The organism is Enorma phocaeensis, assembly GCF_016901575.1.
In the GTDB taxonomy this organism is placed as follows: domain Bacteria; phylum Actinomycetota; class Coriobacteriia; order Coriobacteriales; family Coriobacteriaceae; genus Limicola; species Limicola phocaeensis_A.
The window spans coordinates 1-54,848 of sequence record NZ_JACJKQ010000014.1 but is presented as its reverse complement, the minus strand read 5'-3'; the positions used below and the strand labels follow the sequence as shown (position 1 = coordinate 54,848).

Genomic DNA, 54,848 nt, shown 5'->3' with positions numbered 1-54,848 from the left:
GTTGGCGATGGGGCTGGCAAGGGGTTGCGAAGGGGACTTCAGCAAGGAGGCTCTTCGAGGAGGGCTGGCGAGGGGCGCGCTCGACGAAGAAGGTCGCTCGGCAAGGAGGTGTGCTCGGCGAAGTGGGGATGACAAGATTTGCCGGTCGTTGGCGTTTGCGACCCCACCATGCTGCCCATATAATGTGGCGGAACGACGATGACCGCCGACGGTGCCACTGCTCGGCGCACAAAGGAGGCTTCCGCCATGCAGGCTCAAAAGGCAGAGGGAACCAAAGATCTCATCGGGCGCGAGATGCGCGCCTGGCAGCAGATGCAAGACGTCGCGGCCGAGGTGTTCGGCCCATACGGTTTCGATCCGGTGGAAACGCCCGCCATCGAGCAGGTCGATGTCTTCGTGCACGGCATCGGCCAGTCTACCGACGTGGTGCGCAAGGAGATGTTCCGGGTGTTTTCTGGCGCGAACCTCGCGCGCGTGCTCGACGAGGGCACCGACGCCAAGCTCAAGCCCAAGCAGCGCCTGGCGCTTCGCCCCGAGGGCACGGCGGGCGTGGTGCGTGCGGTTGTCGAGAACAATCTGGTGCCCCAGGGTGCAAGCCCGGTGAAGCTCTACTACGCAGAGGCGATGTTCCGCGGCGAGCGCCCGCAGAAGGGGCGTCTGCGTCAGTTCCACCAGGTGGGAATCGAATGGCTGGGCGCGCCCGATCCTGCGGCAGATGCCGAATGCATCATCATGCTCATGGAGTTCTACCGTCGTCTCGGCTTCGATCTGTCGCAGCTGCGCCTGCTCATCAACTCCATGGGAGACCCGGCGTGCCGTCCGGCATACCGCGAGAAGGTGCGTTCGTTCATCTTGGACCATGCGGACGAGATGTGCGACGAGTGCCGCGAGCGCGCCGAGGTGAACCCGCTGCGTGTCTTCGACTGCAAGAACGACCATTGCCGCGAGGTCATGAAGGACGCACCGCTGGCGCCGGACAACCTATGCAACGAGTGCCGCGAGCACTACGAGCAGGTGAAGCGCTACCTCGATGAGGCGGGCATCTCCTATGTGGAGGATCCTACGCTCGTGCGCGGCCTGGACTACTACACCCGCACCGTGTTCGAGGTCGAGGCGCCGGGTGCCGGCGTGGGATCTATCGGCGGCGGCGGTCGCTACGACGGACTTGTCGAGCTTGAGGGCGGCAAGCCGACCCCGGGCGTGGGCTTCGCCGTCGGGTTTGAACGCGTGATGCTGGCACTGGAGGCCCAGGGCGTGCAGATGGGCGGAGAGCCGGAGGGCTGCGTATATGTTGCAAACGCCGGGTCCGAGCTGCGCGGTCGGGTGTTCTCCGTCGCTCGTGAGCTTCGTGCCGCAGGCGTGCGCACGGAGGCCGACTACCAGGGGCGTTCGCTCAAGAGCCAGTTCAAGCAGGCCGATAAGCTGGGCGCGCGCCTGGTGGTGGTGCTTGGCGGAGACGAGCTCGCCCAGGGAAAGGTGCGCCTGCGCGACATGGTGAGCCATGAGGAATCCCTCGTCGACGTCGACGGCGTCGTCGACGCCGTGCGCGAGCGTCTGTGACGAGTGCGCCCGACGGCATCGAAGACATACAGGGCTGAGTTTTTGAGCAGCCTGGTGCGCCGCGCCCCCGCATCGGTGGCGCCCGTGCCGGGCTGCTCGTTTTTTTGGCTGCTCGGCGGCGCGCCGCCACGTCGACGCCTGCACTTGCCAAGACGCGGACACGCGGCCTTGTTGGGGGTTCCGCCGGCGCCCGCTCCCATCGGCCGAAAAAACCCACCGGCCGCCGAGCGGCACTTGTAAACCTTTCGCCATTTCACTAGGGCTTCACATTGGACGGGGCAAGTTCCGTATAATGTGTGTCGCGTGCGAACAAGCACTTGAAAGGGGGCAATGTGGCCGAACATACCACTCTCGACCGCAGCGACGACAAGCGGGACGACGCCGCCTGCTGCATGCGGGCTGCTTCGCGCCGCGATCGCGATCTGGGCGCTGCCGACACCGACGCCGCGATCGAGGCCTATTCAGAGATCGACCTACCCGAGGGCCTGCGTGACAGCCTTGCGCTCTTCCTGCGCCTGGAGCGTCGCGTGCTCAAGGAGTATGACGCCGACACCTGCGCCGTCTTCGATACGTTGCTCAACAACGTGATCAAGGCCAACGCCGGCGACCCGGGAGCCGAGGCCGCTGACGAGCCGACCGACGAGCAGGGCATTCCAACCTCCGACGCCGCGGGCGCCTGCGCCTTCCGCCATGCGGTGAAGCTGCTGGACCTGCTCACCATCGACCAGGCTCAGGTGGTGGTCCGTGCCTTCACCTCCTTCTTCCATCTCGCGAACCTCTCCGAGGAGAACTATCGCGTGCAGACGCTGCATGAGCGCGAGCGCAAGGTGACCCTCGATGCCGAGGTCGATGCCACCAACGAGCTCACCGTCGCGTTCAAGCAGCTTACCGACGAGGTGGGCGGAGGCGCCGCGACGCGCCTTCTGGCCAAGCTCGAGTTCCATCCCGTATTCACCGCGCATCCCACCGAGGCGCGCCGCAAGGCCGTCGAGGGCAAGATTCGCCGCATCTCCCGCCTGCTGGAAGAGCATGCCCACCTGGGCGGCTCGGCCCTGGTGGAGAACGAGCGCCATATGCTGCAGGAGATCGACGCCCTGGTGCGTACGAGCCCCACGGCGATTAAGAAGCCCACGCCGGTCGAAGAGGCCGACACCATCATCGACATCTTTGACAACACGCTGTTCGACACCGTGCCCCAGGTATACCGCCGCTTCGACGACTGGGTGCTCGGCGAGTATGCGGGTTCGGTGCCTCCGGTGTGCCCGGCGTTCTTCCATCCAGGCAGCTGGATCGGGTCCGACCGCGACGGCAACCCCAACGTCACGGCAAAGGTGAGCCGCGAGGTCGCGGCAAAGTTCGCCACGCACATGGTGCACAAGCTTGCCGACAAGTGCCGCCGCGTGGCGCGCAACCTCACGCTTGAGTCCCGCTACACGAAGCCGTCCGACGAGCTGCTCAACCTTTGGAGCCACCAGGTCGAGATGAGCGAGGTGCTCACCGCGCGAGCCGACGCGATCTCTGCCTCCGAGCCGCATCGTGCCGTCATGCTCGTCATGGCCGACCGACTGGACGCCACGGTTCGCCGCAATGTCGACACCATGTACAAGACCCCCGAGGACTTCCTCGCCGACCTGCGCATCGTGCAGCGTTCGCTCGCCTCTGCGGGCGCCCCTCGCGCCGCCTACGGCCCGGTCCAGACGCTCATCTGGCAGGTCGAGACCTTCGGCTTCCACATGGTCGAGATGGAGTTCCGTCAGCATTCGCTCGTGCACACCCGCGCGCTCGCCGATATCCGCGAGCACGGCCTGCATGGCGAGGGCGGCCCGCTTGACCCCATGACGCGCGAGGTGCTTGACACCTTCCGCGCCATCGGCTCCATCCAGCGCCGCTATGGCGAGAAGATGGCGCGTCGCTACATCATCTCTTTCACGAAGAGCGCCCAGCACGTGGCCGACGTCTACGAGCTTGCCCGTCTTGCCTTCGCGCATGCAGAGGACGTCCCCGCGCTCGACGTGATTCCGCTCTTCGAGCAGGTCGAGGACCTCGAGAACGCCACCAACGTGCTCGACCAGATGCTTGAGCTGCCCGATGTCCAGCGTCGCCTCGCCGCGACGGGTCGCAAGATGGAAGTCATGCTGGGCTATTCCGATTCCTCCAAGGACGCCGGCCCTGTGACCGCGACCTTCGTGCTGCATGACGCGCAGTGCCGCATTGCCGAGTGGGCCGAGGCGCACGACATCGATCTCGTGCTCATGCATGGTCGCGGAGGCGCCGTGGGACGTGGCGGCGGCCCGGCTAACCGAGCGGTGCTCGCGCAGCCCAAGGGCTCGGTCAACTGCTTCTTCAAGGTCACCGAGCAGGGCGAGGTCATCTTTGCGCGCTACGGCAACCCGGTGCTTGCCGAGCGCCATATCGAGTCGGTTGCCGCGGCAACCCTGCTCAACTCTGCTCCGTCGGTGGAGCGCACCAACATGGAGACGACCGAGCGCTATGCACCCATGGCCGACCGGCTGAGCTCGGTCGCCCAGGAGCACTTCTTGGACCTGCTTCACGCCGACGACTTCGCTCCGTGGTTCTCGGTGGTGACGCCGCTTACCGAGGTGGGCCTTCTGCCCATCGGCAGCCGTCCGGCGAAGCGCGGCCTGGGCGCCCAGTCGCTCGACGACCTGCGCACCATTCCGTGGGTGTTCTCGTGGTCGCAGGCGCGCATCAACCTGGCCGCATGGTATGGCCTGGGAACCGCGTGCGAGCAGCTCGGCGATCTTGAGCTGCTCCGTCAGGCGTATCGCGAATGGCCGCTCTTCTCGACCTTCGTCGACAACATCGAGATGTCCATCGCCAAGACCGATGGCCGCATCGCCAAGATGTATCTGGCGCTGGGGGACCGCGAGGACCTCGCGCGCAAGGTATACGACGAGATGATGCTTACGCGCAAATGGGCGCTGGCCATCGTAGGGGATGACTGGCCGCTCGAGCACCGCCATGTGCTGGGTCGCGCCGTCCGTGTGCGCAACCCTTACGTGGACGCCCTCTCGCTTGCCCAGGTGCGCGCGCTGCGCATCGTCCGCGCCGAGCAAGAGGAGCTTGCGGACGAGGCGAAGGCGAAGTATCTGTCGCTCATCCTCTCCACCGTTGCCGGCGTCTCGGCAGGACTCCAGAATACGGGGTGATGCCGTTCTTTGGGCTGTCGGCCTGTGGACGGGAATCCCAATAGATGTGTTGCAAGGGCGGCCTCGCGTGTTAAGCGGGGTCGCCCTCGGTTACGTCGCCGATTCTGCCGCTTGCACCGCGCCCGAGATGGGGCGCCGTCGCCGGATGTGCCCCGTTTTGCTTGCGGTGGATTCGCGACGAAGGTTTCAGGCGTTGCGACGTGCCTCAGGGACGGCGTCGCACCAAAGGATCGTTTCTTCTGCTCCCACGTGGCGTCCGGCAGGCGTGCGCTATACTACAGAGAGATAACTTGTCCGGACAAGTTGAAATTACGTTGTGAACGCCATGCGGGCACGGGCGATGCCGCAGGGCAATGAGTCGAAAGGAAGGACCGATGGCGCATCCGAAGGTCAAGCTCGTTCTATCCGACATCGACGGCACGTTGCTTCCCAAGGGCGAGCCGTGCATCTCCGAGCGCTGCGCCGAGGCGTTTCGCGCGGCCAACGCCGCGGGCATCGTGTGCGGCGTGGCAACGGGACGCGGGCGCGCCCAGGTGGCACCGATCTTTCGGGGCGACGAGTCGTTTACCGCAACGGCCATCGCGACCAATGGCTTGCAGGTCTATCTGCGGGGCGAGAAGCTCTGCGAGAAGCGCATCAGCCACGAGAACCTCAAGAGCATGCTCGACGCCATCACGAAGTGCCCGGGTGCGGGCCTGCTGTGCTTCGAGGACACGACACCGATGATCCTTGCGGGGACGCGCGAAGACCTTGCCGAGATCATGCCGAGCTACGCCTCCGTTGCCGTCGAGATCGACGAGATTCCGGCGCAGGGGGTCTCCAAGGCAAACTGCTTCCTCAACACCGACGATGCGGGCACCGTCGAGTTCGTGAGATATCTGAACGAGCATGTGGACGGCATCGACTTCGATACGCCCATGCGCGGCTACACCAACACCATGCCTGCCGGCTGGAACAAGGGCGAGGCCGTGAAGCTGCTGTGCGAGCACATGGGCTGCGGGCTCGACGAGGTGGTGGTCTTCGGCGACGCCAACAACGACCTCACCATGTTCGCTTCCGTTCCCAACTCGGTGGCCGTTGCGGGCGCGACGCCCGAGGCGGCATCTGCCGCGCGCTGGCATATCGGTCGCTGCGAAGATGACGCGGTCGCCTCGGCCATCGAGGCGCTCGCGGCGGGGGAGTGGCCGTTCAGCGCGTAGCGGATGCCTGCAGGCGGCGGCGCTCGCGCCGTGCTGTGGCGCAGCCTCTTGGCGGACGGAGACGCAAGCGATGGAGGGCGTCTTGAAGGCTAATTCGTAAACAATGGCAGATATTGCATGCTCTCGCTGCGGGATACGCGCCCAGATGGTACTATCGACACTCGCGTGCGCCGCGTACCTGCTACGCAGGGCGGCGTCTTTGCGGCGGGCCATGCCTTGCTGGGCGTGCCCGACATGTAAAGGCGCGCTGCCCGGCATGGGGCCAGCGCATGCGTCCGGGGCATCGCGCCTCGGGTCCGTCTGTGCGGTCTACGCAGGCGGGCCGATCTGTACCAACGCCGCCCGCTCCGGCACGGGGCGGCACAGATGAAGGGGGATATCTGTGGCAGACACCCACACCTTGCACTCCATGCACACCCATACCGCAGGCGAGCTCCGCGCCGCCAACATCGGTGACGAGGTCACGCTCACCGGTTGGGTTTGGCGCCGTCGCGACCATGGCGGACTTATCTTCTGCGACCTGCGCGACCGCACCGGCATGACGCAGTGCACCTTTGACCCCGAGCACTCGGGCGGCGACGCGTTCAAGATTGCCGAGACCATGCGTCCCGAGTGGCCCATCCTGGTGCACGGCACGGTCATCGCCCGTGACGAGGAGACCGTAAACTCCAAGCTTGCTACCGGCGAGATCGAGGTCCTCGTGGACCGCGCCGAGGTCCTCAACCGCTCGAAGACTCCGCCGTTCCAGATCGAAGACGGCATCGAGACGGCAGAGGACACGCGTCTGCGCTATCGCTATCTGGACATTCGTCGTCCCGAGATGATGAGCCGTCTCCAGCTGCGCTCGGACTTCACCTTCGCCATCCGCGAGGCACTGCACGACCGCTCCTTCATGGAGGTCGAGACCCCGAGCCTCTTCAAGTCCACGCCCGAGGGCGCGCGCGACTTCATCGTCCCCAGTCGTCTGCAGCCGGGCAGCTTCTACGCCTTGCCGCAGAGCCCGCAGCTCCTGAAGCAGCTGCTTATGGTGGGCGGCGTCGAGCGCTACTACCAGGTGGCAAAGTGCTTCCGCGACGAGGACCTGCGCGCCGATCGCCAGCCCGAGTTCACGCAGGTGGACATCGAGATGAGCTTCGTCGACCAGGACGACGTCATGGGCGAGCTCGAGGACGTGCTGTCGAGCGCGTTTGCCAAGATGGGCGTCGAGATGCCCACGCCGCTGCGCCGCATCTCCTATTGGGACGCCATGGACACGTATGGTTCCGACAAGCCCGATACGCGCTTCGGCATGCATCTCGTGGACCTCACCGACGTGTTCGCGAACTCCAAGTTCAAGGTGTTCTCGAGCGCTGCCAACACCGAGGGCCATGTGGTCAAGGCGCTCAACGCCAAGGGTGCCGGCACCTGGCCGCGCGCCAAGATCGACAAGCTGGGCAAGGTGGCCGAGACCTTCGGCGCCAAGGGCCTGGCGTGGATCGCCTTCCGCGAGGACGGCTCCATGAACTCGCCGATCGTGAAGTTCTTCTCTGACGAGGAGATGGCCGAGCTGCGCCGTCGCTGCGACGTCGAGCCGGGCGACCTCGTGATGTTCGCCGCCGGCCCCCGACTGGCCTCCGATGAGATTCTGGGCGGCATGCGCTCTCACATGGCCGATGCCCTCGAGCTTCCGCGCGAGGGCCACGACTTCCTGTGGGTCGTGGACTTCCCGCTGTTCCACTGGGACGACGACGCCAAGCGCTACGAGGCCGAGCACCAGCCCTTCACCCAGCCTCACCTCGACCAGATCGACCTGCTTGAGAGCGATCCTCTGGCCATGGGCAGCTGCACGTACGACTTCGTCATGGACGGCTTTGAGGCCGGCGGCGGCGGCATGCGTATTCACGACGCCGCGCTGCAGCTCAAGATGCTCGAGTTCATGGGCTTTACCGAGGAGCGCGCCCGCGCACAGTTTGGCTTCCTCATGGACGCCCTCGAGTTCGGCGCGCCCCCCATGGGCGGCTTCGCGCTTGGTCTCGACCGCGTGTGCATGCTGCTCGCCGGCTGCGACTCCATTCGCGACGTCATGGCGTTCCCCAAGACGTCCTCCGGCTCCGACCTCATGAGCGCGGCCCCGAGCGAGGTCTCCATGGCGCAGCTCAAAGAAGTCGGCCTGCGCCTGATGTAGCGCCTACGCTTCCGCCGGAGGTGTCCGGCGACCGAAGGGCGCACCTGTCCTACGGGGCGGGGCGCCAGATGTGCAAGAGGGCGGGTCCCGATACGGTAGCGTGCGGGCTCGCCCCCTTTTCGTATGGGGCCGTAGGATGCCGCCGGCTGTTTCTCGGGCACCCATGCTTGGGTGCTCGTTTCGTTCGCGCTGACGGGCAGACCTTGCGAGGCAGCGCGTAGCCTCCTCGGCATTCTTTGGAACCCATGCGTCCGCAGGGCGGTCTGCTCCGCGCCGTTGCGGTATCCTAGGGGCGGGCGCTGCGGCGCCCGTTGCTGCGTTGACACTGTTTGGAAAGGGTTGCCATGGAATCCATCATTACGCTCGAGCCTGTCTTCAAGGGCAAGATTTGGGGCGGACGCAAGCTTGAAACCGAGTTTGGCTACCAGATTCCCGACGGCCCGGTGGGAGAGTGCTGGGCGATTTCGGCACATCCCAACGGCGACTGCGTCATCACCTCGGGCGAGTATGAGGGCAAGACGCTCTCTTGGCTGTGGGACGCCCACCGCGAGCTGTTCGGCAATGCCGAGGGCGACGTGTTCCCGCTGCTCGTGAAGATCATTGATGCCAAGGACGACCTCTCCATCCAGGTTCATCCCGACGACGCCTATGCGGCCGAGCATGAGAACGGCTCGCTTGGCAAGCGCGAGTGCTGGTATGTCCTGTCTGCCGAGGAAGGCGGCACCATCATCGTGGGACAGCGCGCCCGCTCGCGCGAGGAGTTCGCGCAGATGGTCGAGGAGGGCCGTTGGGGCGAGCTTCTGAACGAGCTTCCCATCAAGGCGGGAGATTTCTTCCAGATCGACCCCGGCACGGTCCATGCCATCAAGGGCGGCACGGTTATTCTGGAGTCCCAGCAGTCCTCGGACGTTACCTACCGCGTCTACGACTACGACCGCAAGCAGGACGACGGCACGCTCCGTCCCCTGCACATGCAGCAGGCGCTCGACGTCATCGATTTCGACCAGGTGCCGCCTGCGTCCGGCTCGGTGGAGCTGGGCGACGAGGCCGTGAGCGAGCTTGTTTCCAACAGCTGCTACACCGTTGATCTGGTTCGCGTCGCGGGAGAGGTGACGGTGCCGTGCGAGTGCCCCTTCACCTGCGTGAGCGTGGTCGAAGGCGAGGGCACGCTGAACGGCATGCCGGTGAAGAAGGGGTCGCACCTCCTGGCGCTCTCAGCCTGCGAGGCGCTTGAGCTCGATGGCACCATGACGCTGGTGATTTCGCACCTGTAGGCGATGCGGGCGCATGCCGTAGGGGCAGCGTGGCAGTTGACGAGGTATCCGCGGGGTCGGCGCAGAGGCGCTCCCCGCGGTTTTTTTATGCCGCAGCTAAAATACGCCATTTCAAACTTTTTGTTTCCATAGGCTAATTTACTCTTCACATCAGCAGTATTCCGTGATAGTTTACGTAGGTGAACAAGCGGCTACGCCCCTGTGGCGGCCGCTTGCAACGTGTTGGACGCGATGAACAGGGTGGTGGAAATGATGTCAGGCCCGCACATGCCAGCCATGCCGCTGTCGTTGGTGCACAGTGGCGATACGGTCACCGTCACGCGCGTGCGCGGCGGAGAAGACCTCAAGCATCATCTGGAGAATCTGGGCTTCGTCGAAGGGTCCGAGGTTCATGTGGTCGCTTCAAGCGGCTCAAACATCATCGTGACCATCAAGGGCGCGCGCTTCGGCCTGGATAGCAAGGTCGCAAGCCACGTCATGACGGTTTAGCAGACGGCGCGCCACGTGCGCGGACCGTCCGCCTGGTTTGAAGTAGGGAAGGGGGATGCAATGAAGACGCTGGGAGATGTGAAGGTGGGTGACTCGGCCACCATCGTGAAGCTGCACGGCGAGGGCGCGCTCAGGCGCCACCTCATGGACCTGGGGCTCATCAAGGGCACGAGGTTCACCGTGGTCAAGGTCGCGCCGCTCGGCGATCCGGTCGAGATCAACGTGCGCGGCTACGAGCTTTCCATCCGCAAGGAGGAGGCTGCGATCGTCGAGGTGAGCTAGCCCCAAGACGAGTATTTCTGCAGGTAGAGTTAGATATTTCTAACATATTGCCCATCGCGCAGGGACGGGATGTAAGCTCCCCCGCCCCGCACACCCAAGGGGCGTCGCCCGCCATGGGCGGCAGCGACGCCGGCATATGGACAAGAACTATCGAGCTCGGCAGCTTTCTCAAGTTTCAAAGCCAAGGAAGAAGGAACTCATGGCAGCTTCACAGCTACACGTCGCTTTGGCGGGCAACCCCAACTGCGGCAAGACGACCCTCTTCAACCTCATCACCGGCCAAAACGGATATGTCGGCAACTGGCCTGGTGTGACGGTTGAAAAGAAGGAGGCCAAGCTCTCGCGCGACAAGAGCGTGACCATCACCGACCTCCCCGGCATCTACTCGCTTTCCCCCTATAGCCCCGAGGAGCGCGTGAGCCGAGACTACCTCATGAGCGGCGAGCCGGACGTCGTGATCGACGTCATCGATGCGACCAACCTCGAGCGCAACCTGTACCTCGCGCTCCAGGTGGTCGAGACCGGTCTGCCCGTGGTCCTCGCGCTCAATATGGCCGACCTCGTGGAGAAGGACGGCGACCGCATCGACACCCGGGCGCTTTCGGCGCGCATGGGCGCTCCCGTGGTGATGATCTCGGCCCTTAAGAACACCGGCATCGACGAGCTGATCGCCGAGGCGAAGCGCGCGGCGGCGGCAAAGGGCAAGGTGGGCGAGCACGCCTTCGACTCGGCGATCGAGGAGGTCCTCGAGAAGATCGAGTCGCTCCTGCCACGCTCGGTCGCCCAGGGCAAGCGTCGCTACTACGCCGTCAAGCTGTTCGAGCGCGACCGCGACGCGGCGAGCTCGCTCAACCTGCCGGCGGAGGCCGCGGCCACCGTCGAGAACCTCGTCAAGCAGTGCGAGCAGGATTGCGACGACGACGCGGAATCCATCATCACCGGCGAGCGCTATGCCGTGATCGCGCACATCATGGACGAGTGCGTGAAGAAGGCGCCTTCCAAGATGAGCGTCTCCGAGAAGATCGACCGCGTGGTCACGAACCGCATCCTCGGCCTGCCGATCTTCCTTTTGGTGATGTATGCCGTGTACTACCTGGCCATCTCCACCTTCGGCACGGCAGGCACCGACTGGGTGAACGACAACCTCTTCGGCGAGGGCTTCGAGCTCTTTGGCCAGGCGTTCCCGTCGGTTCCCATGCTCTTTGAGGGCTGGCTCACCTCGCTCGGCGCGAGCGACCTCGTGATCAGCCTGGTGAACGACGGCATCGTCGCCGGCGTGGGCGCGGTGCTCGGCTTCATTCCGCAGATGTTCGTGCTGTTCGTGCTGCTCTCCTTCCTTGAGGACTGCGGCTACATGGCGCGCGTCGCCTTTGTCATGGACCGCGTGTTCCGTCGCTTCGGCCTGTCGGGCAAGAGCTTCATTCCCATGCTTGTCTCTACGGGCTGCGGCGTTCCGGGCGTGCTCGCCACCAAGACCATCGAGAACGAGAAGGACCGCCGCATGACGGTCATGACCACGACGTTCATCCCGTGCGGCGCCAAGCTCCCCATCATCGCGCTGCTCATGGGTGCGCTCGTGGGCGATGCCGAGGCCACGTGGATCGCTCCGCTGTTCTACTTCCTGGGCGTCATCGCCGTCATCGTGTCGGGCGTCATGCTCAAGAAGACGAAGCTCTTCGCCGGCCGTCCCACGCCGTTTGTCATGGAGCTGCCGAGCTATCACTTCCCGTCCATCAAGAGCTGGTGGCTGCACATCTGGGAGCGCGTCTCCGCGTATATCAAGAAGGCGTTCACGATCATCTTCGCCTCCACCATCGTGGTGTGGTTCCTGTCGAACTTCGGCGTCTACGAGGGCGTCTTTGGCTTCCTGCCCGAGGTGACGGGCGGACTCGAGGAGTTCACCGACTACTCCGTGCTCGCCATGCTGGGCAGCGCCATCGCGTGGATCTTTGCCCCGCTCGGCTTTGATACCTGGCAGGCGACCGCCATGTCCATCACCGGCCTCGTGGCCAAGGAGAACGTGATCGCGACCGCTTCCTCGCTGCTGCACATCGCCGATGGAAGCGAGACCGATCCGGCGCTCTGGCAGGCGTTCGCCGCCATGTTCCCGAGCATGGGCGCCATCGCCGCCTTCGGCGCGTTCAACCTGCTGTGCGCGCCGTGCTTCGCGGCCATGGGAACCATCCGCGCCCAGATGAACTCGGGCAAGTGGACCGCCATCGCGCTGGGCTACGAGTGCGCGTTCGCCTGGGTCGTGGGCCTCATGATCAACCAGTTCTATCTGGCCGCAACGGGCGTGTTCAGCGTCTGGACCGTGGTCGCCGTCGTGTTCGCCGCGCTCATCATCTTCCAGCTGTTCCGCCCCATGCCCAAGTGGGCCTGGGATGAGGACGCCCCGGGATCTGGTGCCGCCGCGACGGCTACGGCCTAAATCGTCTCCCCTGTTCTCGCCGCCCCGTCTGGCTTTGGCCGCGACGGGGCGGTATCCTGGTCACACGATGTTGGGCGTCTCAGCGCTCCATCTTCGCGTCGGGGACGCGCCTCCGGACGTTGGGATATGATTCGGGACATCGGGGCCAAGCGATTCGCGAGACAGGCAGCTCGTTTCGATTGCCTGCTTTCGCTCGTGTGGTCCGTTCGCAAAAAGGAGGTATCGATGGGCCTCATCGACATCGTGATTCTGGCCGGCATCGCCGCGGCGTTTGTCGCCGTCTGCGTGCGCGTGCGCCGCAAGGGTGCGTGCGCAGACTGTTCTCAGGGCGGCACGTGCTCGGGGCATTGCGGCTCGGCTGGCAAGAAGGGCTGTCCCGCCCTCAAGGGCGTCGATGCGGTTGCCGACGACCTAGGACGGGGCGTTCATTAGTAAAGCGCGGCGGTTCGGCTGCTGCGACGGGGGCTCTTGTGCCGGATGCGGTGCAAGGGCCCCCGTTTCGTCTCTATCGGGGCGGCGCCTGCGAGGCGCGCCGCCTCTTTCTTTGTTTCCCTCGCGCGCGGGCCGTGGCGGGCTGCGTCGAGTAGAGGGCCGTTCTCATGGCGGGCCCGGCATCTCGTCGCTGCGGCAAAGCCCGGGCGCAGCGAGGCCGAGCGAACGGCAGGTGGCGGGCCCTACGCCTCGTTGCTACAACAAAACCGAGCTTCGAGAAGCCTCAAAATCGCCGTTGCTCGGTAATCTTACGAAATGGACCTCGATTTTGTAAGATTACCGAGCAACGGCGAGATGCAACGGCGAAGTGTCGCCGACGGAAGCTCGCAATCAGTCGAACCTGAGGTTTTGTACGGCGACCTCGCCGGCATCGCCTGTATAGGGGAGCACGGGTACGCCGACCTTCGAGCTCAGCATCTCAAGAGCGTTCTGGTCAAGAGGGCCTGCGACGATGATTCCCAGGGGATGGATGAGAACGGGCCGACTATCTCCAAGGTGCTCATGAAAACGGCATTCGCCCATCTGCCGCTATTCATCGCATGGTCTGGCATGAAGCAGTTTGGCGGCAGACCCGTTTTGGGTATTGCGCTGGGGCTTACGCTCGTCTAACCGCTGTTTCCCGGTCAGGACGATGTGGCCAAGGGCGCGGAAAAAGCCATCACATTCTATCCGTTCGGCATCCTTTGGAAGATTATGGGCTATAAAGGTTCCATGCTGCCTGCGCTCTTGGTTGCTATCATCGGTGCCAAGACCGAGCGCGGGCTTAGGAGGATCGTTCCCGATGCCGGCGGTACGATCGCGCAGGCGACAGCTGCTCTCGTCACCGGATTCAAGATGCGCGACCCTAAGAAGCGGGGCTTCTACATGTCCGCTTCCCTGCCCGCTTTCATGGGTATTACCGAGCCGGCGATTTTTGGTGTCAACTTGCGCTTTGGTCGGCCGTTCCTGTTCGCCCTCTGTGGCGGTGCGGCGGCGGGCTTCGCTGGCGCCCTTCTCGGCGCGGCAAGCACAGGAATGGGCGTTGCTGCCATTCCGGGTATCGTGACGTATCTTTACAGCGCCGAGGCGATTCGCAACTACTTCATTATCCACGGTGTGGGAATGTTGGTATCGGGGCTGCTTTGCTGGTTCTTCTTTGATCCCAACAAGGCTGAGGCGGAGTTGGAAGCCAAGAAAGCCGAGTAATGAAATAGGACAGCTAGGGCTGAACCCTCAGCTGACAAAACGTGCCGCCGGCGATGGGAATATCGTCGGCGGCGTATTTGCTTTTGGATGCATGATTCGGCCAATCCTGCCTAACCTGCCATCATATTATTACGCTCTGTTGTCATATTGATTTCAGCCTCCGCCCCTTTCAGGCCCCGCACCTGACGAAACCCGTCCGAAACAATCCTGTGAGAAAGTAATGAGCGCATATTGTGACGTGGGCGCACAGGCGCCGACGGGATGGGAAGGTGTTGCTTCATGGACCAGCAGCAGAATATCGATTTCGTCCTGCGCACGGTCGAGGAGCGCGGCATCCGGTTCGTACGCCTGTGGTTCACAGACGTGCTCGGTCGCCTCAAGAGCTTCGCGATCAGCCCGGAGGACCTCGAGGTAGCTTTTGACGAAGGCATCGGGTTTGACGGATCCTCGATCGAGGGCTTCACGCCGCCCGAGGAGGCGGACATGCTCGCCTTCCCCGACCCGTCCACGTTCCAGGTCCTGCCGTGGCGCCCCTCGCGCGACGGCGTCGCGCGCATGTTCTGCGACATCTGCACGCCCGACCGAAAGCCGTTCATGGGTGACCCGCGCGAGTGCCTGCGCACCATGTTCCGCCGCGCCGAGGAGGCCGGCTACATCATGAACGTGGGCGCCGAGATCGAGTTCTACCATTTCCCCGACGAGCGCACTCCCGAGCCGCTCGACGAGGTGGGGTATTTCGACCTCACGCCTTCGGATTCCGCCCGCGACCTCAGGCGCGACACGGTGCTCATGCTTGAGAAGATGAGCATTCCGGTCGAGTACACCTTCCATTCGTCGGGCCCCTCGCAGCATGGCATCTCGCTTCGCCACGCCGAGGCGCTCACCGCGTCGGACGCCATCATCACCGCGAAGCACATCATTCGCCTCGAGGCGTTCTCCTCGGGCGTGCACGCATCGTTTATGCCCAAGCCGATTGCCGGCGAGGCCTCGAGTGCGCTGTTCTTGCACCAGTCGCTTTTCGATTACGACGGCAACAACGTCTTTTGGGGCGAGGACGATCCGGTATACCACCTGTCGGATACGGCCAAGCATTACATGGCGGGCATCTTGGCGCATGCACCCGAGATCTCTGCGATCACGAATCCCACGGTGAACTCCTACAAGCGCCTGCTTGCTAAGGAGGGCCCCACGCCCGAGTTCGCCACCTGGGGCTTGCGCAACCGCGCCGCGATGATTCGCATTCCCATCTATAAGCCGGGCAAGCAGCTCTCCACGCGCATCGAGCTGCGCTCGCCCGACCCGATGGCCAACCCCTACCTGGCGAATGCCGTCACGCTCGCCGCGGGACTCGACGGCATCGAGCGCAAGCTCGAGCTTCCTGCCGAGACCACGGTGGACACGATGGGGAACGCCTCGGTCGATCTGGAGTCGCTGGGCTATACGCCGCTGCCGCGCAGCCTCGACGAGGCGCTCGACATCTTCGAGGGCTCGCAGTTCATGAAGGACGTCCTGGGCGACCACATCCACTCGTTCTTCCTTAAGAAGAAGCGCGACGAATGGGAGAAGTACGCATCTACCATCACCGAGTGGGAGATTCGCCACTATCTTGCGAACTCCTAGCGCGGAGGTAGCAAAAAAGTGCCTAGAGAGGCAACAATATGTCCGGATGGGCGCATGTATACGATATGATGTACCTGTAATTTGAGGAGGTGTGGCATGCCCGAGACTGAGACCTGCATCCTGTTCATGGCGCGCACGACGCGGTTCCATGAGTTCGTGCGTTCCCTCACCACCATGGGTATCGAGGTGAGCCTTGCCACGCCCGATTCTCCCACGGCGGCACATGACTTTAGCCTGCTGCTTCTGGACGCCGACGGCGTTCGCAACGATCGAATCGAGCAGATCAGCAAATGGCTTGACGACCGCGGCGGCATCCCCATGCTGCTCATCGTTGACGACGAGTCCCTCGCCGGCCTACGCATGCCTCCGCACGCGCGCTGCGACTTCGTGTGCCCGAGTGCCACCCCCGCCGAGCTCGAGGCCCGCGTGAGGCGCCTTCTGGGCGACGAGGAGTCCTTTGCGGTGGACGATGTCCTGCGCATCGATAACCTGGTCATCAATTTGGCCACCTATCAGGTCTATCTTGATGAGGAGCCGGTTGACCTTACGCTCATGGAGTACTCGCTGCTGTCGTTTTTGGCGACGCATCCCAACCGGGCCTATTCGCGCGAGGTGCTGCTGCACCGCGTCTGGGGCTTCGAGTACTGCGGCGGCACGCGTACGGTGGACGTGCACATTCGACGCATCCGCTCGAAGGTCGGACCGCAGATCGCAGCCCATATCACGACGGTGCGCGGCGTGGGATACCTCTTCAAAGACTAGCGCTTACGTTCAAGTGTTTTGTTCAAGCGCCCTCCCGTGTGGAGGGCGCTTTTGTATGTCGCCGAAACGCTGAATCTGCATAGAACCGAAGCGAACTCGTTTTCCGCCTCGCTTGCCCCACAAGACCTCGATGAAAGCGTCGGTCTATTCCGGGCGCATCGGCTCTGCTTGGTTGGAAACGGCGTTCTGCCTGCTGCCGGCGTTTCCGGAGATGAGGGTCGCACGCCATGCTGCCAGACGCATGCAGGATGTCCTGGAGCCCCGCGTTCTGGGGCGCCTGCCTTCCTGTTTGTGGCGTTTCCGCACAAGTTTCTTACGCCGAGAGGTCGAAATACTTAAGCTCCGCTAAAACTGGGGCATCGAGCGCATCTGCCACGCATGACATGGGGTACAACGTTTCCAGACCATATGAACGTACGGGCGGTTGCTGCCGCCAGCCATGCGGAAAGGAAGCAGGATATGAGTGAGAACACGCCTCGCCGTCCCGACGGGATGGGCGAGAACACGGGCGCGGGTTCATCCGCGCCGAGGGTAGAGATCGAGCAGGGCCCGCGTCGCCCCTCAGACGATTCTGCCAAGACGGCGCAGATGCCTTCGGCTCAGACGGGCTCCGCCGCGGGTCCGGGCGGTGGCCACGACAAGGGGCCGGGCACGACCGAGGCCGTTCCCTTCGTCCCTTCCACCGAGACTATCACGCGTACCGTGGTGAAGACGAAGGCAAAGGCGCTGCCGGTGTTTCTGGCGTCCCTCGGAGGCTTGGTGGTCGGCGCCGTGCTGGTGATCGCGCTGGCCATGACGGGCGCCTTCCGCATCACGAGCACCGATGTCGAGCCCTCGTCAAGCCAGACGCAGACCATCAACATCGACGCCGAGGACACCACGCTTGCTGAGGCGGTGTCTGCCAAGGCGCTGCCTTCGGTCGTCTCGATCTCTGTGGAGACCGCCGAGGGAAGCGGCATCGGCTCGGGCGTGATCCTGGACACCGACGGCAACATCATCACGAACTACCATGTGATTCAGAATGCCACGAGCATCGTGGTCACCCTGAACGACGGTTCTACCTACGAGGCCGACGTGGTGGGCAGCGACGAGTCGAGCGACCTTGCGGTCATTCGCCTCAAGGACGTCGGCGACGCCACGCTCACGCCCATCGAGATCGGTGACTCGGACAGCCTTTCCGTGGGCGAGTGGGTCATGGCCATCGGCAGCCCCTTCGGCAACGAGCAGTCGGTCTCTACCGGCATCGTCAGCGCGCTGTATCGCTCGACCGCCATGCAGGCCACGAGCGGCACGACCATTTACGCCAACATGATTCAGACCGATGCCGCCATCAACCCGGGCAACTCGGGCGGCGCACTCGTGAACGATCAGGGCCAGCTCATCGGCATCAACTCCATCATCGAGAGCTATTCGGGCTCGAGCTCGGGCGTCGGCTTTGCGATTCCGGTGAACTACGTCATCAACATCGCAAACCAGATCATCGACGGCCAGACTCCCGTCCATCCCTACCTGGGCGTTTCGGTGACCTCGGTGAACGCGCTCTCCGCTCGCCAGCAGGGGCTGAGCGTGACCTCTGGCGCGCAGGTGACCGAGGTGACCGAAGGCGGCCCCGCGGCAGAGGCGGGCATTCAGGCCGGCGATGTGGTGACCGCCATCGACGGCGATGAGGTGACCTCGGCAGACGGCCTGATCATCACCCTACGCGAGCACGAGGTGGGCGACACGGTGACGCTCGCCGTGGTGCGCGACGGCAGCGAGCAGAACATCGACGTGACGCTCGGCTCCGACGAGGCGCTCCAGTCCGAGCAGCAGGACAACAGCACCGGAAGCGGCGCGGGCAACTCGCTGACCGAGGAGGAGCTGCGCCAGTATCTGGAGGACCTGCTGGGCGGCGGCCAGGGCTACGGCCAGAACGGCGGCCAGGGCTTCTAAGGGCTCGAGTCCCGCGCGGTGGGCGCGGGTAAGCCGAGGCGTACGTTCGGGTGCCAAGGCGGGTCTGACATAGGAACAGATAATCGACGCGGGGCGGCGGGACGGAAGGTCCTGCCGCCCTTGGCGTAGGCATCGCGCCTCCTCGCTGGCAACGTTTTGACAAGGGGCGCCGCCTGTGATTCCATGCGAGGAGGCCGTGCGAATGCGTGAGAGAGGAGAGCTATGCCGGGCAAACGCACCGATGTCATCAGCTGGGACGAGTTCTTCATGCGCGTGGCGATCGCCGCAAGCCTTCGCAGCAAGGATCCTAACACGCAGGTTGGTGCCTGCATCGCGGACACCAACCACCGTATCCTCTCGGTGGGATACAACGGCACCCCCTCTGCGTTGAATGACGACGAGTTTCCCTGGGATACCGCCGACGACCCGCTGCACGACAAGCACAGCTACGTGATTCATGCCGAGGCCAATGCGATCCTGAACTATCGAGGCTCGCTCAAGGACATGGGCGGCGCCACCGTCTACGTGACGCTGTTCCCCTGTCACGAATGCGCCAAGACCTTGGTGCAGGCAGGCATCGGTGAGGTCGTCTACCTCAGCGATAAATACGAGGGCACCGAGGACAACCTCATCTCGAAAAGCATTCTCGACCGGTGCGGAATCACCTACCGCGCCGTCTCGATTGACGACTAGCATGCGAGGCGAGGCGTCTCGCTGGCGCGCGCGTGTCCCCATTGGCCGGGCGCCATGCCGCCGAGAGGCGTCTCAGCGTAATAGGTGACGGCGAACCTGCCCTTTTGATGCCAGTGTACCCTGTGGGTCACCTCCTTGTGCGGGCGCGTCACCTCATGATGCAGCCGTCCCAAGGCGGCCCGCGATGCATGCGCGGGCGCCCACGGCGTATGGGTGCCGGCGTGCCGCAACGCCTAACCCGCACGTCAGACGCGCGCGGGTGTCCCTTCCCTCCGCAAATAAGTGTTCAAAATGTGAAGCAATACAGGTAAACTGTATGGCTGGCATATTCGCATTGTGCTAGCTCGCGGGGCTGCGCCTAGCCCCGCATAGAAGGGGAAAGAGGGAAGGGGATATATGTTCTCTCTGCACAAGACGTTGGGCGGTGTACATCCGCCTCAGTGCAAGGACACGCGTGAGTGCCCTGTCACGTCGATCGAGCCCCCCAAGCAGGTTCGCATCCCGCTGAACATGCATATCGGAGCTCCGGGCAAGCCGGTGGTCAACGTGGGCGACCACGTGTACGTCGGCACGCTCATCGGCGACGGCGAGGGCCTGTGCGCGCCCACGCACGCAAGCATCTCGGGCACGGTGACCTCCGTCGCCACCCAGACGCTCCCCACGGGCCAGACGGCCCCGGTGGTGGAGATCGCCTCGGACGGCAAGATGGAGCAGGATCCGAGCATCACGAAGCCCACGTACGAGACAAAGGACGAGTTCATTGCCTGCGTCCGCGCCTCCGGCGTGGTGGGCCTGGGCGGCGCCTCGTTCCCGTCGTGGTTCAAGATGAAGTGCCCTCCGGGGAAGAAGTTCGAGTTCGTCGTGGTGAACGGCATGGAGTGCGAGCCGTTCATTACGAGCGACTACCGCCAGATGATCGAGCACTCCGAGCGCGTCGTTGACGGCGTAGCCCGCATCGCTCGCGCGCTGGAGATCCCGGCGGCCGTCATCGGCGTCGAGGACAACAAGCCCGAGGCCATCGAGGCCCTGCGCAAGGCGGCTGAGGAGAAGGGCGTCTCCGACCTCGTCGAGGTCCTGTCGATTCCCACGAAGTACCCCGCCGGCGGTGAGAAGGTGCTCATCGAGGCCACGACGGGCCGCGCGGTTCCCGCGGGCGGCCTGCCCGTGGACGCCGGCTGCCTCGTGCTCAACGTGACCACGGTGTCGCGTATCGAGGAGTACTTCCGCTACGGCGTGCCGCTGGTGCGCAAGACCGTCACCATCGCCGGCGACTGCGTGAAGAATCCCGGCAACTACCGTATTCCCATCGGCATGAGCGTGCACGACGTGGTGGAGACCACGGGCGGCCTCGTGAAGGAGCCGCGCAAGATCATCATGGGCGGCCCCATGATGGGTCGCACCATCACCGACATCGACTGCCCCATCCTGAAGGCGAACAACGCCATCCTGTGCCTGGACAGTGCCGCCATCCTGCCGGACGAGACGCCCTGCATCCGCTGTGGCCGCTGCGTGCGCGCCTGCCCGCTGGGCCTCATGCCTTTCCAGCTCGACGCGGCGTCCCGCAGCCACGACGTGGTGAAGCTGGATGAGTTCGCGGTCATGAACTGCATGGAGTGTGGCTCGTGCGCCTACGCCTGCCCGGCGCATCGCCGCATCACCGCCTCGATCCGCGAGGGCAAGGCCTTCTATCGCAGCGACGTCGCCCGCCGTACCCAACCCGCGAAGGAGGCGTAACGACATGAACCTTATCAACGAGGCCTCCCCTCATTTCCACGGCAACAGCACCACGTTCAAGGTGATGGGTGCCGTGTGCCTGGCCTTGGTGCCCACGCTCATTGCCGCGACCGTGCTGTATGGCCTTGGCGCGCCGCTGCTGGTGCTTGTGTGCATTGCCACGGCGCTCGTGTGCGAGCACCTGTGCTGCATCGCCATGAAGCGTGAGTCCACCGCGGGCGACCTGTCCTGCGTGGTCACCGCCATGCTGCTGGCCTTCACCCTGCCGGCCAACTGCCCGTTCTGGGTGGCCATGCTGGGCACGGCGTTCTCCATCGTCATCGTGAAGATGCTCTTCGGCGGCATTGGCTGCAACATCGCCAACCCCGCCGTCGCCGGCCGCGTCTTTATTATGGTTGCGCTGCCGTCGGCACTCTCGTCCTATCCGGACGTGGTGGGCAAGTCGCTCGACGCCGTCACCGGCGCCACCCCGCTCGCCATGGCCGCGCAGGGCTCCATGCCCTACAGCTATCTCGACCTCTTCCTGGGCAACCACGCCGGCGCCCTGGGCGAGACCTGCGTTTTGACCCTGCTCATCGGTTACATCTTCCTGCTGGCGGTCAAGGTGGTCGACGCCTGGGCCACGCTGCCCTTCATTGCCACCGTCGCCGTGGTCACGGGCCTTGCCGGCCAGGACGTCATGTTCGAGCTGCTGTCCGGCGGCCTGGCGCTCGGCGCCTTCTTCATGGCCACCGACTACACCACCACGCCCATGACGCCCAAGGGCAAGATCATCTTCGGTGTTGGCTGCGGCCTCATCACGGCGCTCGTGCGCCTGTTCGCCTCCGCCCCCGAGGGCGTGGCGTTCTCCATCCTGTTCATGAACATGTTCGTTCCGATCATCGACCGCTACACGCGGTCCCAGCCTGTGGGAGGTGTCAAGAATGCCCTCGTCTAACGAGACTTCCGCTGCTCCCAAGAAGCCTTCTTGGATCAAGCGCCATCGCAATGGCTCGCTGTACACCTTCGTCGTCATCTTGGTCGCTGCCGCCGTGTGCGGCGGCGTGACGGCGGGCGTCTACTACGCCGGCGAGTGGGGCTCCACCGCCTTCGCCGACGCCGACCTGCGCTTGGACGAGGCCAAGGGCGGCGCGCAGCGTGCGCTGCTGTTCCCCGATGCGGGCTCGTTCACCCAGGTCACCGCACCGTCGATCGAGGGCCTCAACTCGGTGTACCAGACCGACGCCGGCGACTACGTCTTTGATGTCTCGGCCACCGGCTACCACGGCGACGTCGAGCTCATGGTGGGCATCGCCTCCGACGGCACCGTGGCCGGCATTCAGGTCGTGGCCGAGGACGAGACCGACGGCATTGGCACCAACGCCCTGACCGAGGACTTCTTCGGCACCTTTACGGGGCTTGCCGCGACGGGCACCCTCACCATGGAGGATCCCGCGTCTGGCGAGACCCAGGTGGACGGCGTCTCCGGCGCCACGTTCACCTCGAACGCCGTCGTGGCCGACCTCAACATCGCCTTCGAGGCTTATGCCGCGCTGGGAGGTAACTAAGATGGCTCTTCATGATTCTGTGATTCAGGACCAGAACGCCCGTCTGCGCGAGCTCGTGCACTCGCCGGCGTTCGTGGTCGTGGCGGGCTCGCTGCCGGGCCTGTATGTTGCGACGTCGCTCGAGAACGGCGCCGCGATCGGCGCGGTGAGCGCCGTGTCGATCCTTGCCATGGCGATCCTCGCGCGTCCGCTGCGCGCCGTCACGGGCAAGTTCTCGCGCATCCCCGTGATGCTCATGGTGAGCGCCGCCGTGGTTGCCATCTGCGGCTTCGCGCTCCGCGTGTACGATCCGCTGATCAACGAGAACGTCGGCATGTATGTTTCTATCGCCGCGGTCAACGCACTCGCCATGGCGTTCGCGACGGACGAGGACTACGCTGCCGCGCCGACCTCGGGCTCGTCGCTCGGCACGGCGGTGTTTGGCGCCGTGTGCACCGTGGCCACGCTTGCTTTTGTCGGCTTGGTAAACGGCATGTTCTCCACCGGCGAGATCTTTGGTCTCACCATGACCGAGCTCGCCTCCTCGCCGATCGCCATCTTCGGCACGCCCGCCGGCTCGCTGTTGGTGCTGGCGCTCGTTGCGGCATTCATCAATTCCATCGTGGACGCCGCCAAGAAGAGCGCTGCGTCTCAGGGGGGTGAGCAGTAATGGAACTTTTGAACGCCCTGTTCACGGCCGCGTTTGACCAGAACCTCGTGTTTGTGCAGCTGGTCGGCATGGTTTCGGTAATCCTGGTCGCCGAGCGTCCGCAGGACTCCTTCTGCTTCGGCGGCATGGTGTGGGCCGCGGCCTTCCTGTCCGGCCTTATCGGCTGGCCGCTCTACACGACGCTCTTTGAGCCGTGGGGCATCTCCTACCTTGCCCCGATGGCCTACCTTGTGGTCGGCGTTGCCGTGTCCTATGTGATCGGCGCCGTCATGGCCACGGGCAAGGAGCGCTCGGTGCGCGACCGGATCTACATGATGGCTTCCGTGGTCGCGCTGAACGCCGCGCTGCTCGCTGTTCCCATGGGCAATGCCGCCGTGGCCGCCACCTCGACGTTCGATGTCGCGCTTGGCAGCTCCTTCGGCGCCGGCATGGGTGCGTTTATCGCCATCGTCGCCTTCGCCTTCCTGCGCGATCGCATCGACGAGCGCCTAGTGCCCGGCGTTCTGCGTGGCCTGCCCATCACGCTTGTCACCGCCTCGCTGGTGGCGCTTGCTTTCACGGGCGTCGCCGGCATCGCCGGCGGGCTGTTTGTGTAAGGGGGACTGACGATGTTTGTCTATGTGTTCGCCCCGCTTATGGCGCTCGTCGTCGTAGCGTTTATTCCTGCGGTGGTGCTGGGCATCGTGTCGCGTCGCGACCGTCGCGCCGACTGGCTTGAGAAGAAGGCCGCTGCCGAGGCTGCCGAGGCGGCTGCCGTCGCCGATGCCGAGGCCCCGGCTTCCGAGTAGGAATGGCCTAGGCTCTGGCGGGTGCTCTGGAGCGGCTCCGGTCACTGCGTATCGGAGCGTGGCACGTCGATGTGCTTGCAGCTCATCTGACAACAAGTTGTCTTTAGGGAGGGCGGTCATCTGGCCGCCCTCTTTCGCGTCCGGCGGTGCCCGCGGGAGCATATGCCACGCTATATGAACCCATAAACGTGCAGGTATCGGGTGGTGTCAAAGGACTTAGACACCCGCTTCACGGCGATATTCGCCCCACTCGATTGGGCGTGATGTCTGAAGGGCATACGATAGGGGAGACGCAACGTCGGGCAGGGGCGGCAATGGAGGTCGGTATGGGCACGCTGGCAGAAGAGATCGGCGCCAATATTCGCATCGCGCGCGAGGCCGCGGGATTGTCTCAGGCGGCGCTGGCGCAGGAGATATATGTCTCTCGCCAGACGGTTAACAACTGGGAGTGCGGAAGGACCTTGCCTGACGTCGAGAGCCTCAAGATGCTGTCTCGGCGTCTCGAGACCTCGGTTGACGCGCTCATGGGCGACGACGCCCAGGAGCTGCTGACTTCCACCGCCGACGACCGCCATACCCTCGCGAAGCTCCTGGCTGGCTCGGTGTTTTGGTATGGGGCCTTCTTCGTGGTGACGCTTGCCTTGATTGTCATACAGGTGTGGCGGATAGGGCTCGACGCGTCGGTCGACAGGTCTCTCTATGACGGGCTGGCGCTGTGGGGCGTCTGCCTCAACTGCCTCCAGCTGGGGCTCTGCTTCGCCCGGGCGTCCCAGCAGCGAAAGATCCGGCGCTTTCTCGACGACCAAAGGCTTCACGATGCGGTTGAGGTGGCAGCGTATCTAGAAGGTCGGCACGAGGGGACGAGGCTGCCTGACGACGTGCTGTATCGGGTGGTTCTGCCCAACTGGGAGGCATGTCGCCTCATCGGGTCGGTGGCGCTCGTGCTCATGGTGGCGCTGTGCGTCTGCGTGTATGTGTTCTTTGGCAGGTGAGGTCCCGACTCGATCCGGGTGGCGCCGCGCGGATTTGCTCCTGTCTCAGGTGGCGCCTTCGCAGATGGCGGTGCCTGCGAACCCCCGATGGGCTGCGAACGTGCGCTACCTAACGGTGTTGTCGTACGGCAGGGCTAAGAATTCAAGCCTGTCGCGAGGCTCGTCGTAGCGGTAGACAATGACAAACGGAGGCACGGGAAAGGCGCGCGGCGATGACCCGACGTGCTCGATGAGGGATGGCCGCACGTTGGGGTTTCCGACGAGCGGATTAATCAGACTATGCCGCGATAAGCGATAGGGCGCGCTTGCGGCCTCATGGGCTTCACGGGGTTGGTCCGCACGGGATGGTACTCTATAGCCTGAGCGATTTCGAGCGCCGCTATGGGCGGGCGCGGAGCAAGGAGGGTACCGTGGAGCAGGAGAACCTGTTTGGTGAGCAGACCGAGGCAACGGGAACGGATGCGCAGGCTTCGCCGACAGACGGGGCTGCAGGCGCTTCTGCCGCAAGCGAGGCTGCGCACCGGGCTGCGGCGGCCCGCGCGGCGGAGCTCCGTCACGAGCTTGACTACCACGCTTACCGCTACTACGCGCTCGACGCGCCCGAGATCACCGACGCGGCCTTCGACCAGCTGCTGCAAGAGCTCCTGCACATCGAGGCCACCTATCCCGACCTGGTGACGCCCGAGTCCTATACCCAGCGCGTGGGCGGCTACGTCTCGCCGCAGTTCGCCGAGGTCACGCACATGGCGCGCATGTACTCCATGGACGACGCGATGGACCTGGACGAGCTCGACGAGTGGCTCGCCCGAACCGAAGAGGCGCTCGGCGCGGGGCGGGCGGTCTACACCTGCGAGCTCAAGATCGACGGGCTGGGCGTGGCGCTTACCTATCGCGACGGCGCCTTCGTGCGGGCGGCGACGCGTGGCGACGGCGTCACCGGCGAAGACGTGACGCTCAACGTGCGGACCATCAAGGACGTGCCGGCACGTCTCAGCGCCGAGGCGCTCGAGCACATGGGCGCAGACCGCGGGGCTGCCATCGAGGTGCGCGGCGAGGTCTATATGCCCAAGGGGAGCTTCGTGCGCCTGAACGACGAGGCCGACGCCGAGGGGCGCGACCCCTTTGCCAATCCGCGCAACGCTGCGGCGGGCAGTCTTCGCCAAAAAGACCCCAAGGTGACGGCGTCGCGCGACCTGGCGACCTTCTTGTATGCGGTGGCGGACACGACGCCGCTGCACGTGGATTCCCAGCACGAGTTTCTCGGCTGGCTGCGCGAGGCCGGATTCTCGGTGAACCCAAACGTGGCGCGTTGCGAGACGCCGACGCAGGTGCATGAGTTCTGCGCCGACGCGCTCGCGCATCGAGGCGACCTCGACTATGACATCGACGGCGTGGTGGTAAAGGTCGATTCCTTCGAGCAGCAGCGCGAGCTCGGCTTCACCGCGCGCGCCCCTCGATGGGCGATCGCGTTCAAGTTCCCGCCCGAGGAGAAGCAGACGGTGCTGCGCGAGATCCGCATCCAGGTGGGCCGCACGGGCGTGCTCACCCCGGTGGCGGAGTTCGACCCGGTGACGGTCGCGGGCTCCACCATCGCCCGCGCGACGCTGCACAACATAGACGAGATCCATCGCAAGGACGTACGCGTGGGCGACACCATCGTCGTGCATAAGGCGGGAGACGTGATCCCCGAGGTCGTGGGCCCGGTTTTGGACAAGCGGCCCGAGGGCGCCGAGGCCTATCAGATGCCCGAGGCATGCCCTGCGTGCGGGGCGCCCGTCGTGCATGAGGATGGGGAGGTCGCCTATCGGTGCGTGTCCATCGACTGCCCGGCGCAGCTGAAGGAGCGCCTCGCCCATTGGGTGAGCCGCGGGTGCATGGACATCGACGGCGTCGGCACGGAGCTTATCGACAAGCTGGTCGAGGCGGGGCTGGTGCACGACGTCGCGGACTTCTATCTGCTCGATGTCGAGGGCGTCGCGGCGCTCGACACGGGACGTACCTACCAGGCAGACAACAAGCGCCGCGGCATCAAGGCCGGCGACCCCATCCCGGTGGGCGCAACCATTGCCCAGAAGGTGATCGACGAGCTCACGCGGTCAAAGCAGCAGCCCCTGTCGCGCGTGCTGTTCGCGCTGGGCATCCGCCACGTGGGCAAGAGCGTGGCGGAGCTGCTGGCGCAGCGCTTCTTGACGCTCGAGGCCCTCGTCGCCGCAAGCGAAGAGGACATCGCGAGCATCGACGGCATCGGGCCCAAGATCGCCGCGAGTGTGAAGGAGTTCTTGGCGGTGCCGGAGAACCTGGCGGTGCTGGAGCGCCTGCGCGTCGCCGGCCTCACGCTCGAAGAGGACCTGGGGCGGTCGGCCTCCGACGCGGCGCTCGTCGAGAGCGCGGGCGTCGCCGCGGGGCTTGCCGAGGCACAGCCGCTCGCCGGCCTCACGTTCGTGCTGACGGGCTCGTTGACGCGCTTTACGCGCGACGAGGCCGGCTCGCTGCTCAAGGCCCTGGGAGCCAAGGTCACCGGATCGGTTTCGAAGAAGACGAGCTATGTGGTGGCAGGTCCCAAGGCGGGCTCCAAGCTCACCAAGGCGGAAAGCCTCGGCATCCCCGTGCTCGACGAGGACGACCTGGGGCAGATTCTTGCGACGGGCACGGTGCCTGAGGCCGAGCAGCCGTAAGGGAAGCTCGCGTCAGGGTGAGTCGCGGGGCGCCGCCGTCGCGTGCCGGCGGTGGCAGCACCCCGCTGCTGCCGGGGTGTCTGTCTGCCAAGTGCACAAGGTGTCCGCGAGCGCTTGCGGGCGAATGGCCTTGTGGGCGGTCGGACGTTAACCGTTTGGATATCTGTGCCGTGCCGAGGCGACCTGGATTGCTGGCCGCGTGTGCCCGGCGTATACTGATGTCTCGCATTTACTTGACCAATCATATAAATCGGAGATGGTCATATGGCACAGGGTGATTCGGTGCATCTTGTTGACGGTTCCGCCTCGGGGGCGGAAGGCGAGCAGGAGCCGCCACGGCAGGACGGGCGGGCAGGCTCGATGGAGCCCGACCTCGTCACGTATCGCTCCCTGCTGTATCGCGCCGCCCACGCGCAGCGCGCGCTCATGCACCCCTTTATGGCCTCGATCGGTTTGGGAACGGGCCAGCCAAGGCTGCTCTCGTACCTCGACCGCTTCGGAGCGTGCTCCCAGCGCGAGCTCGCCGACTACTTTGAGCTCGATCCGGCCGGCGTGTCGCGCGCGCTGGACGCGCTCAGGCGCAAGGGATTCGTGACCTTCGAGACCAACGCCGAAGACCGCCGCGCCAAGGTGGTCAGGCTCACGGGCGAGGGCAAGCGCGTCGCGCAGTCATGGGATGCCGCCTGCCGCGAAGAGGCGGCGGCCATGCTCAAAGGTTTCTCAAGCGAGGAGCGAACGGCGTTTGCGGACTTCCTCGCCCGCGCCCGCGACAACCTGCGCGCCTATGAGCGCGAGCTTGCCGATGCGCGGAGCATGAGCTCGGAGCGGGGCGCGGGACGAGTGCTCGACGATGTCGCGGCCGCTCGGGACGCCGCCCGTGTTCGGGAGGGCGGCCATGCATGAGCTTCGCCGCATCGTCGGCTTTTTGGGCCAGTACCGCCGCGACGCGGTCATCGGCATCCTGCTCGTCGTCATCGAGAGCGCCTTCGAGATGGTGATCCCCATCCTCATGGCGGACATCATCGATGTGGGCGTCGCCAGGCGCGACGTCGACTACATTGTGCGCCAGGGCATGTATATGGGCGTCTGCGCGGTGCTGTCGCTGGTGACAGGCCTCATGTACGCCCGATTTGCCGCCCGCGCGTCCTATGGGCTGGGAGCCCATCTGCGCGCCGCCGAGTACGAGCGCGTGCAGGGCTATTCGTTCACCAATCTCGACCACTTTGAGACGAGCTCGCTTGTCACGCGCATGACCACCGACGTCACCGTCATCCAGAACGCCCTCAATGCGGGGTTCCGGCCCATGGTGCGCGGCCCCGTGATGCTGGTGATCGGGTTCGCCCTGGCGTTTTACCTCAATACCGAGCTCGCGCTGGTGTTTGTCGCCGTGGCGCCCGTCATGGCGGTCGCACTCGTGCTCATCGTGCGGCACGTGGGCCCGCTCTACGGCGTGCTGCAGCGCACGGTCGACCGCCTGAACGACGTGGTGCAGGAGATGCTCACCGCCGTGCGCGCCGTGAAGGCCTATGTGCGAGGCGACTATGAATGCGAGCAGTTCCGCCGCGTGAACGAGGAGCTGGCGGGCACGAGCGAGCACACCTTCCGCTTCGCCGTCCTCAACATGCCGGTGCTCTACGTGTCCATGTATACCGTGACGACGCTCATCATGTGGTTCGGCGGCCAGATGATCTTGGGCGGCGCCCTCGCCGTGGGCGAGCTTACGGGCTTTCTCTCCTACGTGATGCAGATCATGAACTCCCTCATCATGATCTCCAACGTGTTTTTGCTGCTCACGCGGTCGCTCGCGAGCATCCACCGCATCTGCGAGGTGCTCGACGAGCCGGTGGACCTCGCGTCTCCGGAGCATGCGGCGACCGAGGTGGAGGATGGGTCGATCGAGTTCCGCGACGTGTCGTTCAAGTACCGCGCCGACGCGCAGGCAAACGTGCTCGAGCACGTGACGCTCTCCATTCCAGCAGGCTCGACGGTGGGCGTGCTGGGAGGAACGGGCTCGGGCAAGACCACGCTCGTGCAGCTGATTCCGCGCCTGTATGATGCGACGGAAGGTGAGGTCATGATAGGCGGCCGCAACGTGCGCGAGTACGATGTGGCGGCGCTGCGCGACGCCGTGGCGATCGTGCTGCAGAAGAACGTGCTGTTTTCGGGCACGGTGCGCGAGAACCTTTTGTGGGGCGACGCCCACGCGACCACCGGCGAGCTGCTCGAGGCGTGCCGCCAGGCGCGCGTGGACGAGTTTTTGGACCGCCTGCCCGGCGGGCTCGACTACGATCTGGGCCAGGGCGGCGTCAACGTGTCCGGAGGCCAGAAGCAGCGCCTGTGCATCGCCCGCGCCCTCCTGAAGCGCCCGAAGGTGCTCATCTTCGACGACTCGACCAGCGCGGTCGACATGGCGACCGAGGCGGATATCCGCTCGGCGCTCGCCTCGCTTACCGGGGTGACGAAGGTGATCATCGCGCAGCGCGTCAGCTCGGTCATGGAGGCGGACCAGATCGTCGTCCTCGATGACGGTCGCGTGCATGCGGTGGGAACGCATGCGGAGCTGCTCGCAAGCGACAACATCTACCAGGAGATCTATGCGTCTCAAACCAAGCAGCACGGGCCATGTGGGGACGGCGGCGCCGCGGCGCGGGCCGGCGCCGTCCAGGCAGCGGACGCTCTGGTAGGGTCTGCCGCCTCGCCGCATGAAGAGGCGACGTCGTCTTCGCACGGCCAACTCGATCCATCGAAAGGGGGCGAGCGCTGATGCCGGCACCGGGTAACAAGCCTCAGAATCTGCTGCGCACGCTGCGCGAGCTGCTTTCGTACATGGGGCGGCATAAGCTGCTCTTCCTGGCGGTCGCCGTGCTGGTCTCGGTCTCCGCGCTGGCAAACCTTCTGGGCACCTATATGATTCGGCCCGTGGTCGATCGCCTTGCCGAGGGCGATGTCGAGGGCTTCGTCGCCTGCATCGTGCTCACGGCCGCGGTCTATGCGACGGGCGTCCTGGCGGCGCTCGCCTATACACAGCTCATGGTGCATGCGGCGCAAAAGGTGCTGTTCGATATCCGACGCGACCTGTTTGTGCATATGCAGCGGCTGCCCCTGCGCTATTTCGACTCGCGCAGCCGCGGCGACATCATGAGCTACTTCACCAACGACGTCGACACGGTCGCCGAGGCCATGAACAACGGCTTCGCGCTCGTCATTCAGAGCTTCATTCAGATCGTGGGCACGCTCGTCATGATCTTCGTGCTCAATTGGCAGCTGAGCCTGCTCGTGGTGGTGGGATATGTGGCCATGTTTGCCTACATCCGCTTCTCCACCAAGCGAAGCCGCAGCTTCTTCCAGCGCCAGCAGAGCGTGCTGGGCGAGCTCGACGGCTATATCGAAGAGATGGTCACGGGCCAGAAGGTCGTGAAGGTCTTTAACCATGAGTCGTCCAACGTCGAGGCGTTCCGCGAGAAGAACGAGCGTCTGCGCGTTGCGGGCACCGGCGCGCAGGCATATGCCGCCTCGATGATCCCTGCGGTGGTGTCCATCAGCTACGTGAACTATGCGATCGTGGCGGTTCTCGGTGGATACATGGCCATCGCGGGCCTGACCGATGTGGGCGCGCTCGCAAGCTATCTGGTCTTTGTGCGCCAGACGGCTCTGCCCATCAACCAGTTCACCCAGCAGTCCAACTTCTTGCTTTCGGCGCTCGCCGGCGCAGAGCGCGTGTTTGCCGCGATGCACGAGGTCCCAGAGGTGGACGACGGCTTGGTGCAGCTGGTGCGCACGGGGAAGGACTCGTGGGCGTGGCGGCTTCCCGAGGGCATGGGCCTGGGGGCCTGGGGCGCGCTGGTGCCGGTGGCGCCAGGCGGGAAGGCCGAGGCGTCCCCTTCGGGCGCGCTGGCGGCCGAGGACCAAGGGGCGCACGCGCAGGCCATGGCGATGGGCGTGGACGGGACCCTTCTGGCAACGGGGCTCATCCCCCTGCGCGGAGACGTGCGCTTCCATGACGTGAGCTTCGGCTACGACGAGGGCCACGAGGTGCTGCATAAGCTCAACCTGTTTGCCGAGCCTGGCCAGAAGATCGCCTTCGTCGGCTCGACCGGGGCGGGCAAGACGACGATCACCAACCTCATCAACCGCTTCTACGACATCGACGAGGGCGAGATCACTTACGACGGCATCAATGTGAAGAACATCCAGAAGGCGAGCCTGCGCAGCAGCCTGGGCATCGTGCTGCAGGACACGCATCTGTTTACGGGGACCATCGCCGAGAACATCCGCTTCGGCAAGCTGGACGCAACCGACGAGGAGGTTCGCCGCGCGGCTCACCTGGCTAACGCAGACAGCTTCATCCGGCGCCTGCCGCAGGGCTACGACACCATGGTCACCTCGGACGGCGCGAACCTCTCCCAAGGCCAGCGTCAGCTTCTGGCCATCGCCCGCGCCGCCGTCGCAGACCCGCCGGTGCTCATCCTGGACGAGGCGACGAGCTCGATCGACACGCGCACCGAGGCCCTTATCGAAAAGGGCATGGACGCGCTCATGCGGGGCAGAACGACGTTCATGATCGCCCACCGGCTGTCGACGGTGCGAAACGCCGACGCCATCATGGTGCTCGATCACGGCCGCATCATCGAGCGCGGCACGCACGAGGAGCTCTATGCCCTTGGCGGCGAGTATTGGAAGCTCTGCCAGGGCCTCAAGGAGCTTGACTAGCCCCGGATGAACCACGGTCCCGCCGGGTCAAAGAAAAGCCATCGTGTTATGCTCGTACGAGAATAATCGTCTGCGACAACCTTGCGTGTCGCGGCAAGGGGATGAGAAGGGGCGCGCATGACGGCGCACGAGCTTCACGACGGCTTTGGCCGCGGTATCACCTACCTGCGCATTGCCGTCACGGATAAATGCAACTTCCGCTGTGTGTATTGCATGCCTGAGGGGGGCGTTCCCCCGCGGGCCCATGGCGAGCTGCTTTCTGCCGAGGAGATCGCGCGTTTTGTGCGGCTTGTCGCGCCCGAGGGCATCAGCCGCGTGCGCCTGACGGGGGGAGAGCCGCTCGTGTCGCACCGGATCGTCCCGCTGGTGCGCGAGCTGCGATCCATTCCCGGTATCGAGGACATTTCGCTCACCACCAACGGGGCGCTTCTGCCGCGTCTCGCGCCGGAGCTCAAAGACGCCGGACTCGACCGCGTCAACATTTCGCTGGACACCCTCGACCCTGAGCAGTTTTCCGCCATCACTCGCCTGGGGCGGCTCGAGCAGACGCTCGGCGGCATCGACGCGGCGCTGAGGTGGGGCTTCGAGCCGGTCAAGGTGAACTGCGTGGTGGTTCGCCGGCTTCATCAGGATGTGTGCGGCCTGGCGCGGCTCTCGGTCGACCGTCCCGTTCACGTGCGCTTTATCGAATACATGCCCATCGGTGACGAGCGCACCGGTTCGACGCGGGCGCACGACGCGCTCGACACCTCGGGACCCCACTGCCTGGGCGGCATCGACGTGAACGCTTGGGACGCAAGCGACACCGTGCCGTCCTTAGGGCTGCGCGAGCGCATCTCTAAGGAGGCGCTCGGCCTTGGTCTGGGCGCATTGGAGCCGGTGGATGAGGGGGCCACGCCCTCGGGTGCGGGGCCTGCGCGGTACTGGAGGTTTCCCGGCGCGGCGGGGACCGTCGGCTTTATTTCCGCGATGTCGAACCATTTCTGCTCGCGCTGCAATCGCATGCGTCTGACGGCGGACGGGGCCATTCGCCCCTGCCTGTTTTCGGATGCGGAATACTCGGTGCGCGACGCGTTGCGCGCAGGAGACGACGAGCGGGTGCTCGCCGTGTACCGCGACGCAATCGCACATAAGCCGCAGGAACACGAGGTCATTGCAGGAACCGAGCGCTTCATGTCGCAGATCGGCGGCTAGCCGCTGCGGGCAGGGCCTCTGCTGGCCTGCCGTTCTACGGTGCTGGATGCGGCAGCGCATGGATGATGATGCGGAAAATGTATCAGATTAATAGTTTTGACCACATGAGCAGAGACAAGCGAATCGTATGGACAATGTGCACCTAGTGGCAACGCGACTTGGGCGCAGCTGGGCGGCACCCGGTTGGTTTTCCGCGCCGGGCCTCATTCCGCCCCGCCGAGCCGCTGATTCCGTGGGCACGATCCTCGCTGCCGGGCCTGGGAGCCGTCGGGGAATCCCGCGACCTGCCCGCCGTGGCGGGAACGTGCCGCTTCGGGCTACAATCTTGGCACGGAGTCTTGAAGCAACGGCCATGGAGGTTCGCATGGATGCTCGCAACAACACACCCGCCGCGGCGCCCGGCGCGCGCGACGCGTATCGCGACACGTTGACGCATGTGGACGAGCGTGGCGACGTTCGCATGGTCGACGTCTCGGAAAAGGTCGAGACCAAGCGCATCGCCATCGCCGAGGGCAGCATCCTCATGCATCCCGAGACGCAGGCCATGGTGCTCGAAGACCGTGCCAAGAAGGGTGATGTGCTGGCATGCGCGCGCGTCGCGGGCATTATGGCGTCCAAGCGCACAAGCGACCTCATCCCCATGTGCCACCCGCTGATGATCACCAAGAGCAAGGTGGACATTCTGCCCATCGCGCCCGCCGGGGTCGCCCGTGAAGGCTGGGCGCCGGCGCGCGAAGACGGTCGCGTGGGCTTTCGTGTCCGTGCGACCTGTGGCGTGACGGGCGTGACGGGCATCGAGATGGAGGCCCTGACGGCGGCGAGCGTGGCGTGCCTCACCATATATGACATGTGCAAGGCCGTCGATCGCGGCATGGAGGTCGTGGACGTTCGCCTGCTGAGGAAAGAGGGAGGCAGAAGCGGCCTTTGGGAGCGTGGCGGGCAGGGTGCCCTCGAGGCGTCGGAGTCCGTGGCGGCAGCCGACGGTCCCGTCGTGCAGACGGCCGGAACGTCGACTTCCGGGGTTGCGTATGCGGATGCGGCAGGCGCCTCCTCCTCAGGGCCGCTGGCCTCCACGCACATGCAGGACGGCGCGGCGTCGGCTGACGACGTGGCGCGGGCCGTGCCCTGCGCGCCAGACGTGGCGTCGGCATCCGTGGCGTGCGACATCGCCGGCCGGCCGGTCGCCGCATCCGCCGCGCCTGCCGCGGCGCATGCTCCGGCCATCGCCTTTGTCGGCTACCAGAACTCCGGCAAGACCACGCTGGTCGAGAAGGTCATCAACATCTTGACGGCGCGCGGCCTGCGCGTCGGCTCGATCAAGCACCACGGCCACGCCGGCTTTGATATCGATGTGCCCGGCAAGGACTCTTGGCGCCATGCCCAGGCGGGGAGCCGCCATGTAGGCCTCATCTCGGCAGACCGATATGCCGAGTATGCCGACACGTCGGAGGAGTTTCCCCTGGAGCGCATGCTCGAGCGCTACACAGATGTCGACGTGGTGATCGTCGAGGGATACAAGACGGCGGGACTTCCCAACTTTGTCGTGGCGAGGTCCGGGGTCGACCGACGCCATCGGGCAAGCTCGGTTGATTTGGTCGACGAGCACACCATCGCGCTTGCCTGCAACGACGTCGTTGCGCGGCAGGCGGCGGACAGCGTCAGGACGGTCGACATCAACGACGCCCGCGCCGTGGCCGACTTGGTTCGCGAGGCGCTCTCGGGGCTCGCGTAGCTCAGAAGGCGTTGCCGCGTGCTACCATGTGCTGCATGCGCGGCACCGGGGCCGCGCGCTTTGGATGCGTGAGGGAGCGGGCATGGGAGATTGATGTCGAGAGATGCTGAACGTTTAGGGCGAGCGGCTTGTCCGCCGTCCGGTATCGACTCGACAGGAGGACTATGCGCATCCAATCTAGCTCTCAGCATGGCCTGCGCGCTCTCTCGCCCGAGGCTCGTCGCCTCGTCGCCATGCGCTTCCTTGTCTATGTGGGCATCCAGGCAAGCTACTTCATAGGCGTGCTGGGCACCCTTACCTACGCCCTGGGGTCAGACGCGCTGGACACCGCGCTCGCCGTCGCCTTTATGAACGCGTGCCTGATCGTGGGGTCGTTTGCAGGCGGCTCCCTGTTGGACGCCTGGGGGCCGCGCCGGCACTTCGTGGTTGCCGTCGGGGGCCTTGTCACCGCGTCGCTGTACTTTCTCACCACCGATGGAACCGCCGCGCGCATCATCTTGGGTGCCGCGCTCCTAGGCTTCATGATCGGCCTCACCGATGTGATCGCGCGCTCATATCCTGCCCACCTGACCGGTGACGCGCGCGAGCTCAAGCGGATCAACGGGGCCATTTCCGCCGCGTCGAACATCGGCGTCGTGGTGGGCCCGCTCGTGGGCGGCGCCATCGCCTCGGTTGCGTCGTCAAAGAGCGTGTTCGTGTTCACGCTTGTCGCGTCGCTGGCGGCGCTCGTTCCCTGGGCGGGATTCAGGGCAACCCGCGGCGTCCATGCCGACATCGGCGCTGCCGCGCACAAGACGGAAGGGGGTGTGCGTCAAGAGGACGCGCAGCAGCGGTCGTCTCTGAAGGCGGGCGTTCGCGCGGTCGCGGCGTCGGCCCCGCTTACCCTGCTTTTCTGGGTCGGCTTCCTCTGCTTTTTGGGATATGGCGCCTTCGACCCCCTTGAGTCGCTCTTCTACCGCGACGTGCTGCGCGTGGGCGTGTCATGGATGGGATGGCTTTCTGCGGCGGCGGGCGTGGGCGCCATCTTGGGCGCGCTTGTCGCCATGAGGCTGCCGGGGCGCTTTGTGAGCTTTGCGACGCTGCTCGTCGTGCAGCTGTGCGAGGGGATGGGGTGCCTCATATACGTGGGCACGTCGTCGGCGGCGGTGGCGCTTTTGGGCCAGGTGATCTTGGGCTGCGCGTTTGGCGCGTTTACGCCCCTGCAGAACACCCTCATGCAAAAGCACGCCCCGCTTGTCGTGGTGGGCAGGGTGAGCTCCATCATGAACTTCGGCTTTAACGTCGCAGGCGTGTTGCCGCTGCTTGCGGCGCCCTGGCTCGCCGAGCAGCTTGGCGTGCAGGGCGCCCTGATCGCTGCGAGCCTGGTGGTGACGGTCATGCCGATACTCATCATGGCCTCGGCGCGCGAACGGGTGCGTCGCATCGACCATGCGTAGGCACAACGTAGACAGGTGTGTGCAGGTTGCGCTCCTTGTATGGGGGACCTGCGCGTTCGTTTCGTTTTAGGTGCTTGGCGGTCGTATGCGGCGTCATCGGCGCGGGGAATCGGGTAGTATGAGGCCAACCAAGCTCATTCGCGGCGGCCGGTCCCGTGCACGGGAGGCCACCGGGCGGCTACGTTAGGAGTGAACATGAACGAACTCGAGCACATCGATGGCCCGATCGTTGCCGAGCGGCCAGCAGGAAGGCTGGTCTCGCGCGGGCTGTACAACCTGGTTCTTACCGGTTTGGTCCTGGTGTCGTTTGCGGTTATGGCGACGTGCTCGTACGTCACCTCTACCGCGGACTTCATCATCTATATCGGCAACCACGCCCTTGCGTTTACGATCGGCAGCGTGGTGCTGTCGATCGCGGGCATCATCGCCATGTCGGTCGGCCGCGCCAAGGAGAGCCTGCCGGTGAGCCTGGCGGGTTTTGCGCTCTTTACCCTTACGTTCGGCTTCTCCACGTCGTTCATCCTGTCGGCGTATTCCCTCGAGGCCATCTCAGTTGCCTTTGGGGCCACGGCCGGCATCATGGTGGTGTTTGGGGCGGCGGGCTTTTTGTTCCCGCGCTTCTTCGCCAAGATCCAGGGCGTGCTGGTGACGGCCCTGCTGGCCATCATCGTCGTCGAGCTCGTGCTTGCGCTCATGGGCGTGCACCAGAACATCCTGGACATGGTCGTGGTGCTGGTCTTCTGCGGCTTCATCGGCTTTGACGTGTACCAGTCGCAGGCGGTGGCGCCTACGCTCAACAACGCCGTGTGGTATGCGGTCGAGCTGTACCTTGACGTCATCAACGTGTTCGTGCGCCTGCTGGCGATTATTGGCGACAACAAATAGCGGTAATGCACATGTTGCCGGGATGACCCCGGCGGCTCGGGGGCGATGGGTGACATCGCCCCCTTCTTTTTGGAATGTCGGGTTTGCTTGTAAAGAAGCCTTCAGGGCGTTGCGGGGGCGTCTCGTCGTAGCCATGCCTTGCCTTCTTTCGGACAAAAAGCATCCTCATCTATATGCATGGCGAGGAGGGGCGACACGGCACCGGTTTGGCAGTCGGGGACGCGTTGCGGGGACGTGCTGCGAGTACATTTCGCCTTCGAGACGCGAAAACTGGCCGTTTTTGATACATGCGAACGATTGGGAGCAGCCGTGGGGTCGCATCATGAAAAGTGGGCACGGCTTTCGTGCAAGGTGTGGTGCATTTGAAAAAATGCAGTGAATAAAGTGGCACAATTTGGAAGAATAGATGTATACCGCTACGTATAGCATCATCGTGCAGCAATGGCCGGCGCCGCGGGTAGGCCGATATCGTTCGTATGTATCAAAAACGGCCAAAATATTAAAATCAAATTGAAAAAATGCTCAATGTCCGGCTTCTATACTTAAAACGCTCTGCATGGAGCGCTCGGAGGCGATCTGATGCCGTCGGCTCTGCCGCGAGGTCACGCGCGCTCGACGCCCGGGAGGCTCGAGTAGGGAAGAGTCCGCTCGAGGAACTGCTCGCAGGCGTCGTAGCGCCGCGCAAACAGGCAGCTATACAGGGCGTCGAGCACAAACTGCACCGCGATGTGGCTCGCAAACTGCGTGATGCGCTCCTGCAGGTCCTCACGGTCGCTTACGGGGAGGTAGACGGTCAGTCCTGGGTTTCGCTTCGCCGCGGCGGGCGTTCCGATAAACACCACGGGCACCCGCTGGTGCACGAGCAGCGGTATGAGCCGCTTGAGGTGGGGGTTCAGCCCAGAGTAGGAGATCACCACCGCCACGTCGCGCTCATCGGAGGCGAGGGCGCGCCGAAGCTGCCGCTCGTCGCGCTCGTGGCAGCTCGCCTCGATGCCTGCCGAGATGAGCCGTTCGAAGAACATTTCCGCCGGAAAGAGGTTGTGCGACTGCGTGTAGACATCGATGCTCCGCGCCCGGTCGAGAAGCTCGGCGGCCCGGTCGAGTGCTCGCGGGTCGAGCATCTCAAGCGTGTCGGCAAGCGTCTCTTCGTACAGCGCGCGCATGTGGGGCAGGATGGTCGATGCCCGCTCTTCCGCCATGAAGGGGAAGTTGATGTCGACAGACGCGTTGCGCCCGGCGTCTGCGGAGGCGCGCGCGAGCTCTACCTTCAGCTGCTTGAAGCCGTCCAGCCCGAGCTTCTTGCAAAACCGGTGGACGGTGGCGATGGACACCGACGCCATGCGCGAGAGCTCTTTGATCGAGCATTCTTGCACGCGGTCTCCCAGTGCGAGGACCACGCTTCCCAGCTGCTGCTCGGCCGGGGTGAACCCCGCCGCCTCGCGAATGCCCCGCTTGATATCCATGGCAGCCTCCCTTGCCGCGCATAATGGAACGCCCTGCTGCCTCATCATCGTATCAAACGTATCAAAACGTATCAACGAAGTGCCACACAACGCTGTGACCTCTGAAAAGACGTATCCATTTGGTTGATACGTAGATACGTCGAGCGCCTGAGGGGGCATACTGTTGCCAAGGCGAGACGACGGGCGACACACCGGTGTCAGCACTCCGGCGGATCCGGAACGCGGGGCCGATCGTGTCGCCTTGGCGGCGCGACGCAGACGGGCGGGAGCCTCGTTCTGACGTCGCAAGATGGAAAGGAGTTTGGAGAACCATGGGCAAGGCATTTCCTAAAGGTTTCTACTGGGGCGGCGCGACGGCGGCCAACCAGCTCGAGGGCGCATGGGACGTCGACGGGCGCGGGCCCAGCGTGGACGACCACTTCCTCGGCGGCTCGGTGGACACCCCGCGCGAGATCACGATCAAGATCGACCCGGACCGCTTCTACCCCAACCACGACGGCATCGACTTCTACCACCGCTATGAGGAGGACATCACGCTCTTCGCCGAGATGGGCTTCAACATGTATCGCATGTCCATCGCGTGGAGCCGCATCTTCCCGAAGGGCGACGAGCTGGAGCCCAACGAGGCGGGCCTGGCGTTCTATGACAAGGTCTTCGACTGCTGCCGCGCGCACGGCATCGAGCCGCTGGTGACGCTCTCCCACTACGAGATGCCCTATCACCTGGTCGAGAAGTACAACGGCTGGGAGAGCCGCGAGCTCATCGAGCTCTTCGAGCGTTACGCGAAGACCGTGCTCGACCGCTACCACGACAAGGTCCGCTGGTGGCTCACGTTCAACGAGATCAACCTCGGCGCGTCCGCTGCCGGCGCGCTCTTTGAGACGTCGATGATCCGCGGCTTCGAGGGCCCGGGCTCCGAGGTCAAGGTCACGCCGCAGCAGTGCTACCAAGCGCTCCACCACCAGTTCGTGGCCTCGGGCCGCGTGGTGCGCTATGCCCACGAGCACTACCCCGAGCTCAAGATGGGCAACATGGACTGCTTCATCCTCACCTACGCCGCCACGTGCGACCCGGCCGACGTCTGGGCCAACCAGGCCGAGATGGACCGCATGAACTGGTACTGCTCCGACGTGCAGGTGCGCGGCGCCTACCCGTACTACGCGCGGCGCTACTGGCGCGAGCACGACGTGGAGCTGGACGTGCGCGACGGCGACCTCGAGGACATCGCCGCGGGCAAGGTGGACTTCTACACCTTCAGCTACTACATGTCCAACACGGTGACCACGCACGGGGACGCCGAGGTCACGGGCGGCAACATGGTCTCCGGCGGCAAGAACCCCTACCTGGAGAGCACCGACTGGGGCTGGCAGGTGGACCCCACGGGCCTGCGCATCGCCCTCAACCAGATCTATGCGCGCTACCAGATCCCGATGATGGTGGTGGAGAACGGCATGGGCGCGCTCGACGAGGTGGTCGTGGAGGACGGCGAGAAGCGCGTGCACGACCAGTACCGCATCGCCTACCTGAAGAAGCACGTGGCCGCCATGGCCGAGGCCGTGGACGACGGCGTAGACCTTATCGGATACACTTGGTGGGGACCGATCGACCTCGTGTCCGCCGGCACCGGCGAGATGCGCAAGCGCTACGGCTTCATCTACGTGGACAAGCACGATGACGGCACGGGCGACTACAGCCGCCTCAAGAAGGACAGCTTCTACGCCTACCAGAAGATCATCGCGTCCAACGGGGTCGAGGGCCTCGACTAGCTGGTCATTTGGGGACGGGGTCGTTTCAACCACTTTTGGCAATTTGGGGACGGGCTTGTTTTGACCACCATCCGTCTGGCTGCAGGCGCCGTGGCAGGCAGGGCCGTCCCCTGCGGCGGGCCATGCCGCCGCGCGGCAGACGGACAGGCGCCTAGAGAAGGAGAGAACCATGAGGATCGAACACGTGGCGCTGTATGTGGAGGACCTTGTCGCCGCGCGCGACTTCTTTGTGCGCTACTTCGGCGCGACAGCTAATGACGAGTATCACAACCAGCGCACCGGGTTTCGCTCGTACTTCCTCACTTTCGAAGACGGGGCGCGCCTCGAGGTCATGACCAAGCCCGAGGTGGGCGGCCGCGCCTCCGAGGGCGTGGACCTCTCCGTCGAGCGGATGGGCTTTGCCCACCTGGCGTTCTCGGTGGGAAGCGCCGAAGAGGTCGACGCGCTCACGGAACGTCTCGTCGCCGACGGCTACGCGGTGCTCAGCGGTCCTCGCACCACCGGCGACGGCTACTACGAGAGCTGCGTCGCAGGACCCGAGGGCAACCGCATCGAGATCACGGTATAGCGCCACTCCGTTCCCCGCCCGACATCGCCCGCCTTGGCGCGCGGCCCCGCGCACCGGGCCCTGTCGGGCGGAGTCTTTCTATTCAACGCACGCGTGCTGTCACGGAGTTCGTCGCGGGGGCGGGGTAGGGGGCAAGCATGTCAGATACAAAGGTCGTCTTCCTCGATGTCGACGGCACCATCACCACCTATGAAAACGTCATTCCCGCCTCGGCGAAGCGGGCCATCGGGCAGGCGAGGTCCCGCGGCCACAAGGTGTTCATGTGCACCGGCCGCAGCAAGGCGGAGAACCCGCCCGAGCTCCTCGCCATCGGCTTCGACGGCATGATCGGCGGCAACGGGGCATATGTCGAGGTGGATGACACGGTGGTCATGCACCAGCATGTCACGGCCGAGCAGTGCCGCCGCATCGTCGACTGGTGCCACGGGCGCGGCCTCGAGTTCTATCTCGAGAGCAACAACGGCCTCTTCGCGAGCGAGCATTTTCGCGAGAAGGCACGTCCGGTGCTGCGCCTGTATGCCGGGCGCAAGGGCGTGGAGAACGCCGAGACCCTCGAGACCGACGACGTCATGCACGGCATGATCTACGGCGGCGAGCTCTATCGCGACGATGTGAACAAGGTGAGCTTCATCCTCTCGAGCTACCAGGACTACCTCGACGCGGTCGAGGAGTTCTCCGACATGAAGGTGGGCACGTGGGGAGGCGCCGGCGAGACGTCCGCGTTCTCTGTGGCGTGCGATGCGAGCTTGAATGCAAAGGAAGCGCGAGCCTGGCCTATCTTCCGTCGTCTTGCATAAGCGAGCTGCGGCGCCGGCTCGGCGAGGTCCGAGGCGGAAGCTTGTCGGGGTCGGGCACGGCGGCCGGCACGGGCTCGTCGACGTGTCCGCGCCACCAGCCGCCGACGAAGTCATCGGTGCGAAACACGTTGATCACCACGCCGGGGTCGACCTCGCGCACGAGCCGGATGATGTCTTCGGACTCGTAGGTGGAGACCACGGTGTGCAGCAGGTACATCTTCTGACGGCTGTATCCGCCAATGACCTCGGCGCAGCTGATGCCGTGCTGGAAGCGCGCGATGTAGGCATCCATGACCTCGGTGGCGTGACGCGTGGTGATCTGCAGCGTCACGCGGTCATAGCGATGGTAGAAGCTGTCGAGCGACTTCGTCGAGATGAACTGGAACACAATCGAATAGGCGGCGTGGTCCCAGCCAAACAGCGCGCCAAAGATGACGATGAGCGCGCAGTTGCCGGCAAACACGAACTCCCAGATGGTCTTGCCGGTTCGGTTGGCAACGAGCAGCGCGATAAAGTCGGTGCCGCCGGTGGAGGCGCCCGCCTTCAGGGCGATGGCGATAGAGAGGCCCGAGATGAATCCGCCGAACACCACGAGCATGATCTTGTCGCCCAGCAGCGGCTCAAAGTGGAGCACGCGCAAGAAGAACGCCGCAAGCACGACCTGTAGCGTGGAGAACACCACGAAGCGCTTCGAGATGCGGCTCCAGCAGATGAGCGCGAGCGGGATGTTGAGGGCGAGCATGCCCAGGTCGGTGGACAGGCGCACGCCGCCCAGCGAGGTGATGCGGTCGACAAGGACGGCGATGCCGGTGAAGCCGCTCGGCAGCAGGTTTGCCGGATTGACGAATGCTTGGATGAGAAACGCCTGCAGGAGGGCGGACACCACGACGGCCACGGCGGTGATGATGCGGCGAATGACCGTGAGGCGCGCCAGCTCGAGCGCTCGATCGGTGATGGAATCGGTGGTGGGGCGCATGAATCCTCCTCAGGCTGGCATGGGCGCTATAATGCTCGCGATATCAGACAGTACATGACAGGAGGTCACTTTGCCAGAGGGTACGCGCGACGCCGTGTTTGTTCAAGCGCTCGAGACCTTGAAGCGCTACTTTGGCTATACCTCCTTCCGGCCGGGCCAGGACCGCATGGTCGAGGCGATCCTGTCGGGTCGCGACGCGCTCGGCGTCATGCCCACCGGCGCGGGCAAATCCATCTGCTACCAGGTTCCGGCGCTCATGCTGGCCGGCATCACGCTGGTGGTGTCGCCGCTCGTCTCCCTTATGGCCGACCAGGTGCGCTCGCTCAAGGCGGCGGGCGCCCGCCCCGCGTATCTCAACTCCACGCTTACCTTTGGCCAGCAGAACACCGTGCTCAAGCGGGCATCCGAGGGCTGGTACCAAATCATGTATGTGGCTCCGGAGCGCCTCTCGGACCCGCGCTTTTTGGACTTCGCCCGGCGCGCGGCAGCACCGGGCGGCCTGGGCGTTCCGCTGGTCGCCGTCGACGAGGCGCACTGCGTGTCGCAGTGGGGTCAGGATTTCCGCCCCGCATATCTGGCCATCTCCGATTTCGTCTCAGCGCTGCCGCAGCGTCCGGTGCTTGCGGCCTTTACCGCCACGGCGACCGAGCGCGTGCGTGCCGACATCTCGGCCATGCTCGGCCTTCGCGCGCCCGAGACGGTGGTGACGGGCTTTGACCGCACCAACCTGTATTTTGGGGTCGAGGAGCTCGGTGATAAGGCGAAGCTCGTGCGCATTCGCGACTATGTGCTGGAGCATGCGCAAGAAAGCGGCATCGTCTACTGCTCGACCCGCAAGGCGGTCGACGAGCTTGCCGCCGAGCTGGGGCGCGCCCTGGGGCCGGTCGGCGTGCGCGTTGGGCGCTATCACGCCGGCATGGCCCCCGAGGAGCGTCGCCAGGCGCAGGAGGCCTTCATCTGCGACGACATGCCGGTCATCGTGGCGACCAACGCCTTCGGCATGGGAATCGACAAGCCGAACGTACGCTACGTGATCCATCACAACGTGCCAGAGAGCATCGAGGCGTATTACCAGGAGGCCGGCCGCGCCGGTCGCGACGGCGACCCCGCGTCGTGCCTGCTGCTTTGGAACGGCAACGACTTCCGCATCCGTCGCTTCCTCATCGACCAGGAGCGTGACGACGACGCTTTGGACCAAGAGCAGCGCGAGCAGGCTCGCAGCAACCGCTTTCGCCTGCTTGGGCAGATGGAGGGCTACTGCAAGACCACCGGCTGCCTGCGGGAGTACATCCTGCGCTATTTTGGAGACGAGGCGGCGGGCTCGCCGGGGCATGCAACCGAGCCCGTCCCCGTGGACCCGCAGACAGACGTATCCATGGCTGCGGTTTTGCCGGCTGCCCGTGTGCGCGCCGGCGGAACGTCAGACGCGGTTGCGGCTTCGCACGGCTGCGGGAACTGCTCGAATTGCCTGACGTCGTTTGAGGTGGAGGATGTGACCGACGCCGCACGGGCCGTGGTCCGCTTTGTGGCGGCGCGCCCCGCACGCTTTGGAAAGACGGTGATTGCCGACGCGCTGCACGGCGCGGACAACGAGCGCGTCCGGTCCTACCATCTGGATGAGGCGGGCGGGTACGGCGAGCTGGCCCAGGTTCCGGCGGCGCGTGTGCGAGAGATCATCGATCAGCTCGCTGGACGCGGGTACCTGAGCATCTCGCAGGGGCAGTATCCGGTGGTTGGCCTGGGTCCACGTGCCGCCGAAGCGCTTGCCGACTGTGCAGATGACCCTTCTGTTGCCGGCGCATGGGCGGAGCTTGCGGCTGCGGGCAATCTCGATGCGGGGGCTGCCCGCGAGGGGGAGCCCTTCACCTTTACCATCAAACGCCGCGCCTCCAAGCGCGCGACGGGGCGTGTGAGGCGTGCCGTCGATCTGCTGCGCGAAGAGGCGGCCTTGGATGCGCGTCCGCGTATCGGCGATGATGCCGAGCTGTTTGAGCGCCTGCGCCTTCTTCGGCGCGAGCTTGCTGACGAGCGGCATGTTCCGGCGTATGTGGTGTGCAACGACGCCACGTTGCGCGGACTCACCCGCAGGCGCCCGCATTCGTACGACGAGCTGCTCGAGGTCTCGGGCATCGGAGAGCGCAAGGCGCAGGAATATGGCGAGGTGCTGCTTGATGCCATCGCCCAGTTTGAGGCGGAGCACTAGGGCCCGGGCTTCTTCTGGTCGTTTCTGCCGCGAGCTGGGCAGAGCATGCGCACGATGGGGGACGACATGGTCAAAAGTGGCGTGCGCTGGGCAGAGAACACGCGAACGAAGTCGTTGCTTGGTCAATCATGGCGATCGCTGGGTATGGATGCTGCGGATCGGGTGCGCCGTCTCGCCTAGATCTAGGCAGAGGTGCCCAGAGGTCGACATGATTGACCATCGGCGTCGGTCGGTCGCGTCCATCGTGCCCAGGGCACGCCAGAATTGACCACAGAGCCTGACTATTTGCAGGCGGCATGCCCAGCTCGCAAGGGATATGACCGCCACGTCCGCGCGGTATAATCACCTCGGAATCCTGGCGGGTGATAACGCAAGCTGCGAGTCTCCGCCAAAATGCCGTCGGAGGAGGCCCCAACCATGTCCACATCCACTCCGCTCGATGCCGCCCAGGCTGCCGATGCCGCATTCAAGGCGGTCCAGGGCAAGCCGTTCCCCAGCGACATATTCGTCGCTCCGCATCTGCGCTGGGCCGTGATCGGCTGCGGCGCCATCGCCAACCAGATGGCTCAGACCATGGCACTCGCCGGGCGGAAGCTGGCGGGCGTCGCAAACCGCACGAAGGGCAAGGCGGTGGAGTTTGCCGAGCGCTATGGCGTCGAGCGCGTGTTCGACAGCTTCGAGGAGCTCTATGCCAGCCCCGACATCGACGCCGTGTACATCACCACGCCGCACAACACCCATATCGCGTTCCTGCGCGAGGCGCTTGCCGCCGGCAAGCACGTGCTGTGCGAAAAGGCCATCACGCTGAACAGCGCCGAGCTCGCCGAGGCGCGTGCCATCGCCGCCGAGCACGGCGTGGTCCTCATGGACGCCACGACCATCTTGCACATGCCGCTCTATACCAAGCTGCTCAAGCGCGTCTCGACCGGAGAGTTTGGCGCGATGAACTTGGCGCAGGTCAACTTTGGCAGCTACAAGGAGTATGGCGACCTGACCAATCGCTTCTATAATCCCAGGCTCGCCGGCGGCGCCATGCTGGACATCGGCGTGTATGCGCTCAGCGCGGCCCGACTCTTTATGGCAAGCCACCCCGACGAGGTGGTCTCGCTTGCCAACCGCGCTGCGACCGGCGTGGACGAGACGAGCGGATTTGTGACGCGCAATGCCGAGGGCCAGCTGGGCGTCTTCTCGCTCTCACTTCACTCCAAGCAGCCCAAGCGCGCCATGATCAGCTTCGACAACTGCTATCTCGAGATCAACGACTACCCGCGCGCCGACCGCGCCGAGATCGTTTGGACCTCTGACGGGCATCGCGAGATCGTCGAGGAGGGCGAGGAGGCCTACGCGCTTGCCTACGAGATGGCCGACCTCGAAGCCGCCGTTGCGGGGGACGAGTCGAAGCTCAAGCTGATCGACTATGCCGCCGACGTCATGGACACCATGACGCGCCTTCGCTACGACTGGGGCGTCTACTATCCCGAAGAGGCCGAGCTCGCCCAGGCGGCGGGCGTCGCGGTCGCTGGGGAATAGGCCCGCGGCCGCGTGAGCGCCTGCCGAGAAGTGGGCCCGCGACGGCGCCCACGCCCGGGGGCGCCGCATGCCGGCAGAGATTTGAATACGAGGACGTACCGGCGGGGGCAGCGCGAGGAAGGTTGCTCCCGCCGCCGCTTGACGAGCGTCTTTGTGCGTGAAAAGATAGAGCGCGCACCGCTTGTGACCTGCGATGCGCTGTTTCAAGCACATAGAGGAGCGCCGCCATGCCCATCCGCATTCCCGACGCCCTGCCCGCCACCCAGGCGCTCGAGGGCGAAAACATCTTTGTCATGACCGAGTATCGCGCCATCCATCAGGACATTCGTCCGCTGCGCGTACTCATCTTGAACCTCATGCCTACCAAGATCGCCACCGAGACGCAGATCATGCGCAAGCTTTCCAACACGCCGTTGCAGATCGAGGTGGAGCTGCTCCGCACCCAGAGCCACGACTCGAAGAACGTCTCGGCCCAGCACCTCGAGACCTTCTACCGGACGTTCAGGGAGGTCGAGCACGAGCACTTCGACGGCCTCATCATCACGGGCGCGCCTGTTGAGCAGCTGGACTTTACCGACGTCGACTATTGGCCCGAGCTCGAGCGCATCATGGATTGGTCGACGACCAACGTCCACTCGACGCTGCATATTTGTTGGGGTGCGCAGGCGGGGCTCTTCCACCACTACGGCATCCAGAAGCATGAGCTGCCCGCGAAGCTCTCCGGTGTCTACGAGCACCAGCTGGTCAAGCGCCAGTCGCCGCTCGTGCGCGGCTTCGACGATCGCTTCTTCGCCGTGCACTCGCGCTACACCGAGGTGCGCGAGGAGGACGTCGCCTCTCACCCCGACCTCGAGATCCTGGCGACGTCAAAGGTTGCGGGGCTCTACATTGTGAAGAGCGTCGACAGCAGACAGTTCTTCGTATTTGGACACCCCGAGTACGATGCCGATACGCTCAAGCTCGAGTATGAGCGCGACCTGGCGCGCGGCATCGACCCGGATATCCCGGTGAACTACTTTCCCGATGACGACCCCACAAGGGAGCCGCTCAACACGTGGTGCAGCCAGGCGCAGCTGCTCTATACCAATTGGCTCAACTATTACGTGTACCAGACGACCCCTTACGACATCCGCAAGGTCGGCCGCAACGCCCGCGCCATGGCGGGGCTTGTGTAGGCTGGGACGCGAGCGCAATTATGTGATGCAATTTGGACGCTAAGACGACGTCCTGTTGCAAAATGGCCGCTAACACCGCCTGGAGGGGGAGTTAGCGGCCATTTTGCAACACAAGTGTCTTTTGGGCGTCCATTTTGCAGCAGAAGTTTATTGGGTGGAGCGCGCCTCGGCCGGTCGGGTCGCGTCATGGCCGTCGCCGCGCGGGAGCAGGGCCCTGCGCGGCGACGGCGTCGTCGGCGTAAGCGGTGTGCCGGCACACAACGGCTAGCCGAGCAGGTCGACCACGTTCCAGTCTGCCGAGCTGGCCTCGATGATCTCGCGCCCTCCGAAGATGCAGCGAGGGGCCTCGCGTGCGACGCGTGAAACGGTCTCACCGAGCTCGCGCAGGCGCTCGGGGGTGGCGGACAGCATCTCGGAGCGAACCTTGTCGCGGAAGTCTACGGGGCGCTGCGAGAAGTACTCGGCGTTGCGACGCTTGGTGAGGGCGAACGGCTTGACGGGGGCGTCGTGGCTCGAGACCGAGGAGACGATGAAGCCCTCGAATGCCTCGGGCGCGGGCTCGAAGCTGCCGAGCCAGGCGCCGGAGCGCGCAATGCGCTCGAGCGACGGGTCGATGGCGGGGTCGCGATAGGTGTAGAAGGCAAGCTGGCGGTCGACCATTGCGCGGAAGCCGCAGCCGTAGGCGCCTCCCTTGACGCGGATCTCGTTCCAGAGGTAGTCGTACGACAGGGCGTTTGCCGCCACGCCCCAGCTGCCGTCGGTGGCGATGCCAAGTGCGCGCGGGTCGGTCGCCTGGGCCAGGTAGCACACGTCGCTGGGGATGACGAACGCCTCGCGCCGGGGTTCGGGCGCAGGGACGTAGAGCTCCTTGGCGGGCGCGGTGCGCGGGGAGAGCCCCAGGTCTCCCGCGGCGTCCCAATAGCGGCGAAGGTCTGCCTCGCTGCCGGTGAAGCTCACGACGGTGCCGCTCGAGGTGAAGATGCGCTCCTGCAGCTCGCGAAGCTTCGCCACGAGGTCGTCTTTTCGCTCGTCGAAATGCTCTACGAGATCGCGCAGGAAGCGATAGAAATCGACGCCTCCAAGCTGCTCGGATACCACGGCTGCGGGCGATACGTAGGAAAGCGAGCGGGCGAGCGCCGCCTGGTGGCCGGCGGTGATGAACGTCTGCTCCATCCCGATCTTCAGCTGGGTGAGGACATCGCGCATGCGGTCGGTGTCCTCAAAGCGGGTCTCCGCCCACACCTCGCGCGGGATGTCGGCAAGCGCGCCGACTTTCTCGGAGAGCGCGCCTGCGGAGACCAAGAGCACCGGCCGCGCAAGGCGCCAGTTGCCCTGCTGGAACACCTCGGTGGTGAACGAGAGGAAGCCCAGGTTCGAAGCTATGTAGCTGTCGAGCTCGGATGCCGAGCGGCGCTTGGTGGCAAGCTGCTGCATGAGGCGCGCGAGCACCTTCACATAGGGAAGCTCGGCGTAGCTCACGTGGCTGAGGTCGAAGTAGATGAGCGCATAGGCGAGGCGCCGGGTGGGCAGGTGATGCACAAGGCACGGCACGGGGGTGCGGGTCTCGACGATGAGCGGCGGCTCCTGGCGCACGCTCCCGATGTCCGAGACGTGCAGGCGGGGCAGGGTCGCCTTTGCCTCGGGGGTATCCTCTGCCTCCTGGGCGGCGCGCAGCTCGTCGACATCACGCAGGACTCCCTCGAGCTCGTCGTCAGACAGGGAGCTTTTCAGGGCGGCGAGCTCGGCAGCCTCGAGGGATGCCGGGGTCGCGTCCGCCTCGTCGCGGTCGGCATCGGAGGACGCGGCCTCGGTGCCCGCCGCGCCGTCTTCATCGACAAGGGTGGGGATGAGTTCGACAAGCGCGCAGTGGTTGCTCTCGAGCACGAGCTCGGAGAGCAGGCGCTCGAAGTAGTCTCCTGCAAGCGCCTCGCGCAGCTCGGAGAAGATGCCGGCGGCCTTGAGCGCGAGCGTGGCGGCATCGTCGTCGTAGAGCCAGGTGGTGAGCGCCTCGCAGGCAAGCACGACGCCGTCGGCGGTTCCGTAGTCGCGCTGGCGCAGGGCGTACTCGTTGCTCGAGATGACGGCCTCGAGCCGGTCGCGCGGGATGCCCGCGTCGACGAGGGCGCGGCACTCGTCCTCGATGGTCTGGCGGAAGGCGCGGGCCGCGTCGGGCTTGGCGTTTTGCAGGATGATGAGCTCATAGGGCTGCAGGCACGCGTTCGAGGTGTAGCTCAGCACGTTGCCGCCCAGCCCGGTGGCGATGACGGCCTTTTTCACCGGCGCCTCGTTGGAGCCCAGCAGCGCCTCGAAAAGCACGTCGGCGGCGATGATGCGCTTGGTGTCGCAGGCGTCGCCGAGCACATAGGCCATGCCCGCGAGGGCGTTGTCGGGCGTGGTGGCCATGCGCTCGCGGGCCAGCTCGCACACGACCGGCCGCTGGCGGGCGAGCGGGTTGGGGGAGCAGGCTCCGTCGTGGCGGGGCATGCTGGGGGAGCCCTCGGGCGGAACGCGCCAAGAGGCGCTGTCAGAGCGCGCCTCGTCGCACAGGTAGCGCTCGTCCAGGAAAGCGAGCTCGCGGCGGACGTCGGCGAAGTCTCCGTACAGCACGATGTAGCTGTTCGGCAGGTTGTAGTGGCGCGCGTGGTTGTCCAAAAACGCCTCGTAGGTGAGCGAGGGGATGGCGCGCGGGTTGCCGCCCGACTCGAAGGCGTAGGCGGTGCCGGGGAACAGCTCGCGCATGATGGCGTTGTCCAGCACGTCGAGCGGATCGGAGAGGGCGCCCTTCATCTCGTTGAACACCACGCCGTTGTAGCGAAGCGATCCGTCTCGCGGCGCGCCGCCTTCGGGCACATCGAGCTCCAGGTGCCATCCCTCTTGCTCGAAGATGGCGCGCTTGTGCCAGATGGCAGGGTTGAGCACCGCGTCCATGTAGACGTCCATGAGGTTGATGAGGTCTTGCTCGTTGGTCGACGCCACCGGATAGACCGTCTTGTCGGGGTAGGTCATGGCGTTGAGGAAGGTTTGCATGGAGCTCTTGATGAGGTCCACGAACGGTTCCTTCACGGGGAACTTCTTAGAGCCGCAGAGCACCGAATGCTCAAGGATGTGGAAGGTGCCGGTGTCGTCGGCAGGGGGAGTCTTGAAGGCGATGGCGAAGGCCTTGTTCTCGTCGTCGCAGGCGAGGTAGAGCAGGCGGGCGCCGCTTGCGGTGTGGCGCATCACAAAGGCGTCCGCGTCAAGCTCGTCGATCGCCTCGTGGGCCTCGACGGCAAAGCTGCAGGTGGATGTTCCCGGGGCAAGCATGCTCGCGGCGGCCTCGCGTGCCGAGGGGCGTGCGTGGGCGGATTCGGCGGCGTCTTCGCCTGCATGGTCGGTGCCTCCGCCGGCATCAGCGCTTCCGCCGGAGGGCGAGCCTGCTGCATGCGGGGCTTTTGCTGCGGCGGCATGAGCGTGCGTCGTGGGCAGGGGCGGCGCTGAAAAGAGCGCGTCGCCATGGGGACTGAGCGAGTTGTTCACGGTTGCTCCCTCAAGGTTGGATGTCGTACTGGACAAGCTTATACCCCGATCGCGCCCTTCCGGTCGAAGGCGCGCGAGTTGTCGGGAGCGCGCGGCTTCAAACGTCCTCCACAGGTCTCCCGACGTTTTCCGAGGGCGTGCTTTAGCTCAAAAAAGCGCAGGTCAAAGCTTTAACGCAAGTTTGTCAAACCCTGTTTTACCCTGTGGGATCTTGCGTTATGGTAAGACGCCCGGGGAATGGTTGGCGAGAAGGGGGATGCCGTGGAGAACGAGTCGATAGGCGTTGAGGACGCGCGGCATCGCTATGGGTTTGACGCCGCCTCGCGCAGGCATCGTCGCGCTTCTCGCGAACGATCCAACGCCGTCCATGACCGGCGTGCGCTCGGAGGCGTGCTCGCCACGCTTTTCGGCGGGTTGTTCTGGGGCTTCTCGGGCACCTGCGCCGACTTTCTCTTCGAGAACTACGCCGTGGACACGCTCTGGCTCATGTGCATGCGACAGCTGGTGTCGGGCCTGCTGTTCTTGGCGATCATCCTCATGCACGACCGCGAGCGTCTCGTGGCGCTTCTCACAAATCGACGCCACATGCTGCTCATGGTGGTGTTTTCCGCCTCGGGCGTGCTGCTCAACCAGCTTGGCTATCTCATGGCCATTCGCATCACAAACGCGGGTACCGCTACCGTGCTGCAGTGCCTTCAGCTCGTGATCATCATGGTGTACGCCTGCATCACCTCGCGCCGCGCGCCGCGCAAGCGCGAGCTCATGGGCGTGGTGCTGGCCTTGGTGGGCACCTACCTGTTGGCGACCGGCGGTGATCCCAGCACCATGGCCATCCCGCCCGAGGGGCTCGCCATCGGCCTGCTGGCCGCCGTCGGCGCCGCCTGCATGTCGATCATCCCCACGCGCACCCTGCTCCCTGCATACGGGGCTTCGGTCGTGACGGGAACCGGAATGCTCATGTCGGGCATCGTCACCACCGCCTTCATCCAGCCGTGGGCGCATATGCCCGCGCTCGACACCATGGGGTGGGGAGCGTTTTTCGTGCTCGCCGCCGTGGGGTCGTGCCTTGCCTACTCGCTGTATATGCACGGCGTGAAAGAGATCGGCTCGATGCGTGCGAGCCTCATCGGCACGGTCGAGCCGGTGTCCGCCGCCGTGACGAGCGCGCTCGTGCTGGGCACGGTATTCACAGGGACGGACGTCGTGGGTTTCGCCTGCATCATCCTCATGGTGTTTTTGACCGTCTAGCGGCGCGCATCTGCAGCTGCTGTCCGCCGTGTGCGACGAGTCCAAGTTGAATATGAGACGGGCGCCCCGGCTGCGGTCGGGGCGCCTGCGTCTTGGGGCCGATGTCCTCGGGCGCGTCGGCACCCGCAAGCTCGGCTCAGCGGACCTCGAAGGGCGTGTCCTCGCCGCGCGAGAAGGCGATGAGCGCCTCGGTGGTGCTGCGAACCATATGCTCCACGTCGGTCTCGGTGTAAAAGGCCATATGCGGAGAGACGATCACATTGGGGAATGCCTCCAGCATCGCGCGGTCGCGGTTGGGCAGCGCCTCCAGGCTCTTGTCTCGATAGTAGAGGTTCGCCTCGTGCTCGATGGTGTCAAGGGCGGCACCGCCCAGGTGTCCCGACTCGATGGCGTCGATGAGCGCGGCGGTGTCCACCAGGCTTCCTCGCGCGGCGTTGACGAGGACGGACCCCTCGCGCATGAGCGCGAGCTCGCGCCGGGCGATCATGTGATGGTTCTCCGCGAGGCCCGGGGCATGCAGGGTCACCACATCCGATGACGCCAGCAGCTCGTCGAGGTCGACGTACTCGACAAGGCCTCGCAGGTCATCGCGGGGGTACGGGTCAAAGGCAAGCAGGGAGCAGCCAAAGCCCGCAAGGACGCGCGCCACGCGGCTGCCGATGGCGCCGGTTCCCACCACGCCCACCGTGCACGACGCAAGGTCGCGGCCCATCTTGCCCTCGAGGCCGAAGTCCTGCGCGGCGGCATGCCGAAACACGAGCTTGACCTTGCGCAGGGCCATAAGGATGAGCATCACCGTGTAGTCCGCGACGCCCTCGGGCGGGTAGGCTGCGTGGGCGACGCGCATCCCCAGGCTGTGGGCATAGGCGACGTCCACATGGTCGTAGCCTATCGAGCGCGTGGCGATTCCCTTGATGCCGAGCCTGCGATAGGCGTCGAGCAGCGGCGGCGTCATGGGGTTGGTGATGATGTTGAGCATGTCGGCCCCGGCGGCGAGTTCCACGTTGCTGAGCGTGGGATAGTCGGGCGTCCAGCCGTACTCGAAGCCGAGCTCTCGGCTGAGCCGGTCGAGCACCACGAGTTCGTCGAAGGGGCGCAAAGCGAACGCGAAGATCTTCATAGGGTCCTTTCAAGGCGGCGGGGCGAAAAGCCGATGGCGCGGTTTCGCTAGAGGCTGTAGAGCTCGCGGAACTTGCGCTCAAGGTAGGCGCAGTAGTGCGAGGCGTCGAACGGCGAGCCGCAGGCCTCGACCATGAGCTGCTCGGCATCTTTGCCGCGGCCCCAGCGCCAGATCTTTTCACGCAGCCACGTCGCGATGGGACCAAGCTCGCCCGCGGCAAGGGCGCGGGCGACGTCCACGCCGTCTTCGAGCATGGCGTCGAGGAACTGCGCGCCATAGGCGCTGCCCAGCGCGTAGCTGGGGAAATAGCCAAAGCTTCCGCCCGACCAATGGGTGTCCTGCAGGCAGCCGCGAGCGTTGTCCGGCACGTCGAGCCCCAGGTAGTCGCGGGTGAGCTTTGCCCAGAGCGCTGGGATGTCGCGCGCGGTGGCCTCTCCCGAGAACAGCATGCGCTCGATGTCGTAGCGCAGCATGATGTGCAGCGGATAGGTGAGCTCGTCGGCATCCATGCGGATGAGGCCGGGCTGGGCGCGGTTGGCGGCGCGATAGAGGTCGTTCTCGGAAACGTCCGCATAGGCTTCGGGGGCATGGCGGCGCATGACGGCAAGCAGGGGCCCCATGAAGGCGCGCCCGCGCCCGACGTAGTTCTCGAAGAAGCGCGACTGGCTCTCGTGGATGCCCATGGAGGTGCCGTGCGCCACGCAGGTGTAGTCATAGATCGGGTCGACGTTCTGCTCGTATATGGCGTGCCCGCCCTCGTGAAGCACCGAGAACACGCTATTCATGGCGTCGTCTTCGTAGATATGGGTGGTCACGCGCACGTCGCCCGGCGCGAAGCCGTCCGAGAAGGGATGCTCCACGCAGTCGAGGGCCTGTCTCTTATACACATCT

At 64.9% G+C, this 54,848-nt stretch carries 41 protein-coding genes and 1 pseudogene; 37 read left to right on the top strand and 5 right to left on the bottom strand.

The features are described 5' to 3' along the window. Positions 1 to 246: 246 nt before the first annotated feature. From hisS to H6A15_RS07600, 30 genes are all read left to right on the top strand, one after another. Positions 247 to 1,560, top strand: a complete 1,314-nt coding sequence (gene hisS / locus H6A15_RS07745; RefSeq protein WP_204673174.1) for a histidine--tRNA ligase — start codon at positions 247 to 249, stop codon at positions 1,558 to 1,560. A gap of 392 nt (positions 1,561 to 1,952) precedes the next feature. Beyond that, positions 1,953 to 4,730 (top strand): phosphoenolpyruvate carboxylase, encoded by a 2,778-nt coding sequence (locus tag H6A15_RS07740; protein ID WP_204673180.1) that lies wholly within the window; start codon positions 1,953 to 1,955, stop codon positions 4,728 to 4,730. A gap of 374 nt (positions 4,731 to 5,104) precedes the next feature. After that, positions 5,105 to 5,929, top strand: a complete 825-nt coding sequence (locus H6A15_RS07735) for an HAD family hydrolase (protein ID WP_204673173.1) — start codon at positions 5,105 to 5,107, stop codon at positions 5,927 to 5,929. A gap of 409 nt (positions 5,930 to 6,338) precedes the next feature. Then, positions 6,339 to 8,093 carry an aspartate--tRNA ligase gene (gene aspS / locus H6A15_RS07730; RefSeq protein ID WP_204673179.1) on the top strand — a complete coding sequence of 585 codons (1,755 nt, stop codon included), beginning with the start codon at positions 6,339 to 6,341 and terminating at the stop codon, positions 8,091 to 8,093. Positions 8,094 to 8,437: 344 nt separating this feature from the next. Continuing rightward, positions 8,438 to 9,367, top strand: coding sequence for a type I phosphomannose isomerase catalytic subunit (locus H6A15_RS07725; RefSeq protein WP_204673172.1), 930 nt, complete (start codon positions 8,438 to 8,440; stop codon positions 9,365 to 9,367). Between the two features lie 267 nt (positions 9,368 to 9,634). Beyond that, on the top strand, positions 9,635 to 9,856 hold the full coding sequence (locus H6A15_RS07720) for a FeoA family protein (protein ID WP_239462454.1): 222 nt from the start codon (positions 9,635 to 9,637) through the stop codon (positions 9,854 to 9,856). Between the two features lie 60 nt (positions 9,857 to 9,916). Next, positions 9,917 to 10,138 (top strand): FeoA family protein, encoded by a 222-nt coding sequence (locus H6A15_RS07715; RefSeq protein WP_204673171.1) that lies wholly within the window; start codon positions 9,917 to 9,919, stop codon positions 10,136 to 10,138. Positions 10,139 to 10,337: 199 nt separating this feature from the next. Then, complete coding sequence (gene feoB / locus H6A15_RS07710) at positions 10,338 to 12,569, top strand: ferrous iron transport protein B (protein ID WP_204673170.1); 2,232 nt, start codon at positions 10,338 to 10,340, stop codon at positions 12,567 to 12,569. Positions 12,570 to 12,794: 225 nt separating this feature from the next. Further along, on the top strand, positions 12,795 to 13,001 hold the full coding sequence (locus tag H6A15_RS07705; protein WP_204673169.1) for a hypothetical protein: 207 nt from the start codon (positions 12,795 to 12,797) through the stop codon (positions 12,999 to 13,001). Between the two features lie 354 nt (positions 13,002 to 13,355). After that, on the top strand, positions 13,356 to 13,670 hold the full coding sequence (locus H6A15_RS07700; RefSeq protein ID WP_204673168.1) for a hypothetical protein: 315 nt from the start codon (positions 13,356 to 13,358) through the stop codon (positions 13,668 to 13,670). 24 nt (positions 13,671 to 13,694) lie between these two features. Next, entirely contained in the window at positions 13,695 to 14,246 is a 552-nt protein-coding gene (locus H6A15_RS10460) for a PTS transporter subunit EIIC (protein WP_204673167.1), read from the top strand. 279 nt (positions 14,247 to 14,525) lie between these two features. After that, positions 14,526 to 15,866, top strand: coding sequence for a glutamine synthetase family protein (locus tag H6A15_RS07690; protein ID WP_204673166.1), 1,341 nt, complete (start codon positions 14,526 to 14,528; stop codon positions 15,864 to 15,866). 96 nt (positions 15,867 to 15,962) lie between these two features. Continuing rightward, positions 15,963 to 16,628, top strand: a complete 666-nt coding sequence (locus H6A15_RS07685) for a winged helix-turn-helix transcriptional regulator (protein ID WP_204673165.1) — start codon at positions 15,963 to 15,965, stop codon at positions 16,626 to 16,628. 459 nt (positions 16,629 to 17,087) lie between these two features. Further along, on the top strand, positions 17,088 to 18,560 hold the full coding sequence (locus H6A15_RS07680; protein ID WP_204673164.1) for a S1C family serine protease: 1,473 nt from the start codon (positions 17,088 to 17,090) through the stop codon (positions 18,558 to 18,560). A gap of 222 nt (positions 18,561 to 18,782) precedes the next feature. Beyond that, a complete protein-coding gene (locus tag H6A15_RS07675; protein ID WP_204673163.1) occupies positions 18,783 to 19,253 on the top strand; it encodes a deoxycytidylate deaminase in 471 nt (156 codons plus the stop codon). Between the two features lie 396 nt (positions 19,254 to 19,649). Continuing rightward, entirely contained in the window at positions 19,650 to 20,987 is a 1,338-nt protein-coding gene (gene rsxC / locus H6A15_RS07670; RefSeq protein ID WP_204673162.1) for an electron transport complex subunit RsxC, read from the top strand. Positions 20,988 to 20,991: 4 nt separating this feature from the next. Further along, positions 20,992 to 21,924: an RnfABCDGE type electron transport complex subunit D gene (locus H6A15_RS07665; protein ID WP_204673161.1), complete on the top strand. Its 933-nt coding sequence runs from the start codon at positions 20,992 to 20,994 to the stop codon at positions 21,922 to 21,924. Continuing rightward, on the top strand, positions 21,911 to 22,534 hold the full coding sequence (locus tag H6A15_RS07660) for an FMN-binding protein (protein ID WP_239462453.1): 624 nt from the start codon (positions 21,911 to 21,913) through the stop codon (positions 22,532 to 22,534). The genes H6A15_RS07665 and H6A15_RS07660 overlap by 14 nt, the downstream gene beginning before the upstream one ends. A gap of 1 nt (position 22,535) precedes the next feature. After that, entirely contained in the window at positions 22,536 to 23,183 is a 648-nt protein-coding gene (locus tag H6A15_RS07655; RefSeq protein WP_204673160.1) for an Rnf-Nqr domain containing protein, read from the top strand. Beyond that, the gene (locus H6A15_RS07650) at positions 23,183 to 23,779 is read left to right on the top strand and encodes an Rnf-Nqr domain containing protein (protein WP_204673159.1); all 597 of its coding nucleotides are present in this window, start codon (positions 23,183 to 23,185) and stop codon (positions 23,777 to 23,779) included. The genes H6A15_RS07655 and H6A15_RS07650 overlap by 1 nt, the downstream gene beginning before the upstream one ends. Positions 23,780 to 23,791: 12 nt before the next feature. Then, entirely contained in the window at positions 23,792 to 23,971 is a 180-nt protein-coding gene (locus H6A15_RS07645) for a hypothetical protein (RefSeq protein ID WP_204673158.1), read from the top strand. Between the two features lie 326 nt (positions 23,972 to 24,297). After that, the gene (locus tag H6A15_RS07640) at positions 24,298 to 24,963 is read left to right on the top strand and encodes a helix-turn-helix domain-containing protein (RefSeq protein WP_204673157.1); all 666 of its coding nucleotides are present in this window, start codon (positions 24,298 to 24,300) and stop codon (positions 24,961 to 24,963) included. A gap of 410 nt (positions 24,964 to 25,373) precedes the next feature. Beyond that, positions 25,374 to 27,638, top strand: a complete 2,265-nt coding sequence (gene ligA / locus H6A15_RS07635) for an NAD-dependent DNA ligase LigA (RefSeq protein ID WP_342635832.1) — start codon at positions 25,374 to 25,376, stop codon at positions 27,636 to 27,638. Between the two features lie 264 nt (positions 27,639 to 27,902). Beyond that, the gene (locus H6A15_RS07630; RefSeq protein ID WP_204673155.1) at positions 27,903 to 28,541 is read left to right on the top strand and encodes a MarR family winged helix-turn-helix transcriptional regulator; all 639 of its coding nucleotides are present in this window, start codon (positions 27,903 to 27,905) and stop codon (positions 28,539 to 28,541) included. Continuing rightward, positions 28,534 to 30,402 (top strand): ABC transporter ATP-binding protein, encoded by a 1,869-nt coding sequence (locus H6A15_RS07625; RefSeq protein ID WP_204673154.1) that lies wholly within the window; start codon positions 28,534 to 28,536, stop codon positions 30,400 to 30,402. Before H6A15_RS07630 ends, H6A15_RS07625 begins: the two co-directional genes overlap by 8 nt. Next, complete coding sequence (locus tag H6A15_RS07620; RefSeq protein ID WP_204673153.1) at positions 30,402 to 32,348, top strand: ABC transporter ATP-binding protein; 1,947 nt, start codon at positions 30,402 to 30,404, stop codon at positions 32,346 to 32,348. The genes H6A15_RS07625 and H6A15_RS07620 overlap by 1 nt, the downstream gene beginning before the upstream one ends. Before the next feature lie 117 nt (positions 32,349 to 32,465). Further along, positions 32,466 to 33,542, top strand: a complete 1,077-nt coding sequence (locus H6A15_RS07615) for a GTP 3',8-cyclase MoaA (RefSeq protein ID WP_204673152.1) — start codon at positions 32,466 to 32,468, stop codon at positions 33,540 to 33,542. 364 nt (positions 33,543 to 33,906) lie between these two features. Continuing rightward, positions 33,907 to 35,274, top strand: a complete 1,368-nt coding sequence (gene moaC / locus H6A15_RS07610) for a cyclic pyranopterin monophosphate synthase MoaC (RefSeq protein WP_204673151.1) — start codon at positions 33,907 to 33,909, stop codon at positions 35,272 to 35,274. Between the two features lie 164 nt (positions 35,275 to 35,438). Beyond that, positions 35,439 to 36,710 (top strand): MFS transporter, encoded by a 1,272-nt coding sequence (locus tag H6A15_RS07605; protein WP_204673150.1) that lies wholly within the window; start codon positions 35,439 to 35,441, stop codon positions 36,708 to 36,710. Positions 36,711 to 36,905: 195 nt separating this feature from the next. Next, positions 36,906 to 37,595 carry a Bax inhibitor-1 family protein gene (locus H6A15_RS07600; protein WP_204673149.1) on the top strand — a complete coding sequence of 230 codons (690 nt, stop codon included), beginning with the start codon at positions 36,906 to 36,908 and terminating at the stop codon, positions 37,593 to 37,595. Between the two features lie 602 nt (positions 37,596 to 38,197). Here the strand turns inward: H6A15_RS07600 and H6A15_RS07595 are convergent. Continuing rightward, positions 38,198 to 39,058, bottom strand: coding sequence for a MurR/RpiR family transcriptional regulator (locus tag H6A15_RS07595; RefSeq protein WP_204673148.1), 861 nt, complete (start codon positions 39,056 to 39,058; stop codon positions 38,198 to 38,200). Between the two features lie 311 nt (positions 39,059 to 39,369). Between H6A15_RS07595 and H6A15_RS07590 the strand changes: the two genes are divergently transcribed. The 3 genes from H6A15_RS07590 (at position 39,370) to H6A15_RS07580 (ending at position 42,189) form a co-directional block, all read left to right on the top strand. Continuing rightward, the gene (locus H6A15_RS07590) at positions 39,370 to 40,824 is read left to right on the top strand and encodes a glycoside hydrolase family 1 protein (protein ID WP_204673147.1); all 1,455 of its coding nucleotides are present in this window, start codon (positions 39,370 to 39,372) and stop codon (positions 40,822 to 40,824) included. Positions 40,825 to 40,993: 169 nt separating this feature from the next. Then, positions 40,994 to 41,392: a VOC family protein gene (locus tag H6A15_RS07585; RefSeq protein WP_204673146.1), complete on the top strand. Its 399-nt coding sequence runs from the start codon at positions 40,994 to 40,996 to the stop codon at positions 41,390 to 41,392. Positions 41,393 to 41,529: 137 nt separating this feature from the next. After that, complete coding sequence (locus H6A15_RS07580; protein WP_204673145.1) at positions 41,530 to 42,189, top strand: HAD hydrolase family protein; 660 nt, start codon at positions 41,530 to 41,532, stop codon at positions 42,187 to 42,189. On the opposite strand, the gene H6A15_RS07575 is transcribed toward H6A15_RS07580, so the two are convergent. Next, positions 42,167 to 43,165 carry a YitT family protein gene (locus tag H6A15_RS07575; protein WP_204673144.1) on the bottom strand — a complete coding sequence of 333 codons (999 nt, stop codon included), beginning with the start codon at positions 43,163 to 43,165 and terminating at the stop codon, positions 42,167 to 42,169. The two genes, H6A15_RS07580 and H6A15_RS07575, sit on opposite strands and share 23 nt — an antisense overlap. Before the next feature lie 70 nt (positions 43,166 to 43,235). Between H6A15_RS07575 and H6A15_RS07570 the strand changes: the two genes are divergently transcribed. From H6A15_RS07570 to metA, 3 genes are all read left to right on the top strand, one after another. Further along, positions 43,236 to 45,368, top strand: a complete 2,133-nt coding sequence (locus H6A15_RS07570) for a RecQ family ATP-dependent DNA helicase (protein ID WP_239462452.1) — start codon at positions 43,236 to 43,238, stop codon at positions 45,366 to 45,368. A 417-nt stretch (positions 45,369 to 45,785) separates the two neighbouring features. Further along, positions 45,786 to 46,898, top strand: a complete 1,113-nt coding sequence (locus H6A15_RS07565; protein WP_204673143.1) for a Gfo/Idh/MocA family protein — start codon at positions 45,786 to 45,788, stop codon at positions 46,896 to 46,898. 227 nt (positions 46,899 to 47,125) lie between these two features. Beyond that, positions 47,126 to 48,073: a homoserine O-acetyltransferase MetA gene (gene metA / locus H6A15_RS07560; protein ID WP_204673142.1), complete on the top strand. Its 948-nt coding sequence runs from the start codon at positions 47,126 to 47,128 to the stop codon at positions 48,071 to 48,073. Between the two features lie 264 nt (positions 48,074 to 48,337). Here metA and H6A15_RS07555 read toward each other — a convergent pair whose 3' ends face one another. Beyond that, the gene (locus H6A15_RS07555) at positions 48,338 to 51,376 is read right to left on the bottom strand and encodes an insulinase family protein (protein ID WP_204673175.1); all 3,039 of its coding nucleotides are present in this window, start codon (positions 51,374 to 51,376) and stop codon (positions 48,338 to 48,340) included. Positions 51,377 to 51,850: 474 nt separating this feature from the next. On the opposite strand from H6A15_RS07555, the gene H6A15_RS07550 reads away from it, so the two are divergent. Next, positions 51,851 to 52,837: a DMT family transporter gene (locus H6A15_RS07550; protein WP_342635831.1), complete on the top strand. Its 987-nt coding sequence runs from the start codon at positions 51,851 to 51,853 to the stop codon at positions 52,835 to 52,837. Between the two features lie 136 nt (positions 52,838 to 52,973). Here H6A15_RS07550 and H6A15_RS07545 read toward each other — a convergent pair whose 3' ends face one another. Together H6A15_RS07545 and H6A15_RS07540 are read right to left on the bottom strand one after the other, a co-directional pair. After that, entirely contained in the window at positions 52,974 to 53,957 is a 984-nt protein-coding gene (locus H6A15_RS07545; RefSeq protein ID WP_204673140.1) for a D-isomer specific 2-hydroxyacid dehydrogenase family protein, read from the bottom strand. 47 nt (positions 53,958 to 54,004) lie between these two features. Then, a pseudogene (locus H6A15_RS07540) lies at positions 54,005 to 54,848 on the bottom strand (carboxypeptidase M32); the annotation flags it as partial.

What these genes read in the sequence shown, in the direction of transcription:
- H6A15_RS07545 (WP_204673140.1), bottom strand. Translation starts at nt 53,957, where the DNA reads ATGAAGATCTTCGCGTTCGCTTTGCGCCCCTTCGACGAACTCGTGGTG.
- H6A15_RS07660 (WP_239462453.1), top strand. Translation starts at nt 21,911, where the DNA reads ATGCCCTCGTCTAACGAGACTTCCGCTGCTCCCAAGAAGCCTTCTTGG.
- rsxC (WP_204673162.1), top strand. Translation starts at nt 19,650, where the DNA reads ATGTTCTCTCTGCACAAGACGTTGGGCGGTGTACATCCGCCTCAGTGC.
- H6A15_RS07655 (WP_204673160.1), top strand. Translation starts at nt 22,536, where the DNA reads ATGGCTCTTCATGATTCTGTGATTCAGGACCAGAACGCCCGTCTGCGC.
- H6A15_RS07590 (WP_204673147.1), top strand. Translation starts at nt 39,370, where the DNA reads ATGGGCAAGGCATTTCCTAAAGGTTTCTACTGGGGCGGCGCGACGGCG.
- aspS (WP_204673179.1), top strand. Translation starts at nt 6,339, where the DNA reads ATGCACACCCATACCGCAGGCGAGCTCCGCGCCGCCAACATCGGTGAC.
- H6A15_RS07605 (WP_204673150.1), top strand. Translation starts at nt 35,439, where the DNA reads ATGCGCATCCAATCTAGCTCTCAGCATGGCCTGCGCGCTCTCTCGCCC.
- H6A15_RS07705 (WP_204673169.1), top strand. Translation starts at nt 12,795, where the DNA reads ATGGGCCTCATCGACATCGTGATTCTGGCCGGCATCGCCGCGGCGTTT.
- hisS (WP_204673174.1), top strand. Translation starts at nt 247, where the DNA reads ATGCAGGCTCAAAAGGCAGAGGGAACCAAAGATCTCATCGGGCGCGAG.
- H6A15_RS07565 (WP_204673143.1), top strand. Translation starts at nt 45,786, where the DNA reads ATGTCCACATCCACTCCGCTCGATGCCGCCCAGGCTGCCGATGCCGCA.
- H6A15_RS07600 (WP_204673149.1), top strand. Translation starts at nt 36,906, where the DNA reads ATGAACGAACTCGAGCACATCGATGGCCCGATCGTTGCCGAGCGGCCA.
- H6A15_RS07685 (WP_204673165.1), top strand. Translation starts at nt 15,963, where the DNA reads ATGCCCGAGACTGAGACCTGCATCCTGTTCATGGCGCGCACGACGCGG.
- H6A15_RS07580 (WP_204673145.1), top strand. Translation starts at nt 41,530, where the DNA reads ATGTCAGATACAAAGGTCGTCTTCCTCGATGTCGACGGCACCATCACC.
- moaC (WP_204673151.1), top strand. Translation starts at nt 33,907, where the DNA reads ATGGATGCTCGCAACAACACACCCGCCGCGGCGCCCGGCGCGCGCGAC.
- H6A15_RS07625 (WP_204673154.1), top strand. Translation starts at nt 28,534, where the DNA reads ATGCATGAGCTTCGCCGCATCGTCGGCTTTTTGGGCCAGTACCGCCGC.
- H6A15_RS07690 (WP_204673166.1), top strand. Translation starts at nt 14,526, where the DNA reads ATGGACCAGCAGCAGAATATCGATTTCGTCCTGCGCACGGTCGAGGAG.
- H6A15_RS07595 (WP_204673148.1), bottom strand. Translation starts at nt 39,058, where the DNA reads ATGGATATCAAGCGGGGCATTCGCGAGGCGGCGGGGTTCACCCCGGCC.
- H6A15_RS07735 (WP_204673173.1), top strand. Translation starts at nt 5,105, where the DNA reads ATGGCGCATCCGAAGGTCAAGCTCGTTCTATCCGACATCGACGGCACG.
- H6A15_RS07715 (WP_204673171.1), top strand. Translation starts at nt 9,917, where the DNA reads ATGAAGACGCTGGGAGATGTGAAGGTGGGTGACTCGGCCACCATCGTG.
- H6A15_RS07675 (WP_204673163.1), top strand. Translation starts at nt 18,783, where the DNA reads ATGCCGGGCAAACGCACCGATGTCATCAGCTGGGACGAGTTCTTCATG.
- H6A15_RS07725 (WP_204673172.1), top strand. Translation starts at nt 8,438, where the DNA reads ATGGAATCCATCATTACGCTCGAGCCTGTCTTCAAGGGCAAGATTTGG.
- H6A15_RS07615 (WP_204673152.1), top strand. Translation starts at nt 32,466, where the DNA reads ATGACGGCGCACGAGCTTCACGACGGCTTTGGCCGCGGTATCACCTAC.
- H6A15_RS07700 (WP_204673168.1), top strand. Translation starts at nt 13,356, where the DNA reads ATGCAACGGCGAAGTGTCGCCGACGGAAGCTCGCAATCAGTCGAACCT.
- H6A15_RS07620 (WP_204673153.1), top strand. Translation starts at nt 30,402, where the DNA reads ATGCCGGCACCGGGTAACAAGCCTCAGAATCTGCTGCGCACGCTGCGC.
- metA (WP_204673142.1), top strand. Translation starts at nt 47,126, where the DNA reads ATGCCCATCCGCATTCCCGACGCCCTGCCCGCCACCCAGGCGCTCGAG.
- H6A15_RS07630 (WP_204673155.1), top strand. Translation starts at nt 27,903, where the DNA reads ATGGCACAGGGTGATTCGGTGCATCTTGTTGACGGTTCCGCCTCGGGG.
- H6A15_RS07555 (WP_204673175.1), bottom strand. Translation starts at nt 51,376, where the DNA reads ATGCTTGCCCCGGGAACATCCACCTGCAGCTTTGCCGTCGAGGCCCAC.
- H6A15_RS07585 (WP_204673146.1), top strand. Translation starts at nt 40,994, where the DNA reads ATGAGGATCGAACACGTGGCGCTGTATGTGGAGGACCTTGTCGCCGCG.
- H6A15_RS07680 (WP_204673164.1), top strand. Translation starts at nt 17,088, where the DNA reads ATGAGTGAGAACACGCCTCGCCGTCCCGACGGGATGGGCGAGAACACG.
- H6A15_RS07720 (WP_239462454.1), top strand. Translation starts at nt 9,635, where the DNA reads ATGCCAGCCATGCCGCTGTCGTTGGTGCACAGTGGCGATACGGTCACC.
- H6A15_RS07640 (WP_204673157.1), top strand. Translation starts at nt 24,298, where the DNA reads ATGGGCACGCTGGCAGAAGAGATCGGCGCCAATATTCGCATCGCGCGC.
- H6A15_RS07740 (WP_204673180.1), top strand. Translation starts at nt 1,953, where the DNA reads ATGCGGGCTGCTTCGCGCCGCGATCGCGATCTGGGCGCTGCCGACACC.
- H6A15_RS07575 (WP_204673144.1), bottom strand. Translation starts at nt 43,165, where the DNA reads ATGCGCCCCACCACCGATTCCATCACCGATCGAGCGCTCGAGCTGGCG.
- H6A15_RS07650 (WP_204673159.1), top strand. Translation starts at nt 23,183, where the DNA reads ATGGAACTTTTGAACGCCCTGTTCACGGCCGCGTTTGACCAGAACCTC.
- H6A15_RS07665 (WP_204673161.1), top strand. Translation starts at nt 20,992, where the DNA reads ATGAACCTTATCAACGAGGCCTCCCCTCATTTCCACGGCAACAGCACC.
- feoB (WP_204673170.1), top strand. Translation starts at nt 10,338, where the DNA reads ATGGCAGCTTCACAGCTACACGTCGCTTTGGCGGGCAACCCCAACTGC.
- H6A15_RS07645 (WP_204673158.1), top strand. Translation starts at nt 23,792, where the DNA reads ATGTTTGTCTATGTGTTCGCCCCGCTTATGGCGCTCGTCGTCGTAGCG.